The sequence below is a fragment of the Kitasatospora sp. NPDC051170 genome (assembly GCF_044455705.1).
Lineage (GTDB): Bacteria > Actinomycetota > Actinomycetes > Streptomycetales > Streptomycetaceae > Kitasatospora.
In genome coordinates, this window is the sequence record NZ_JBITFA010000027.1 from 1 (window position 1) to 55,797 (window position 55,797).

The following is a 55,797-nucleotide window of genomic DNA, read 5'->3' on the forward strand; positions in this document are numbered from 1 at the left end:
AACGCTCGGCTGGGAAACCCCAGCCGAGCGTCTGCATAAACTCATCGCGGCCTAGACAGCCGACCACGTGTTGCAACGACCACTAGAAACCGCCGATGGTTCCGGGCCCTTCCTCGTACGTACGAGCAGGCTCAGCCGAGCCGCGACTCAGCCCGCCGGGCGCGGACGTCGCCGACCTTCTGGCCGACCTTGCGCCGGATCACCAGCATCGGCGCCATGGCCGCCAGGGTGATCTGCGCGAACGCGCCGACGTGCATCAGCGTGTCGCCGCCGGGCAGCCCGGTCGCCCAGGCCGCCAGGCAGCCGATGGCCACGACGACCCAGCAGAGAGTCGCGGTGGCCAGCAGGCCCTGCGGCTTCGGGTACTCGATCCGGCTGACCATCAGGTACGCGGCGCCGAAGATGGCGAGCAGACCGGGCAGGAACGGCGGGTCGAGCAGCACGATGGCGATGACCGTCATCGCGCCCATCGGGCAGGGCATGCCCTGGAACACCCCGGGCCGCATCTTGACGGCCGAGAAGCGGGCCAGCCGGAGCACGACCGCGAGCAGCACCGTCAGCGCGATCAGCGCCGACAGCTTGGTGTTGGAGTCCTTGGAGACCATGCCCCAGACGGCCACGAAGTAGGCCGGGGCGATGCCGAAGCTGATCAGGTCGGCCAGGTTGTCCAGTTCCGCCCCGAGGGCCGAGGAGCGCAGCTTGCGCGCCACCAGGCCGTCGAAGAGGTCGCACATCGAGCCGATCAGCAGCAGCGTGACCGCCGTCGCGGCGCTGTGCCGGTCCGGAGCGGCGTCCGGGTTGGTGATGTGCGGGACCAGGACCCCGGTGGTGATCGAGTAGATCGCCAGGAAGCCGCAGACGGCGTTCCCGAGGGTCAGGAAGTCCGCGGTGGACAGGTGCTGAGGAGAGCGCGGGGCGCGCAGCTCGCGGTCGCGCGCCCAGCGGCGGCGGCGCAGGGCCGTCTCCTCGTCGTCCAGGCCGACGATTGTCTCAGGATCAGTCACGGTCAAGGCGCGTCACCCCGGCGGTGGTCTTCTGGCCGACCTCGACGCCGACCTCGACGCCGGCCGGCAGGTAGGTGTCGACCCGGGACCCGAACCGGATCAGACCGATCCGCTCGCCCTGCTCGACCTTGGTACCGGCGTCCACGTACGGCACGATGCGGCGGGCCACGGCCCCCGCGATCTGGACCATCTCGATGTCGCCGATTTCGGTGTCGAAGTGCCAGACGACCCGCTCGTTCTGGTCGCTGTCCTTGTTGAACGCGGGCACGAAGCCGCCCGCGACGTGCTCGACGGACGTCACCGTGCCCGGCAGGGGCGCGCGGTTGACGTGGACGTTCAGGGGGCTCATGAAGATCGCGACCCGGGTGCGCCCGTCCGGCCAGGCGTCGATGCTCTGCACCACGCCGTCCGCCGGGGAGATCACTCTGCCCGTGCCGATCTCACGCTCGGGGTCGCGGAAGAACCACAGCATGCCGGCGCTCAGCGCGCAGGCGGGTACCGCCGCCAGGGCCCACTTGCCGCTGCGCCGGGTGAGGGCGGTGGTCACGGCGGCCGTGGCGAGGGTGGGGACGAACCAGGGGGTGGCTCCGCGCGCGATGGTCACGCGGGGTCGCCGACCGGCCGCCGGGGCTGCGAGGGCATCGCGGTCCGTGACGGAGGTGTGAGGGGACGGGCTGATGGGCATCGAAGACCTTTGTCGCGGGGGATCATGGCCGCTGGACGGGGGCCACCGCGGGATCGGTAATAAGAGGGACGGCTTGCTGTCCCGGTGGATGCTATCGGGAGCACACGGTGGGTGGGCAACCCGCCTGCTCGTTCATGTGTCCGGTGGGAGCACGTCCGCGCACCCACTCATACGACCGTAGCTCGCGCCGGTCCGGTTCCCAAGGGACCCGACACGGCTGGTGACTCTTGTCTCAGCGGTGGCACGCGGTGAACCCGGGGCGTTCGTACGAGCGCCGGGCGCCCGGGAAACGGCCCGGGGGGCCGGAGGAAGGTGCGCGGAAGCGGCCGCGGGGCGCTCGCTGCAGCTGCGCGCCCTACGGCCGCTTCCACGGGCCGTGCCCGGCGCCCGGCGGACCAGGCTGGGGCCGCTGGTGGCACGGCGGGGTGCCGGGACGGGCCCGCACGCCCGTCGACCGGCGGTTCGAAGGGTCCCCCGCGAAGGGCGGGGGACCGTCGGTCACTCGGCGATCCGGTACTCCTCCAGGAGCCGGCGTCCGACGATCATCTTCTGGATCTCCGCAGTACCTTCACCGATGAGCAGCATCGGGGCCTCGCGGTAGAGGCGCTCGATCTCGTACTCCTTGGAGAAGCCGTAGCCGCCGTGGATGCGGAAGGCGTCCTCGACGACCTCCTTGCAGTACTCGGAGGCCAGGTACTTGGCCATGCCGGCCTCGAGGTCGTTGCGCTCGCCGCCGTCCTTCTTGCGGGCGGCCATGACCATCATCTGGTGCGCGGCCTCGACCTTGGTGGCCATCTCGGCGAGCTTGAACTGGATGGCCTGGTGCTCGGCGATCTTCTTGCCGAAGGTGGAGCGCTGCTGGGCGTAGGAGATGCCGAGCTCGAAGGCGCGCCGGGCGACGCCGCAGCCGCGGGCGGCGACGTTGACGCGGCCGACCTCGACGCCGTCCATCATCTGGTAGAAGCCCTTGCCCGGGACGCCGCCGAGGACGCGGTTCGCGGGGATCCGGACGTCCTGGAGCACCAGCTCGGTGGTGTCGACGCCCTTGTAGCCCATCTTCTCGATCTTCCCGGGCACGGTCAGGCCGGGCACGGTCGGGTTCGGGCCGAAGCCGGCCGTCTTCTCGATCAGGAAGGTGGTCATGTTCTTGTACGGGGAGCTGCCGCCCTCGTCGGTCTTGCACAGGACCGCGACGAGGGTGGAGGTGCCGCCGTTGGTGAGCCACATCTTCTGGCCGTTGAGGACGTAGAAGTCGCCGTCCTTGACGCCCTTGGTGGAGATGGCCGAAACGTCGGAGCCCAGGCCCGGCTCGGACATCGAGAAGGCGCCGCGGATCTCCCCCGCGGCCATCTTCGGCAGGAAGTAGTCCTTCTGCTCCTGGGTGCCGTGGGCGTTGATCATGTGGGCCACGATGAAGTGGGTGTTCACGATGCCGGAGACGGACATCCAGCCGCGGGCGATCTCCTCGACCACCAGGGCGTAGGTGAGCAGGGACTCGCCGAGGCCCCCGTACTCCTCGGGGATGGTGAGGCCGAAGAGGCCGAGCTGCTTCATCCCCTCGACGATGGCGGTCGGGTACTCGTCCTTGTGTTCCAGCTCGGTCGCGACCGGGATGATCTCCTTGTCGACGAAATCCCGCACGGTGGCGAGGATGTCCCGCTGGATCTCGGTGAGGCCGTCGGTCTGTGCGAGGCGTCCCATCGTGCGGCTCCGGAATGTCTGAAAGAGGGCGGGGGGGGGGTATTTCCGGGGGCCCTGCCGGCGTGGCTGCGGCAGCAGGGCCCCCGACCGGGTGGGGGTCGGCCGATGACGGCGGCCTTCCCCTCCGGGGTCTGTGGGAGAGAGGACTAGGAGAGGGGCTCCGGGCGGCCGGGCTGCTCGCCGCCGCGCGCCTTGGTGTACGTCTCGGTCGGCACCATCACCTTGCGGCGGAAGATGCAGACGACCGTGCCGTCCTGCTTGTACCCCTTGGTCTCGACGTAGACGATGCCCCGGTCGTCCTTGGACTTGGAGGGCCACTTGTCGAGGACGGTCGTCTCGCCGTAGATCGTGTCGCCGTGGAAGGTCGGCGCGATGTGGCGCAGCGACTCGATCTCCAGGTTGGCGATCGCCTTGCCGGAGACGTCCGGGACGGACATGCCGAGCAGCAGCGAGTAGATGTAGTTGCCCACCACCACGTTGCGGCCGAAGTCGGTCGTCTTCTCCGCGTAGTTGGTGTCCATGTGGAGGGGGTGGTGGTTCATGGTGAGCAGGCAGAAGAGGTGGTCGTCGTACTCGGTGACCGTCTTGCCGGGCCAGTGCTTGTAGACCGCGCCGACCTCGAACTCCTCGTAGGTGCGTCCGAACTGCATGGTCACGCCTCCGCCTTCTTCTCGGTGTCGGGCAGTTCGAACTTGGTGGTGCGCTGCATGCCGGCGGCCCGGCCCTTGCCGGAGATGACCAGGGCCATCTTGCGGCTGGCCTCGTCGATCATCTCGTCGCCGAGCATCGCGGAGCCCTTGGCGCCGCCCGCCTCGGAGGTGCAGTAGTCGTACGCGTCGAGGATCAGCTCGGCGTGGTCGTAGTCCTCCTGCGAGGGCGAGTAGATCTCGTTCGCGGCGCCGACCTGGTCCGGGTGCAGCACCCACTTGCCGTCGAAGCCGAGGGCGGCCGAACGGCGGGCGACCTCGCGGTAGCCCTCCGGGTTGCGGATCTGCAGGTACGGGCCGTCGATCGCCTGGAGGTCGTTGGCGCGGGCGGCCATCAGGATGCGCATCAGGATGTAGTGGTAGGCGTCGGCGCCGTAGCCGGGCGGCTGCTCGCCGACCACCAGGGACTTCATGTTGATCGAGGCCATGAAGTCGGCCGGGCCGAAGATGATGGTCTCCAGCCGGGGCGACGCCTCGGCGATGGCGTCGACGTTGATCAGGCCCTTGGCGTTCTCGATCTGCGCCTCGATGCCGATGCGGCCGACCTCGAAGCCCATGGTCTTCTCGATCTGGGTGAGCAGGAGGTCGAGCGCCTTGACCTGCTCGGCGTCCTGGACCTTCGGCAGCATGATGCAGTCGAGGTTGGGGCCCGCGCCCTCGACCACGGTGATCACGTCGCGGTAGGTCCAGTGCGTGGTCCAGTCGTTGACGCGCACGACGCGGGTCTTGCCGCTCCAGTCGCCGTTGTTGAGGGCGTCGACGATGTGGTGGCGGGCGCTCTCCTTGACCAGCGGGGCGCAGGCGTCCTCGAGGTCGAGGAAGACCTGGTCGGCCGGCAGGCTCTGGGCCTTCTCCAGGAAGCGCGGGTTGCTGCCCGGTACGGCGAGGCAGGAGCGGCGCGGGCGCAGGCGGTTGACAGGGGTCATGTCTTTCGAGGGTTCCTTCCCAGTGGTCAGCTGGTCAGCTGGTGGCCGCGGTCGGTGCGGGCGTCCACGGCTGGAGCTTGTTGGCCAGCCGGATCTCATCCACGATCCGGCCGATGATGGTCGTGATGCCGAAGTCTTTCGGGGTGAACACGGCGGCGACGCCGGCGGCCTTGAGGGCCTCGCCGTCCGCTGCCGGGATGATGCCACCCACGATCACCGGAACATCCTGCACCCCGGCCCGGCGCAGCCGCCTGAGCACGTCGGGCACCAGTTCGGTGTGCGCGCCGGAGAGGATGGACAGGCCCACGCAGTGCACGTCCTCCGCGACGGCGGCGGAGACGATCTGCTCGGGCGTGAGCCGGATGCCCTGGTAGACCACCTCGAACCCGGCGTCGCGGGCGCGGACGGCGATCTGCTCGGCGCCGTTGGAGTGCCCGTCCAGGCCGGGCTTGCCGACCAGCAGGCGCAGCCGGCCGGAGCCCAGCTCCTCGGCGGTGGCGGCCACGGCGGCGCGGACCTGCTCCAGCTCCCCGCCGGGCTCGGCGGCCACGGCGACCGGGGCGCCGCCCACGCCGGTGGGGGCGCGGTACTCGCCGAACACCTCGCGCAGGGCGAAGGACCACTCGCCGGTGGTGACCCCGGCGCGGGCGCAGGCGAGGGTGGCCGGCATCAGGTTGTCGCTGGTGGCGGCGACGGCCTTGAGCTCCGCCAGCGCCTCCTGGGCGGAAGCCTCGTCGCGCCGGCCGCGCCAGGCCTCCAGGGCGGCGAGGACGGACTGCTCGGAGGCCGGGTCGACGACCATGATGGCGGTGTCGAGGTCGGCCGTGAGCGGGTTCTCCTCGGTGGTGTCGAAGCAGTTCACGCCGATGATCTTGTCCTCGCCGGACTCGATCCGGGCGCGGCGCGCGGCGTGCGAGGCGACCAGGTTGGACTTGAGGTAGCCGGACTCGACGGCGGGAATCACCCCGCCCATCTCCATGACCTTGGCGATCTCCGCCTCGGCGCCGGCCAGCAGCTCGGCGGTCTTGGCCTCGACGACCTCGGAGCCGTTGAAGAGGTCCCCGTACTCCAGCAGGTCCGACTCGAAGGCCAGCACCTGCTGGATGCGCAGCGACCACTGCTGGTCCCAGGGCCGGGGCAGGCCCAGCGCCTCGTTCCAGGCCGGGAGTTGGACGGCGCGGGCGCGGGCGTCCTTGGAGAGGGTGACGGCGAGCATCTCCAGCACGATCCGCTGGACGTTGTTCTCCGGCTGCGCCTCGGTCAGGCCGAGGGAGTTGACCTGCACGCCGTAGCGGAAGCGGCGCTGCTTGGGGTCGGTGACGCCGTAGCGCTCCCGGGTCACCTTCTCCCAGAGCCGGCCGAAGGCGCGCATCTTGCACATCTCCTCGACGAAGCGCACCCCGGCGTTGACGAAGAAGGAGATCCGGGCGACGACCTCGCCCATCCGCTCGGCGGGCACCTGGCCGGAGTCGCGCACCGCGTCGAGCACCGAGATGGCGGTGCACATCGAGTACGCGATCTCCTGGACGGGCGTGGCCCCGGCCTCCTGCAGGTGGTAGCTGCAGATGTTGATCGGGTTCCACTTGGGGATGTTGCCGACCGTGTAGGCGATCATGTCGGTGATCAGGCGCACCGAGGGGCCGGGCGGGAAGACGTGCGTCCCGCGCGACAGGTACTCCTTGACGATGTCGTTCTGGGTGGTGCCGGTGAGCTTGGAGACGTCGGCGCCCTGCTCCTCGGCGACCACCTGGTAGAGCGCCAGCAGCCACATGGCGGTGGCGTTGATCGTCATCGAGGTGTTGGTCTGCTCGAGCGGGATGCCGTCGAACAGGGTGCGCATGTCCCCGACGTGGCCGACCGGGACGCCGACGCGGCCGACCTCGCCGCGGGCGAGGATGTGGTCGGAGTCGTAGCCGGTCTGGGTCGGCAGGTCGAAGGCGACGGACAGGCCCGTCTGGCCCTTCGCCAGGTTCCGCCGGTAGAGCGCGTTGGAGTCGCTCGCGGTGGAGTGCCCGGCGTAGGTGCGCATCAGCCAGGGGCGGTCGCGCTTCTGAGGCTCGGTCATCGGGTCCGTCTCACACGTTCCGGAAGCGGTTGATGGCAGGCAGGTGCTTCGCGCGCAGCTCGTGGTCCGTGACGCCCAGGCCCTCCTCGGGGGCCAGGCAGAGCACGCCGACCTTGCCCTGGTGCCTGTTCTGGTGCACGTCCAGGGCGGCCTGGCCGGTCTCCTCCAGGGAGTAGACCTTGGAGACGGTCGGGTGGATCTTGCCCTTGGCGACCAGACGGTTGGCCTCGAACGCCTCGCGGTAGTTGGCGAAGTGCGAGCCGACGATCCGCTTGAGCGACATCCACAGGTACCGGTTGTCGTACTGGTGCATGTAGCCGGAGGTGGAGGCGCAGGTGACGATGGTGCCGCCCTTGCGGGTGACGTACACCGAGGCGCCGAAGGTCTCGCGGCCCGGGTGCTCGAAGACGATGTCCACGTCCTCGCCGCCGGTGAACTCGCGGATCCTGGAGCCCAGGCGCTTCCACTCGCGCGGGTCCTGGTTGTTCTCGTCCTTCCAGAACCGGTAGCCCTCGGCGGAGCGGTCGATGATCGCCTCGGCGCCCATGGCCCGGCAGATCTCGGCCTTCTCGGGGCTGGAGACCACGCAGATCGGGGTGGCGCCGCCGGCCAGCGCGTACTGGGTGGCGTACGAGCCGAGGCCCCCGCTGGCGCCCCAGATCAGCACGTTGTCGCCCTGCTTCATGCCCGCGCCGTTGCGCGAGACCAGCTGGCGGTACGCGGTGGAGTTGACCAGGCCCGGGGAGGCGGCCTCCTCCCAGGTGAGGTGCTTCGGCTTGGGCATCAGCTGGTTGGTCTTGACCAGGGCGATCTGGGCCAGGCCGCCGAAGTTGGTCTCGAAGCCCCAGATGCGCTGCTCCGGGTCCATCATCGTGTCGTTGTGGCCGTCCGAGGACTCCAGCTCGACGGAGAGGCAGTGGGCGACGACCTCGTCGCCCGGCTTCCAGGCGTTGACCCCGGCGCCGGTGCGCAGCACCACGCCCGCGAGGTCCGAGCCGAGCACGTGGTACGGCAGGTCGTGGCGCTTGGTCAGCGGCGAGAGCCGCCCGTAGCGCTCCAGGAAGCCGAAGGTGGAGACCGGCTCGAAGATCGAGCTCCAGACGGTGTTGTAGTTGACCGCGCTGGCCATGACGGCCACCAGGGCCTCGCCCGGGCCCAGCTCGGGCAGGGCGACCTCGTCGAGGTGAAGGGACTTGCGAGGGTCCTTGTCGCGGCTGTCGAGGCCCGCGAACATCTGCTCCTCGTCCTTGTGGAGCGTGACCGCCCGGTAGGACTCGGGCAGTGCGATCGCCGCGTAGTCGGCCGACGTGGTGTCGGGGCTGAGGATCGCGTCGAGGATTTCCTGCATGGCTGCCTCCGAAGGCGTACCTGTGTGAGGGCACAGGGCGTCTGGGGGAGCCGGGAGCGGACACCGGCTTCGCTGGTACGGGTGGTGGTGGGCTTGTCAGTTCGGTGCCCGGGGTGGATCGGGCGGGGACTGGCACTGCTCCCGGGGTGTGGGAACGCCGGACGACGGCGCGCCGAGGTGGGGAGCCGCGGCGCCGCGACTGGTGAGTAACAAGGTAGTGGCACCCTGTGCCAGGCGTAAAGACACCGGGTGTCACGATTTTGGACAGCCTGGAAAGGCGGCAAAACGGGCGTGACGCGCGTTGACCGCGTACGCGAAAGGCCCGCGCCGACTGTTCGGCGCGGGCCTCTCGTACTGCTCTGACCTGCGAAGATTCCCGGCTCAGGACTCCCGGGCGCCACTCAGTGCGGCCCGGATGCTGTCCACCACCACGTCCAGCGGAGCGTCCGTCCGGGCGACTGTGATGAGCACCTCACCTTGGGGGCTGGCACTCAGTGCGCTCTCCGCCACTACCTCCCCGGGCGCCCCATTGGCACCGGGTGCCACCACCGATCCGCGGCGTCTGGCCCCCGGTTCGCTGGCCGCCCAGAAGGTGCGCCGGATCACCTCGAAGGAGTGGTCCAGCTGCGCCTCCACGTCACCCCGGCCGCCGGCCCGCAGCCAGCGCCGCAGCACGTGGTTGTGCGCCGCGACGACCGCCGCCGCCGACACCTCGGCCAGCATCGAGTCGTCCTCGCCGCCGCGCTGCCAGCCCGAGGGGATCGGCTCGCCGGTGTCGAAGCGGCCCAGCAGGTAGCGGGTGAACAGCCGCTCGTAGCGGGCCACCACGGCGATCTCCCGCTCGCGCAGCGCCGGGACCTGACGGATCAGCTGGTAGCGCGCCACGGACACCCCCGGGGTGGAGGCGTACATCCGCAGCACCTCCTTGATGCCCCGGCAGACCACGTCCAGCGGGTGCTCCTCCGGCTCGGCGCTGGCCAGCAGGTCCGCCACCCGGATCAGGGTGTCGTCGTGGTCGGGGAAGATCGCCTCCTCCTTCGACCGGAAGTACCGGAAGAAGGTGCGCCGGGCGACCCCGGCGGCCGCCGCGATCTGGTCGACGGTCGTCTCCTCGTACCCCTGCGTGGCGAACAGGTCCATCGCGGCCGTGGCCAGGTCCTGGCGCATCTGCTGGCGCTGCGCGGCCGCCCTGCGGCTGCCGGGCCCGCCCTCCGGACCGGTGCCCCCGGTCGAGGTGGCCGTCCGGTCGGTGCCGCGCGGGCCTGCGGGGTGCTGCGGGGTGGCTGACTGAACCCGATCCATGGCCGGAACGCTACACGGCCCCGGCTCGGCGCCCGCGGCCCTTCCCCGGCGTACCGGCGTCACCGGGCCCGTGACCGCCGGGCGCGGCCAGCGCGAGGCGACGGAACCCGGCGCCCAGCCCGGTCCGGCGCCGTGCGCCCCCGGCCCGGCCCCGTGCGCCCCAGGCCCGCCGACGGGCGCCGGGCCGCTGCCGTACGGGGCCGGGCCGCCGTCCGGTCGGCCGGTCACCGGCGCGCGTGGTCGCGGAAGCCGCGGCCGGTCTTGCGGCCCAGGCAGCCCGCCGCGACCAGGTGCTCCAGCAGCGGCGCCGCGGCCAGGCCCGGCTCGCGGAACTCCTGGTGCAGCACCCGCTCGATGGCCAGCGAGACGTCCAGCCCGACGACGTCCAGCAGCTCGAAGGGGCCCATCGGGTAGCCGCAGCCCAGCTTCATCGCGGTGTCGATGTCGTCCACCGTCGCGTAGTGCTCCTGGAGCATCCGCACCGCGTCGTTCAGGTAGGGGAACAGCAGCGCGTTGACGATGAACCCGGCCCGGTCGCCGCACTCCACCGGGTGCTTGCGCACCTTCGCCGTCAGCTCCAGCACCGTCGCGGTGACCTCCGGCGCGGTCAGCACCGTGGAGACCACCTCGACCAGCTTCATCGCCGGGGCCGGGTTGAAGAAGTGCATGCCGATCACGTCCTGCGGCCGCGAGGTCGCGGTCGCGCAGCTGATCACCGGCAGCGAGGAGGTGGTGGTGGCGAGCACCGCGCCCGGGCGGACGACCTTGTCCAGGGCGGCGAACAGCTCCCGCTTCACCGCGAGGTCCTCGGCCACCGCCTCGACCACCAGGTCCACCTCGGCCAGCTGCGCGTACTCCCCGACCGGGGTGACCAGCGCCATCGCCGCGTCCCGCTGCTCCGCGCTCATCCGGCCCCTGGTCACCGAGCGCTCCAGCGACTTCGCCAGCTGGGCCTTCGCCCGCTCGGCCTTCTCCAGGCTGCGGGCGGCCAGCAGCACCGGGTGCCCGGCCTTGGCGAACACCTCGACGATCCCGGTCGCCATCGTCCCCGAGCCGCAGACGCCGACGGTGTGCACGGTGCGCCCCGGCACCTTGGGCAGGGCGGGCCCGGTCGCCGCGTCCACGGCCCTGGACGAGCCCGGCGCCTCGTAGGTGTAGAAGCCCCGCCCGGACTTGCGGCCCAGCAGCCCCGCCGAGACCAGCTGGCCGAGGATCGGCGCGGGCGCGTGCAGCCGGTCGCGCGACTGCTCGTACATCGCCTCCAGCACGGTGCGCGCGGTGTCGATCCCGATCAGGTCGAGCAGCGCCAGCGGGCCCATCGGCAGACCGCAGCCCAGGCGCATCGCGGCGTCGATGTCCTCGCGCGAGGCGTACCGGGACTCGTACATCGCGGCGGCCTGGTTCAGGTACGCGAACAGCAGGCCGTTGACCACGAACCCGGCCCGGTCGCCCGCTGCCACGGGCTCCTTGCCGAGGTCCCGGGCGAAGGCGGCCGCGTCCTCGGCGGTCTGCGGGGAGGTCAGCACCGTGCGGACGACCTCGACCAGCTTCATGCTGTGCACCGGGTTGAAGAAGTGCAGGCCCAGCACCCGCTCCGGACGGGCCGTGGCCGCGGCGATGCGGGTGACCGACAGCGCGGTGGTACCGGTGGCCAGCACCGTCTCCGGCGGGCAGATCCGGTCCAGCTCGGCGAAGAGCTCCCGCTTCAGCTCCAGCTGCTCGGGCACCTCCTCGATCACCAGGTCCGCCCCGGCGGCGGCCGTCAGCTCGTGCCCGACCTCGATCAGGGCCAGCAGCGCGGTGCGCTCCTCGGCGGTGATCCGCTCCCGCTCCACGGCGTGGGCGGTCCTCTCCTCGATCCGGGCCAGCGCCCGGGCCGCCGAGTCCTCGCCGGCCTCGATGCCGATCACCCGGCGGCCGCTCCTGGCGACGGCGACGGCGATGCCGGCGCCCATCGTGCCGAGGCCGACGACGGCCACGGTGGGGTAGGGACGCTCCATGTCCTGACTCCTAGTCATGAAGGGCCCGCGCGTGCACCGGCGGGCGGGCCGCCGCGCCCGTCGACGGGGACGGGGGCGGCCGCCGCCGGAGGAGGGTTCACGCGCGGGGGCTTTGGGGAGGTGACGGGTTCCGGCGACACCGGTCCGCGGCCGGTCCGCTCCGGCCGAACTGCGGGTGTGCCGTGGTGCTGCAGGTGCTCAGGCGCTCAGAGGTGAAGGAAGCGACGCTGAAAGCTGAAGCTGGAAGGGGGGCGCATCCGGCCCCGCCGCGGATCGCGGCACCGGCCGGTGAAGGCACCGCGCGAACGCCGAAAGGACACGGCGCCGCGAAACCCGCCGGTGCGGCTCCCGAAGCCCGGCGGTGATGCGTGCGGCCACTGTAGCGAAGCTACCGGCGAGTAGGAAGAGGGCGGCCGGGAACAGCCACCGGAAAACCGTTCGGGCCCGACGGCCGCCGTTCGCTAGGGTGATCGACGCGGGGGCGGCTCCGCGGCGTGCTTCCTTCTCACTCATCTCCAAAATGAATCCGAGTGCGCCCACTCTCCGCCCCCGCTTCGTCATATCCACCCGGGGGAGCCGTGAAGAAGAAGACGGGCACCGCCGTGCCCGACAACCCGCTGGACGCCTACCTGCTGCGCCGCCACGGCGCCGTACGGGTCGAGCCCGGAGCAGCCCCCGAGGAACCGCAGCCGTGGACGGCCGAGGGCCTCGTCGTCCTGGAGGCCGACCTCGCCCAGCGCGGCTACGTCCTCACCCGCGGCCTGCGCACCGCCCTCGCCCGGCTGCGCCCCGCCGGCCTCGGCGCGGCCGGAGCCCTGCTGCTCGCCCGGCTCGACGCGATGCTCGGCGCCGACCGCCGCCACAAGCCGCTCTTCCGGGGCTTCCCCGACGGCGTGCCCCGGCACGCCCACGCCACCTACTCCGCGACGGTCCGGGCCTACCTGCTCTGCCAGGCGTCCCAGATCTGCTTCACCTGCGAGCGCAGCAGCCTGGAGACCGGCATCGGCGCCCTCGCCCCCTGCGCCCACCTGCTCTGCGGCGACTGCTACGACGACCTGGTCGTCGAGGGCGGCGGCCACGCGTGCCCGTACTGCGGGACCCCGCTCGGCCTGGAGGAGCGCTACCTCTCCCTCGACGCGAAGTCCGTCCGCAACGCGGCCCGCGGGCTCCAGCCGGGCAGCCTGCTCAAGCCGCTGCGCCTGGCCGGCACCGCCACCACCGAGGAGGCCGCGGCCGCCGAACTCGCCGCGCTGCTCGCCCGGCAGACCCCGCTCTCCCCGCAGGACCGCGAGGACCTCGCGATGCTGCTCGACCACGCCCCGGCCGACCCGGCGGCCTGGCTGCCCGCCGAGATCCCCGTCCGCGAGAGCCGAGCCACCGTCCTCGCCGCCCTGCTGCACCGCGACCGCGAGGCCGCCCGCCCGGTGCTGGCCGCCCACCTCACCACCGCCACCGACGTGCTGCGGCTGATCTGGGCCTGGTCCGGCGCCGAGCCCGACCTGCTGGCGGACACCGCCCGCACGTTCCGCCTGCACACCCTGCCCCGCCCGCTGCGCCGCGACCTGCTCGCCGTCCTCGACGCGCTCCCGGTCGGCACCCTCGCCGAGGACCTGCGCCGCCACCGCCAGGCCTGGCTGCGCGCCGGCGAGCTGCTGCACCCGTACGAGCACCGGGCCCGCTTCCCGTACGTGGCGGCGGCCTTCGCCGTCCTGCGCGGGACGGACCTGGACAAGAGCCCCGAACTGCGCGAGGCACCCGCCCCGCTGCGGGTGCGCGAGACGCGCCGCGGCCGCGCCCGGCTCACCGTCGAGACCTTCGCGGCCCGGGTCGAGTACGCCCTGCTGCGGGGTGAGGTGCCCGAAGCCGTGGAGCTGCTGGCCACCCGCCCCGGCGAGCTGGCGCGCCGGCTGCACCACCTGCTGCGGGTGCACGCCGACTGGATGCCCGGCGAGCCGACGCCGGCCGAACTGCTCGACGTCCTGCCGGGCGCACTGCGCGCCGTCGCCCCCGGCCCGCTGCTCGGCGCGTACGGGCGGCTGCGCGGCCCGCGCGAGGAGGGTGAGCGCCGGCTGTACTTCCCGCGCGGCCGGGTCGCCTCCGCGCACGCCCGCTTCGACTGGGGCACCGCCGTCCCGGCCGAGCTCAGCGCGCCCGTCTGCGCACTGATCGAGGCCGAACTGCTGCGCCGCGCCGGGCGGTCCGAGCCCTGCGAGCTCGCCGTGATCGACGCCGGGCTCGCCGACCTGGTCGTCCCCTTCGCCGAGCGCGCCAGCGCCAAGACGCTCGTCGCCCTGCCGCGCGGCAGCGTGCAGCCGCTCCCGGACGGGGAGCACGTACGGCTGTTCGTGCACTGGATGCAGCGGGTGCACCAGCGCGTCGACCTCGACCTGTCCGTCGCCTTCTACGACGAGGACTGGCGGTTCGTCGGCCTCTGCGACTACACCAACCTCGTCCTCGGCCCGCGGGCCGCCGTCCACTCCGGCGACTTCACCACCGCCCCGCCGCCGCGCGGCGCCACCGAGTTCGTTGACCTCGACCTGCCCGCCCTCGGCAAGGCGGGTGCGCGGTACGCGGTGGTCGTCGTGTTCAGCTACAACGACATTCCGTTCGAGGACCTCACCGACGCCTTCGCCGGCTTCATGACCCTCACCCCCGCCGAGGCGGCCCGCGTCCGCAAGGGCGCCTTCCACCCCAAGGAGCTGCGCCAGCGCCTCGACCTCGCCGGGGACGCCCGCATCTGCGTGCCGATGATCGTCGACCTCCAGGAGCGCACCCACACCTGGACGGACCTCAACGTCGCCGCCGACCCCGGCTTCCACAACCTGTACCGCCACCACGAGAAGATCGGCTCCCTCGCCTCGGACGTCCTGCGGCACTTCGGCGCCGGCACCCGCGCCACCCTCTGGGACCTCGCCTGCGCCACCGCCGCGGCCGGCAGCCCCGAGGTGCTGGTGCGCGACCGCACCGGTCGCACGCTCGACCACTACCGCCGGGGTGCCAAGGAGCCGGTGACCGCGTTCGCCGAGCGCCTGCGCGGCCTGCACGTCAGCGACCGGCGGATCGAGCAGGCCCCGGACGACATCGCCCGGCAGATCGCCGAACGCCTCACCGGCGTACGGGCGTTCACCGCCCTGGTGCACGCCGACGTCCCCGCCCCGGGCGAGACGGACGGCGCGCTCTACCGCCTCTACCCGGGCCCGACCGACGCCGCCCCCGACACCGTGGAGCGGCTCACCGCGGGGGAGTGGACGGCCCGCTTCGCCCCGAACGGGTGAACGGGCGGAAGGGAGTCCAGCCGGACCACCCGTAGGGGGAGTTACGGCTCCCGGGTGGGCGGGGCAGCATGGTGGCATGACCACGGGAGCCACCGTCCACACCGCCGAGGCCCGGAAAGCCGCCGAGGCTTCCGTCGCGCTGCCCCCGCGCGCCGAGCGCGCCGCCCGGGCCGAGGCGGCGACCGACCGGCTGCGCACCGCCGCCGTCGACGCCCTCGCCGTCACCTGGGTGGACAACGCGGGCATCACCCGGGTCAAGGCCGTCCCGCTCGGGGGCCTGCGGCACACCGCCGAGTGGGGCGTCGGCACGGCCCCCTGCTTCGACGTGTTCCTCGCCGACGACGCGATCACCACCAGCCCCCTCATCGGCGGCCCCACCGGGGACCTGCGCCTCTACCCCGACCTCGACCGGGCCGTCCCCCTCGCTGCCCAGCCCGGCTGGGCCTGGGCCCCCGGCGAGCGCTACACCCAGGACGGCACCCCGCACCCCGGCTGCCAGCGCCTGTTCGCCCGCCGGACGACGGCCGCCGCCGCCGCGCTCGGCCTCAGCCTCAAGGCCGGCATCGAGGTCGAGTGGGTCGTCGCCCTGGACGGCCCCCCGGCCGAGGAGCCGCGCTACCCGACGCACGGCCCCGCGTACGGGATGCACCGGCTCACCGACCTCTCCGACTACCTGCGCGACGTCCTGCGCGCCCTCGGCGAGCAGGGGCTGGCGGTGCTGCAGATCCACCCCGAGTACGCCCCGGGCCAGTTCGAGGTCTCTGTCGCCCCCGAGGGCCCGGTCGGCGCCGCCGACACCTCCGTCCTCGTGCGCCACACGATCCGCGCCGTCTCCGCCCGCCACGGCCTGCGGGTCTCCTTCGCGCCCGTCGTCGAGACCGACGGCGTCGGCAACGGCGGCCACCTGCACCTGAGCCTGTGGCGCGAGGGCCGCAACCTCGGCCACGGCGGCCCCGGCCCGCACGGGCTCACGCCCGAGGCCGAGGGCTTCCTCGCCGGCGTCCTCGACGAACTGCCCGCCCTGCTGGTGCTCGGCTGCTCCAGCCCCGCCGGGTACCTGCGCCTGGTGCCCCAGCACTGGGCCGGCGCCTACCGGTGCTGGGGCCTGGAGAACCGCGAGGCCGCGCTGCGGCTGGTCACCGGCTCCACCGGCGAGCGGGCCTCGGCCGCCAACGCCGAGGTCAAGTGCTTCGACGCCAGCGCCAACCCGTACCTCGCCGTCGGCGGCGTCATCGCGGCGGGTCTCGCGGGCCTGGCGGATGGCCGCCGCCTGCCACCGGAGTTCACCGGGGACCCGGCCGCCGCCGAGCCCGGCACGGTGCCCCGGCTGCCCACCGGCCCCGCCGAGGCGCTGGCCGCGTACGAGGCGTCGGCGGTGCTGCGCGAGGCCCTCGGCGAGCCGCTGTACCGGGCCGTGGCAGCCGTGCGCCGCGCCGAGGCCGAGCGGTACGAGGCCGCCGGCCCCGAGGAGTTGGTGGCCGCCACCCGCTGGCGCTACTGACGGAAAACGCCGATCGGCCACCGGCCGTACGCGCTCCAGCGGGCCCGAACGCCCACCGCATCGCTCGTCGGCAAACCATCACTTTTTAACAATCATCTTTTCTGTTGCCTGCCTTGACCTGCGGAGTCCTGCCCTCCGCAGTTGGCGAAGATGTGACGATTAGATGACTGCCTCTTGCGCAATTAAGCCAATCTTCATTAGCGTCCCGGTCATTCCCTGTGCACCTGCCTCGCCGCAGCTGCCGCATGACGACTCGGGAGGGCCAACCCCTATGAGAGTTCCTCGGATCAGCCGGACCCGGTACGCGGCGGTGGGCCTCGTGCTCGCCACCGCCGGCGCACTCGCGCTGCCGGCCGGCACCGCCGTCGCCGCCCCCGTGGGCGACTCGACGACCGGTCCGCTGCTCAGCTACGTCGTCAACACCAAGGCCAACCACGGCCAGGTGCAGAAGGTCGAGAACGCCGTCAAGAACCTCGGCGGCACCGTCGTCTACTCGTACGAGCAGATCGGCGTCGTCATAGCCCGCTCGAACGACACCAAGTTCGCCGAGAAGCTGCGCCTGGCCAAGGGCGTCGACTCGGTCGGTGCCAGCCGCACCAAGGGCATCACCGCCGCGGACCAGGGCAAGGCGGAGGTCGCCGAGGCGCCGTCCGGTGCCAACGCCGCGGCCCCCGGCCAGGAGCCGTACGAGCCCAACCAGTGGGACATGCGCCAGATCGGCGTCGACAAGGCGCACAAGATCTCGCTCGGCAGCCGCAACGTCACCGTCGGCGTGCTGGACTCCGGCATCGACGCCACCCACGAGGACCTGGCGGCCAACGTCGACGCCTCGCAGTCGGTCTCCTGCATCGACGGCGGCAAGCCGAACACCGACTGGAAGGCCTGGCAGCCGGGCGTCGACGGCGACCACGGCACCCACGTGGCCGGCACCATCGCCGCCGCCAAGAACGGCAAGGGCATCGTCGGCATCGCGCCGAACGTCAAGCTGGCCGCCGTCCGCGTCGTCGACGACAACCAGTTCATCTACCCGGAGTACGCGATCTGCGGCTTCGTGTGGGCCGGTGAGCACCACTTCAACGTGACGAACAACAGCTACTACATCGACCCGTGGATGTTCAACTGCACGAACGACAAGGACCAGGCGGCGATCACCGACGCCGTCCGCAAGGCCGTCGCGTTCTCGCAGCGCAAGGGCGTCCTCAACGTCGCCGCCGCGGGCAACGAGAACATCGACCTGGCGCACAAGACGGTTGACGTCTCCAGCCCGGACGACACCACCAAGACCACCCGCCCGATCACCAACGACTGCCTCTCGCTGCCGACCGAGCTGCCGGGCGTCGTGGTCGTCTCGTCGGTCGGTGTCAACGGCGACAAGGCGTACTACTCCAGCTACGGCAAGGGCGTCGTCACCGTCGCCGCGCCGGGTGGCGACCGCCGCTACCAGATCCCGGACACCCCGGACAAGAACGGCCGCACCCTGTCCACCATCCCCGGTGGCAAGTACGGCTACATGCAGGGCACCTCGATGGCGTCCCCGCACGCCGCCGGTGTGCTCGCGCTGCTGGCCAGCACCTTCCCGTGGGCGAGCCCGGAGGAGCTGACCGAGATGCTGACCAACCAGGCCGAGTCCCACGCCTGCCCGACCGGGGACTTCAACCCGGGCGGCGCCGGCGACTGGAAGGCCAAGTGCGAGGGCGGCGCGGACGACAACGGCTTCTACGGCGCGGGCATCATCAACGCCGAGAAGGCGGTCCAGTGGTGGCGCTGACGCGCCCGCCGCAGTGAAAACCGCAGTGAAACCGCTGTGACGACCGCAGTGAAACCGCTGTGACAACCGCTGTGACACCTGATCACCGCTGAACCGGGGAGCGGGGCTTCGGCCCCGCTCCCCGGTTCCGTTTCTCCGTCGTCCCGTTCAGACGTCCTCGTCGAAGTGGTGCTCCCACACCGTCTCCACCGAGGGCTTGCCGTGCAGGTCCGGCACCTCCCGCAGCCAGGCGGGCCGGCCGGCCCGGGTGCGGGCCGCCTGGCGCCGCTCGGCCTCGCGCAGCTGCTCGGGCGTGGAGAACCCCTCCGGCAGCCACTCCCCGGAGAGCACCACCCGGGCGGCCAGGTGCTCGACGTAGGCGCGGCGGACGGCGGCCACCGAGTCGAAGCCCGGCTCCCCGGCCAGCCACTCGTCGGGCACCAGCGCCAGCACCTCCTCCAGCAGCTCCACGGTCACCAGCGGCCCGAGGTCCTCGTCGGCCAGCCGGACGTCCGGAGCCGAGGCGCCCAGCGCGTGGGCGCTCAGGTCGTAGCGCCGCCCGACCGCCGCGTCGGCGGAGGCCCAGCGGTGGTGGAAGATCAGCGCGGCGCCGTTGTCGATCAGCCAGAGCCGCCCGTGCCAGACCATCAGGTTGGGGTTGTGCACCGTGCGGTCGACGTTGCCGGTGAGCGCGTCCAGCCACACCACCCGCCCGGCCTCGGCGGAGTCCACCGCCGCCAGGCCCGGCCGGTAGTCCCGGGCCCCCGGCAGCAGGTCCATCCCGAGGTTGAGCCCGGCGCTGGCCTTGAGCATGTCCTGGATCTCGGTGTCCGGCTCCTCCGCCGCCACCGCCGGGTCGAAGTCCACCAGCCGCAGCTCCGGCACCCGCAGCCCCAGCCGCCGCGCCAGCTCGCCGACGATCACCTCGGCCACCAGCGCCTTGCGCCCCTGCGCGGCCCCGGTGAACTTGACCACGTACGTGCCCAGGTCGTCGGTCTCCACCACCCCGGGCACCGAACCCCCGGCCCTCAGTGGATCGACGTAGCGCACCGCTGTCACCTGATCGAGCACACCGGCCACCCTATCCCGGCGCGTCGCACGGGCGCCGCTGTGATTGGCTTGCCGCCACAGCGGTACGGACAGCGGTACCCGGCGGTACCCCACCACACGAGGAGCACAAGGTCATGGGACAGGTGCAGGCCACCACCGAGCGGGTCTACGACGCGGCCCCCGAGCGGGTGTACGAGGCGCTGGCCGACTACCAGGTGACCCGCCCGAAGCTGCTGCCGGCGCAGTACAGCGAGTACGAGGTGCGGGCCGGCGGCACCGGTGCCGGCACCCAGGTGCACTGGCGGCTGCAGGCCACCGAGAAGCGGGTGCGCGACTGCCTGTTCACCGTGTCGGCGCCCGCGCCGGACCAGCTGGTGGAGAAGGACGCCAACTCCACCATGGTGATCACCTGGACGGTCGCGGCCGCGGGCGAGGGCCGCTCCAAGGTCACCGTCTCCGCCACCTGGCAGGGCGCCACCGGCATCGGCGGCTTCTTCGAGCGCACCTTCGCCCCCAAGGGCCTGAACCGCATTCACGACCAGGTGCTGGAGAACCTCGCCGCCGAGGTCCGTTGATCCGACCGATCCGACAAGCATTCGAGGCCGGGGAATTCGCCCGGGAATTCGAGTGACCCGTCCACCCGTACGAGCCGAAAGCCGTACGGGTGGACGGCCCGCCACCTCCGGGTGACGGGACCCGTCCGGCACGGGGGAGCGACCCTAGGCTCGCCGCCGTGCATATGACGATCCTTCACGTTTCGCAGCCGGTGGACGGCGGAGTCGCCCGCGTCGTCGCCGATCTGGTCCGCGGGCAGCGGGAGGCGGGCCACCGGGTCCTGGTCGCCTGCCCGCGCGGGGGCCGGCTGGCCGAGGAGGCGGCCTCGGTGGGCGCGCTGGTCCGCGACTGGCCCGCCGAGCGCTCCCCGGGCCCCTCGACCGCCGCCGAAGCCTGGCGGCTGCGCCGGATCGTCCGGACCGCCGGGCCCGACGTGGTCCACCTGCACAGCGCCAAGGCCGGTCTCGCCGGCCGGCTGGCCGTGCGCGGCGCGGTGCCCACCGTCTTCCAGCCGCACGCCTGGTCCTTCGCCGCCGTGGACGGCGCCATGGCCGCCGCCACCCTGCGCTGGGAGCGCTGCGCGACCCGCTGGGCGCACCGCCTGCTCTGCGTCAGCGTCCAGGAACGCGCGGATGGCGTGGCCGCCGGGGTGCACGCCGACTGGGCGGTGGTGCCCAACGGCGTGGACGTGCGCCACTACGCGCCCGCCGACCGCCGCGCCGCGCGGATCGCCCTCGGCCTGGACCTCGACGCCCCGCTCGCCGTCTGCGTGGGCCGCCTGTGCCGGCAGAAGGGCCAGGACGTGCTGCTGGCCGCCTGGCCGGAGGCGCTGCGCCGAGTGCCGCAGGCCCGGCTGGCGCTGGTGGGCGGCGGGCCGGAGGAGCAGCGGGTCGCGGAGCTGGTGCGGGAGACGGCCGAGCCCTCCCGCGTCCGGCTGACGGGCGACGTGCCGGACCCGCGCCCCTGGCTGGCGGCGGCCGACCTGGTGGTGCTGCCCTCGCGCTGGGAGGGCATGGCGCTGGCCCCGCTGGAGGCGATGGCGGCGGCCCGTCCGGTGCTGCTGACGGATGTGCCGGGGGCCCGCGAGTGCCTGCCCCCGGCGGAGCGCGCGCAGTCGGTGGTCGCGCCGGAGGATCCGGGCGCGCTCGCCACCCGGATGGCGGAGGCGTTGTCCGATCCGATCGAGTGCGAGCGACGCGGTTCCCGGCTGCGCGAGCACGTGGTGGCGCGGCACGACGTGCGGACCGTGGTCGAACAGGTGGACGCGCTCTACCGCCATCTGCTGGGGGCCGGAGGGGTCGTGGGGCGGCGCCGGGCCCGTGTCCCGGAGCGGATCTGATCGTTTCACCTGCTGTGAATGCCCGCCGTGACGGCGTGGTCGTATTCGCACCCTCGACCGGATATTCGGGCGAGGTGGCAATCAGAAATACCTATTAATGGGCGGCTGGAATGAAACGGCAAGTCAACTTCCAGCCGATAACGCCCGGTTCTGTATTGTCTGATTTTGCCTGCTTCGTTTCGATTTCTCACCGGCAATTCGCGAAAGCCGACAACGGCAGCAGGTGCCGTCAGGACCGCGCCCACCGGGCCGGGACGGCCGCCCCCCGCCAACCGGCGACGGGGCGCCGTCGCCCCGGGCACACAGCAGGGGAGTTCGTGCGCTGATGACCATTGACCACGACAGCTTGCCGCGCTCAGGCGGGCCCCTGCCCGCCCCCCACCGGCCCGCCACCGGACTTCTCGACCGTCCGGCCGGAGCCGTGCGGACCCGCGCCGTCGCCCCGCCCCGCCGCCACCGCCCGGCCCCCTCCCGCTACGCCCTGCCGCTCACCCTGCTCCAGGTCGACGCCATCGCCCTGTGCACCGCCACGGCCGTCGCCAACCGGGCCATCGACCCGGCCACCCGGCTCACCCCCCTCCTGGGCGTCGCCGCCGTCCTCCCGCTCCTGCTCCTGCTCAACCTCACCGGCGGCCTCTACCGCACCCGGCTCACCCTCTCCGTCCTCGACGAACTACCCGCACTCGCCGTCCGGGCCGTCGTCGCCACCGCCTTCGCCGTCACCCTCGCCGGCTGCCTGGACGGCCGCTGGCCCGACTGCGGACCGGCCACCCCCGCCCGGCTCACCGTCCTGCTCGGTGCCCAGCTGCTCATCGCCACCCTCGGCCGCGCCGTCCTCTACCACCTCGTGCGCCGCATCCGCCGCAGCCGGCCCAACCCCGTCCTGGTGCTCGGCGCCGGCCGCCTCGGCCGCCGCGTCGCCGCCGCCCTCGACGAGCACGGCGAGTACGGGATGCGCCCCGTCGGCTTCCTCGACGCCGACCCGCCGCTGCTGCCCGGCGACACCGACCTGCCCGTCCTCGGCGGCGGCGAGGTCCTGGAACGCGAGGTCCGCCGCCACCGCGTCCACCACGTCATCGCCACCGCCGGCGCCGCCGACGAGGCCGAGACCGCCGCCACCCTGCGCGAGGCCGCCCGGCTCGGCTGCCAGGTCTGGCTCGTCCCCGCCCTGCGCGAGTACGGCTCCCTGCCCACCGCCCCCATCGCCGGCGGCGACCACCTGTGGGGGTTCCCCTGTCTGCGCGTCGGCCGCGCCGCCATGCGCCGCCCCGGCTGGGTCGGCAAACGCGCCCTCGACATCTGCGCCGCCGCCTTCGGCCTGCTGCTCCTCGCCCCCGTCCTCGCCCTGTGCGCGCTCGCCGTCCGCTTCGACACCGGCCCCGGCGTGCTCTTCCGCCAGCAGCGCACCGGCCTGGACGGCCGCGTCTTCACCGTCCTCAAGTTCCGCACCCTGCGCCCCAGCAACGAGCACGAGTCGGCCACCCGCTGGAACATCTCCCAGGACCACCGCATGGGCGCCGTGGGCCGCGTCATGCGCAAGAGCTCCCTGGACGAGCTCCCGCAGCTGTGGAACGTCCTGCGCGGCGACATGAGCCTGGTCGGCCCGCGCCCCGAACGCCCGTACTTCGTCATGCGGTTCAGCCAGGCCTACCCCGAGTACGCCGACCGCCACCGCGTCCCCGTCGGCCTCACTGGCCTCGCCCAGGTCAACGGCCTGCGCGGGGACACCTCCATCGAGGACCGGGCGCGCTTCGACAACCGCTACATCGAGAGCTGGAGCCTCTGGCAGGACGTCAAGATCCTGTGCCGCACCGCGGCGTTGATGCTCCACCCGGACGGGAGCTGACCCGCGTGGCCCTGACCCTTCCCGCAGTACCGAGCCCGGCGTCGTTACGGAGGACCCTCGCGGCGGCCGCCGACCGGCCCAGCCTGCTGGCCGCCGCGACCGTGCTGCTGGTCTGCGTGCCCACCGGCGAGAAGGACGTCACGGCCGCCGTCCACGTCACCGCCGCCGACCTCGCGTCGCTGGCGCTGGTCGCGCTCACCGCCCTCAACCTGCTGCGCGGGCGGCTGCCCGCCGTCGGCCGCGGCACCTGCGTGCTGTTCGGCGGGATCGTGGCCGCCGCCGCCGTCGCCACCGTCGGCTCGATCGACCCGGCCACCAGCGTCACCGGCTTCGTCCGGCTCACCCAGGTCTTCGTCCTCGTGCCCGCCTCGGTGCTGTGCGCGCTGCGCGACCGCACCGACCAGCGGCTCGTCCTCGGCTCCTTCGTCCTCGCCGCCCTCGTCGAGGGCGCCGTCGGCGCCCACCAGTACCTCACCCGCACCGGCGCCTCCTACACCGGCCAGCCGATCCGCGCCGTCGGCACCTTCGGCGCCCTGGACGTCATGGCGATGTCCACCGTCGTCAGCTACGGCCTGCTCGCCGCCCTCGCCCTAGCCCTCGGCGAACGGCGGCCCGGAGGGGACGCGCGGCTGCGCCGGGCGATGTTCGCCGCCGCCGCCTTCCTCGCCTTCCCCCTCGCCGTCTCCTTCAGCCGGGGCAGCTGGATCGCCACCGGCGTCGCCGCCACCGCCCTGCTGCTGCGCGCCGACGCCCGGCTGCTGGTGCGCAGCGCCGTCCTCGGCCTCGCCGCCGCCGTCGTCCTCGTCGGCGGGATCGGCCTCGGCGCCTCCGGCGTCACCGCGCGGATCAGCTCCATCGGCTCCGTCTCCGCCGCCCCCGACCAGTCCGTCTCCGACCGCTACGACCTGTGGTCCACCGCCGGCCGGATCTGGCAGGACCACCCCGTGCACGGCGCCGGCCCCAAGGCCTTCCAGCAACTGCGCGACTCCCACGCCCCGCTGAGGCTCTCCTCCGGCAGCGACACCTCCGACTCCACCGGCGGATTCCAGCGCGAACCGCTGCTCTCCCCGCACAACATGTACCTCCTGGTGCTCAGCGAGCAGGGCCTGATCGGCATCACCGCCTACGCCGCCCTCTTCCTCGGCCTGCTCCTCGGCTGCCTGCGCTCCCGCGCCGGGATCGGACTCGCCGCCCTCGCCCTGCTCACCTGGCAGCTGATCGACTTCCTGTACGCCGACATCGGTGGCACCACCACCGTCCTGACCTCCATCGTCTTCGGCCTGGCCGCCAGGTCGGCCGCCGGGTCGGCCGCCGTCCGCGAGGTGAACCCGTGAACACCGAAGGGCCCACCGCCCTCGCCGCCTCCCTGCCGGCCCCGCGCAGCGCACCCGAACCGCCCCCCGGCCCCGGCCGGGCCCCCCGCGGCGGCTTCCTCGCCAAGGCGTTCGGCGTCACCGCCGTCCTCAGCGCCGCCGGCTCCGGCCTCGGCCTGCTGCGCGACCTGCTGCTCGCCCGCTACTTCGGCGCCAACCAGGGCACCGACGCCTTCCTCGTCGCCTGGACCGTCCCGGAGACGGCCGCACCGCTGCTGATCGAGGACGCCATGTCCTTCCTCATGGTGCCCGCCTTCGCCCTCGCCCTGGTGCTGCGCGAGGAGGACCCGGACGCCCCCGACCCCGTCCGCCAGGTCGTCCGCGCCACCCTGCCCTGGCTGCTCCTCGCCCTCAGCGGCCTCTCCCTGACCGTCGCCCTCGGCGCCCCGCAGCTCGTCACCCTGCTCGCCCCCGGCCTGCACGACCCGGCCCTGGCCGTCACCTGCACCCGGATCACCGCCGTCACCGTGCTGCCCTTCGGCGTCGCCGGCTACCTCGCCGCCGCCCTGCGCGCCCACCACCGCTTCACCGCCCCCGCCGGCATCTACGTCGCCTACAACCTCGGCATCCTCGCCGTCCTCCTCGCCGGCCAGGCGTACCTGGGCGTGCGCTCCGCCGCCCTCGGCGTCGCCGTCGGCAGCCTCCTGATGGCGGGCCTGCTCGTCCTCCCCTTCCTGCGCCGCCTGCGCGAGGGCTCCACCGGTACGGGCCGCGGCCGCCGCTCGCCGGAGGGCGTGTCCGACGATTCCCGCCGGGCGCGCGGCGCCGGGGCACGCACCTCGCCGCGTTGTCGTCGGTCGCCAATGCTCCGCAGTGGCTCCCTCCTCCGCCTTGCGATGCACGCACCCCAACGCCGCGCGCTGATCCGACGTGAATCGTCGGACACGCCCAAGGCCCTCGTGCTGATGCCGCTGGCCCTGCTGCCGATCGCCTCCTTCACCCTCACCCGGCAGTCCCAGGTCTTCGTCGAGCGCTACCTCGGCTCGGCCCTGCCACCCGGCACCATCTCGCACCTCAACTACGCGGCCAAGGTCTCCCAACTCGCCATGACCGCGGGCATCCTGATCGTCACCGTCACCTTCCCCCTGGTCGCCAGGGCGCTCGCCGCCGGAGACCTCACCGCCGCCCGGGACCGGGTCGAGAAGGACCTCGGCCAGGCCGCCGCCGTCGTCCTGCTCGGCACCTCCTTCCTGATGGCCTGCGCCCCCTCCGTCGTCGCCCTGCTCTTCCAGCGCGGCGCCTTCGGCCCGCAGGACACCGAGGCCACCGCCGAGGTCATCCGGGTCTACAGCTTCGGCCTGCCCGCCCAGGCGCTCATCGGGGTGATGATCCGCCCGTACTTCTCGCTGCGCCCGGTCGTCCGCAGAGCCGACGAACCGGGCACCGAGCCCGGCGGGCGGCGGCTGCTCGACTGGTACCCCGTCGGCGCGATGCTGCTCGGCCTCGCCGTCACCGTCGCCGTGGGCCTGCTCACCACCGGCCGCTTCGGCGCCCTCGGCATCGCCGCCGGCAACGCCGCCGGGATCACCACCACCGCCGCGCTGCTGCTGCACGGGCTCGTGCTGCGCGGCATCCCGCTGCGGCTGCGCCGGGTGCTCGGCGGCCACGGCCGGCTGGTGGGCGCCGCCGCCGGGGCCACCGTCCTCGGCACGGCCACCGCCGGCCTGAGCGCCGACCCGTTGCTCGCCACCCTTCTCGGGGGCCTCACCGTGGTGCTGGCCTTCGCCGCCCTCGGCGCCGGCCTCGGCGCCCGCGAGGTGCGCGGCCCCGTGCTCGCCGCCCTGCGCGTCGTCAGCCCCCAGAAGGCCCCGACCCTGAGGACCCCGCCAACCGCCGACGAAGGGAAGCCTCCCCATGGACACTGAACGGGGAACAGTCCGTTCGGCCCGGACGGGTACCGCCGACGCCCGGAACCCCCGGGCGCACCTGCCCCGCAGCCGCCGCCCCCTCGGCGAACCGGCCGTCAGGGGCGCCGGCTCGCCGTGGATCCTGATGTACCACTCCGTCGCCGTCGAACGCGAGGACCCGTACCGGCTCACCGTCAGCCCCGAGCGGTTCGCCGAACAGATCGCCTGGCTGCACCGGCACGGGCGGCGCGGCGTCTCCGTCCGCGAACTGATCCGGGCCCGCGCCCTCGGCCGCGACGACAAGCTCGTCGGCCTGACCTTCGACGACGGCTACGCCGACTTCGGGCGCTATGCCGTACCGATCCTGCACGCCTACGGCTTCACCGCCACCGCCTACGTCGTCGCCGACCTGCTCGGCCGCGACAACGGCTGGGACGCCGACGGCCCCCGCAAACAGCTCCTCACGGTCGAGGAGGTCACCGAACTCGCCGCCGCCGGCTGGGAGATCGGCTCCCACGGCCTCGGCCACAAGGCCCTGCCGGGCCTGCCCGCCGAGGAACTCGCCGTGCAGACCCGGGAGAGCCGCCGACTGCTGGAGGAGGTCGTCGGCGGCCCCGTCACCGGCTTCTGCTACCCGTACGGCGCCGTCGACCTGCCCGCCACCCTGGCCGTGCGCGACGCCGGCTACGACTACGCCTGCGCCATCGAGCACTCCGCGCTCACCGGCCCCTTCGCCCTGCCGCGCTGCTACGTCGGCGACCGCGACGGGGGCCTGCGGCTGCGCGCCAAGAGGGGCCGCCAGCGCGTGCGGGACCTGATGACCGGGCTGCGCCGGAGGGTCGGGCGGTGAGGGTCCTGCACATCGTCACGGGCCTCGCCTCCGGCGGCGCCGAGCGCCAGCTCCACCTGCTGCTGCGGCACCTGCCCGCCCACCAGCGGTGCGAGGTGCTCGCCCTGACCAACCCCGGCACCGTCGCCGCCGCCCTGCGCGCCGACGGCGTGAGCGTCCACCACCTCGACATGCGCGGCAACCGCGACCTCGGCGCCCTGCCCCGGCTCGTACGCCTCGTCCGCGAGGGCCGCTACGACCTGGTCCACACCCACCTCTACCGGGCGCAGCTGTACGGCCGGCTGGCCGCCCGCCTCGCCGGGGTGCGCGCCGTGGTCTCCACCGAGCACTCGCTGCACGCCGGGGTGATCGAGGGCCGGCCCGTCACCCGGGGTGTCAAGGGCCTCTACCTGGCGGCCGAACGCCTCGGCAGCACCACCGTGGCCGTCTCCCGGCAGGTCGCCCAGACCCTGCACTCCTGGGGCGTCCCGCCCGCCCGCGTCGAGCTGATCCCCAACGGCATCGACACCGCCCGTTTCTCCCGCCCGCCCGCCGAGCGGGCCGCCGCCCGCCGCCGCCTCAGGGCCGAACTCGGCCTGCCGCAGGGGAGTTGGGCGATCGGCGGGGTCGGACGGCTGGTGCCGGGCAAGCGCTTCGAGGTGCTGGTCGAGGCCCTGGCCGCACTCGACCCGGCCAGCCGGCTGGTGCTGATCGGCGAGGGCCCCGCACGCGCCGCCCTGGAGCGCCGGGCCGCCGAACTCGGCGTCCGGGACCGGCTGGTGCTCACCGGCGAGCGCGACGACGTGCCCGAACTGCTCACCGCCCTGGACGTGCTGGCCGCGCCCTCCACGCGGGAGACCTTCGGCCTCGGCGTCCTCGAGGGCCTGGCCGCGGGCCTGCCCGTACGCCACAGCGCCTGCCCCGCGCTCGACGAACTGCCGCCCAGCGCCGCCCCGCAGGCCCGCCGCATCCCCTCCGAGCCCGCCGCGTACGCCGCCGCGCTGCGCGACCTGCGGCACGTGAACGACCACAGCGCCGACCCGCTGCCCACCCCGCCGGCCGTCGGCCACTACGACATCGCCCGGGTCGCCGCCGACCTGGGCGCCCTCTACGACCGGCTGGCCCGCGCTTGAACCCCCGGCACATGGGGGTCGCGACGCCGACCCCATGTGCCGGGCGGTCCTCACCGCCCGGCCCCGCCGGTTCCGCCGATCCATAGTCAAGGAGCCACACCCATGACCACACCGCGCCGAAGCGCCCGCCGCCTGGTCCGCCGCTGGTGGCCGGTGGCGCTCGCGGTGCCGCTGGGCGCCGCGGCCGGCGCCGGGTACGCCGCCGTCTCGCACCCCTCCTACGCCGCCAGCGCCTACGTGCTCGTCGTGGCGCAGAACCCGGGCGAGGCCGCCACCGCGACCAACTTCGCCCAGGCGTACGGCCGGCTGGCCGGGCAGCCGCAGGTGCTCGCGGTCGCGGCGGCCGAGACCGGCCACAGCCGCGCCGAGATGGAGAGCCTGGTCCACGGCACCACCTCCCCGGACGCCCCGATGATCGAGATCACCGGCACCGGCGGCCACCCCCAGGAGGCTGCCCGGACGGCCGACGCGGTGGCCCGCTCGCTGGTCTCCTTCGCCAACGCCAGCAGCAAGGACACCAACGTCCGCCTGGTGACGCTCGCCCCGGCCGCCGAGCCGGACAAGCCGACCACGCCCTCCGGCAAGCTGGACGTCGCGGTGGGCGGCGCGGCCGGGGTGCTGATCGGGGCGCTGGTGATGATGACGCGCCGCCGCCCGGGGGCGGAGGGCGTCCTCGCGGAGGACACGACGCAGACGCCCGGGACGCCCGGGACGCCCGAGGTCGCCGCGGCGCCGAGCACCCCGCGCCCGCGCTCCGAGGAGCAGCCGGCCGCGAAGGCCGCGGACGAGGCGAAGGCGGAGCCGGAGGCCGGGGCGAAGGGTGCCCCGAAGGGCGAGGCGAAGGGCGAGGCGAAGGCAGACCCGAAGGCCGACCCGAAGGCGAAGCCCGCCAAGGAGAAGGCCCCGGCGGGGAGCGCGCGATGAGCAGCACCGAGACCCGCCGGGCGGCGGCCCGCGTGCCCGCCCGGTCCACCGCCCCCTCCCCGGCCTGGACCACCGAGCTGCGCCGCGAGGACGACGCCCTCGACACCCTCGCCGAGGAGTGGGACGACCTCGCCGCCCGCTGCCGCACGGCCACCTTCTTCCAGGCCGCCGACTGGCTGCGCTCCTGGTGGCACCACTACGGCCGCCCCGGCGAGCTGCTCCTGGTGCTGGTCCGCCGCGACGGCCGGCTGGTCGGCGCCGGCGCCTTCCAGCGGCGCGGCGGGCCGCTCGGCGGCCTCACGGGCCTCGGCGACGGCCTGGTCGACTACAGCGACGTGCTGCTCGACGACGACTGTGCCGACCGGGCCGCCGCCGAACTCGCCGCCGCCCTGCCGATCACCCGCCCCTGGCAGTTCCTGGAGCTGCGCGAGGTGCACCCCGAGGCGGCCGTGCAGCGGGTCTACGCGCACTGGCGCGGGCGTCGGCGCCGCTACGAGGACTCGCTCTGCCAGTACCTCCCGGCCGTCCCGATGGACCGGCTGCTCAAGCGGGTGCCCGGCAAGACCGCCCAGCGCAGCCGGGTGAAGCTGCGCAAGATCGCCGAGGCCGGGGTGAAGGTCCGCTCCACACCGGTGGAGGAGGTGCCCGAGGCCCTCGAGGGGCTGCTGCGGCTGCACATCCTGCAGTGGAGCGAACGCGGCGTCACCCCCGAGCACCGCACGGAGCGCTTCGCCCGCCATCTGACGGAGTCCACGATCGCCATGGTCGGCAGCGGCAAGGCCGCCGTCCACCAGTTCCACCTCGACGGCCAGCTGGTCGCCGTGAACCTGCTGCTGCTCTGCCCGGCCCGCAGCGGGCTCTACATGTACGGCGCCCACCCGGTGCTGCGGGACCGCCTCGACATCGCGGGGCTGCTGTTCAGCGCGGCCCTGGACGAGACGGTCGGCGCGGGCATCCCGGTGTTCGGACTGCTGCGCGGCCAGGAGCCGTACAAGCAGCGCTGGCGTCCGGACCAGCTCCCCAACCAGCGCCTCCTGCTGGGCCCCGCCGGACCGGCTCCCGCCGCCACCGCCAGGGCCGCCGCGATCCGCACCCGGATCGCGGCGGTGCACCAGCTGCGCACCCGCTTCCCCCGCCTCAAGCAGGCCCTCCTGGCCCGCCGCCTCGGCTGAGGGCGCCCCCGCTCAGCGCCGGGCGGGCTTGGAGGTCGCGGTCGCGCCGGGCGAGCTGCCCGGCGCGACTGGTGCGGTCGGCGTGGCGGGCGTGGTGGGCGTGGTGGGCGTGGCGGGAGCACTCGGGGCCGCCGGTGCGCTCGGCGCCGGAGAAGTGGCCGGGGGAGCGGTGGGTGCCGGGGGAGCGGTGGGGACGGGCACGGGGGCGCCCTTGGAGCCGGACATCAGCTGCCGGAACCGCGCCGCCGAGCGCGGGTTGCGCTCGCACTGGAAGAAGCCGTGCGGGCAGTAGTCGGTGACGGTCTGGTAGGCGGTGTCGTGGGTGCGCATCCACTCGACCATCCGCTGCACGAACTCCGGGTTGTCGCCGTTGCGGAACAGCCCCCACTCCGGGTACGAGATCTGCTTGCCGCGCTTCGCCGCGAACTCCACCTGGTCCTGCAGGCCGTACGGCTCGCGCACGTAGTCGTCGAAGGTGGCCCCGGCCGGCTGGTCGTAGCTGTCCATGCCGATGATGTCGACCACGTCGTCCCCGGGGTAGCACCGCGTCCACGGGATGGCGTCCAGGCCCCGGTTGGGGGTGAAGTCGAAGCGGAACCGCTGCCCGGGCACCGAGCGCATCACCCCGACGATCCGCCGCCAGTACGCCTTCCAGGCGGAGGGGTCGGGCTTGCAGCGGTGGGTGTAGGTGACGCCGTTCATCTCCCAGCCCATGGTGAGCACGGTGTCGGCCCCGCCGAGGGCCACCAGCCGGTGCGCGAGCCTGAGGAAGTGCCGGTCGAAGTCCCCGCGCGCGCCCTGGGCGAGCAGCCTGGCGACCTCGCCGTCCGGCACGTTCGCCTCGTTGGGCACCAGCATCGGCACGCCCAGGACCAGCTGCCGGGAGGGATCGCTCAGCCGCCACTGCGCCCACATGCCGAGGACCACCGGATCGCCCTCGACGTCGCTCCAGCCGTTGCCCGCCAGGTAGGTGTGGCCCACCTGGAGGTTGGCGTCGCCGAGCCACTGCGCGTACCGGTCGATCTGGGGGATGTAGTTGTCCCAGGAGCCGACGAAGGCGCCGAACGGCGGCTCGTGGTTCGGCCGCTGCACGGTCGGGCGGGCGGCGGCCCCGCGCGGCTCGAAGGCGTCGGAGGAGAGGCTGCGCCGCTCCGGTGCGCTGAGCGGCGTCCCGGCCGGGACGCTGGCCGTGGCCATCAGCAGCAGGGCGGCGGCGGCCAGCGTCAGACGGCCGATGCGCATGGTCTCTCCTCCGGGCGGCGCAGTGAGGGTGGACGGGCGACGGTGCGGACGGACCGTGATGACCCGCTTGCCGACAGTAGGGCCGGAGGGCGTCGGAAAAGCCGAATGTCACTCTAAAGTGGGCGATATTCGAACGCCGTCTGCCGCAATGCGCCGACCGGTGGACGTCGTGCGGGCCGTGTATCAGGTCTGTAACGGTCCGGCGAGCCGATCCCGGGCCGCGCCGGACCGCGCCGGCGCCCGGCCCCGGCCCCGACGGCGCAGGTCGGCGGGTGGGCGCGCGGGGGCGGCGCACCCGGCCGGGCGCGCGACCGCGGGCGGCCGCGGCACCCGATTACGAGCTGACTCGCCCGCCCGCCGAAAGGTACGCTCCGGCCGTGTCCCGGAAGCCTCTGCGTGTACTGACCCCCCGCTCGGTCCTGCCTGCCCTGGCGGTGATGCTGGTCCTTGCGGCCGGTGCGGCGGCACACGCCAACAAGCCGGTGCCGTTCGGCGACCGGGTGGCCGGGCCGGGCAACGCGGACGCCACGCCCGTCAACTCCCAGTCCCTCAGCACCGCCGACCTCGACCTGCGGGTGGTCGGCGGCGGCGTGGAGGCGTTCCACCGCCAGAGCGGCGCCTCGGCGTGGACGTACAACCGCGAGGGCGCCGAGGCGCTCCACCTGGCGATGGCCGGGGAGAACGCGATCGTGGTCTGGGACGACGGCCTCGTCACCTCGGTGCGCCCGGGCGACCACGAGGTGCGCTGGCACCGCGCCGTCCCCGGCCTGGTGGACTGGCTGCGCGGCTCCGACGAGCCGGGCGCCGACAAGCGCACCCCGGACCAGCGCAAGCAGCTCGCCAAGGAGCGGGCCGCCGGCGCGCTGCACACCGTCCAGCGGGACGGCTCGCCCTGGCTGGCCGTGGTGACCCCGAGCCTGACCATGGGCCTGCGCGACGCCGACGGCGACCTGCGCTACAACGACAAGCCCCCGAGCGGCTGCGCCTTCGACCCACTGCGCACCGTCCACACCGACTACGCGGTGCTGATCCCGCGCACCTGCACCAACGGCTCCGGCCAGGTCGTCTCCGGGGCCGTCACCGGCTACCGGCTGGACAGCAACGGCTGGGCGACGGGCACCGGGCCGAACCCGGTCGTCAAGGTGCTGGACGCGCGCCGGGTGCAGGTCTCGGACGGGCCGATCCTGCCGCCGAAGGTCATCGACACCAAGACGGCCGCCCCCGAGACGCCCTGCGGCAACCCGGCGGCCCCGTTCGCGGCCATCCGCCCGCTGAACTGCGCGGACCCCTCCGCCACCCCGGGCGCACTACCGCAGTAGTGGCACTACGTCAGTGGTCCCACGGCGGAGCACTACGGAAGTAGTGCCACTGTCGGCGTAGTCACCGCCTCCCCGGGCGTACCCCGGGGAGGTACCCGTCGGGCGTTTCGCGCGGCCCGGTAGACTTGCCGTCATGGCTATCTACTCCGGGCACTAGCGGGCCGCGGCGCCCTATCCGCAGCGCCGACCGCCGTCGAAGCCCCCGCCCGTTCGCCCGCCACGTCCCAGGAGCAGTTCCCAGCCATGATCTCCGCCACCGCCCTCGAACTGCGCGCCGGTGCCCGCGTCCTCATCGAGTCCGCCAGCTTCAAGGTCGCCGCGGGCGACCGGATCGGCCTGGTCGGCCGCAACGGCGCCGGCAAGACCACCCTCACCAAGGTCCTGGCCGGCGAGGGCATCCCCGCCGCCGGGACGGTGACCCGCTCGGGCGAGGTCGGCTACCTCCCGCAGGACCCGCGCACCGGCGACCTCGACGTGCTCGCCAAGGACCGCATCCTGTCCGCCCGCGGCCTCGACACCGTGCTCAGGAAGATGCGCGAGAACGAGGAGCGGATGGCCAACGGCAAGGGCGCCACCCGCGACCAGGCGATGAAGAAGTACTCCCGCCTGGAGACGGAGTTCCTCACCAAGGGCGGGTACGCCGCCGAGGCCGAGGCCGCCACCATCGCCGCCGCGCTCGGTCTGCCCGACCGCATCCTGGGCCAGCCCCTGCACACCCTCTCCGGTGGTCAGCGCCGTCGCGTCGAGCTGGCCCGCATCCTGTTCTCGGACTCGGACGTGCTGCTGCTCGACGAGCCCACCAACCACCTCGACGCCGACTCCATCGTCTGGCTGCGGGACTTCCTGAAGACGTACAAGGGTGGCTTCATCGTCATCTCCCACGACGTCGAACTGGTCGAGACGGTCGTCAACAAGGTCTTCTACCTGGACGCCAACCGCTCCGCCATCGACGTCTACAACATGGGCTGGAAGCAGTACCAGCAGCAGCGCGAGGACGACGAGAAGCGCCGCAAGCGCGAGCGCGCCAACGCCGAGAAGAAGGCCGCGACGCTGAACGCGCAGGCCGACAAGATGCGCGCCAAGGCGACCAAGACCGTGGCCGCGCAGAACATGGCCCGCCGCGCCGACAAGCTGCTCGCCGGCCTGGAGCAGGTCCGGGTCAACGACAAGGTCGCCAAGCTGCGCTTCCCGGACCCGGCCCCCTGCGGCAAGACCCCGCTGACGGCCGAGGGCCTGTCCAAGTCGTACGGCTCCCTGGAGATCTTCACCGACGTCGACCTGGCGATCGACCGCGGCTCCCGCGTCGTCGTGCTCGGCCTCAACGGCGCCGGCAAGACCACCCTGCTGCGGATGCTGGCCGGGGTGGAGAAGCCCGACACCGGCGAGGTGATCCCGGGCCACGGCCTGAAGATCGGCTACTACGCCCAGGAGCACGAGACCCTGGACCCGGACCGCACCGTCCTGGAGAACATGCGCTCGTCCGCGCCGGACACCGACCTGGTGCAGATCCGCAAGATCCTCGGCTCCTTCCTCTTCTCCGGCGACGACGTGGACAAGCCGGCCGGGGTGCTCTCCGGCGGTGAGAAGACCCGTCTGGCGCTGGCCTCCCTGGTGGTCTCCTCCGCCAACGTCCTGCTGCTCGACGAGCCCACCAACAACCTCGACCCGGCCAGCCGCGAGGAGATCCTCGGGGCGCTGCGCGACTTCTCGGGCGCGGTCGTGCTGGTCACCCACGACGAGGGCGCGGTCGACGCGCTCCAGCCGGAGCGGATCATCCTGCTGCCGGACGGGGTGGAGGACCTGTGGAGCCCGGCGTACGCCGACCTGGTCAACCTGGCCTGACCGGACGTGGACATTCGTCCACCGATCGGACCAGAAAAACTAGTCCCTACGGCGTGTCCGGGAATGAAGTAGCTCCCGATTCCGTTTAAGAACTTCCCGTCGGCCCGCCACTCGATCGTGGTCGGGCCGACGCTGCTGATCAGCCCTTTCGCGGCGGGCGGCGGATTCCACCTGGGGGCGCGCACTCTGAGTGAGCGCCCCGACGCGCTCGGATCACCACCGCAGGACTGCACATTCCCGACATCGGACTTGCCGAATGGGTGGCCAGGAGGCGGTGGATGGGTGATCATGGGAATCTGACCGAGCAACGCTATGAGGAGGCACGGGTGGCCGAGACTCTGAAAAAGGGCAGCCGGGTGACCGGTGCCGCGCGTGAGAAGCTCGCGGCCGATCTCAAGAAGAAGTACGACGCCGGGGCGAGCATTCGCGCCCTCGCTGACGAGACCGGCCGTTCCTACGGCTTCGTGCACCGGATGCTCAGCGAGTCCGGAGTGGTGCTCCGGGGCCGCGGCGGTGCCACGCGAGGCAAGAGCAAGGCGACTGCCGGAGCCGGTTCCTGACGGCTCGTCAGCCACAGCTGAATGGCGCGGCGGCAGGGCGCCGGCCGAGGGCGCGGCGGTCCACCGCCGACTGATCGTCCGTCCTCGGACCGAGCGGACCGGCCGCCGATCGTCATGTCCCGATCCTTCACCCGTTCGGCGCAATCGCCCCGCGTGGATCTTTCCTGGGTGCGGCTCTGCCGCTGAGCGCCCGCTTTTGTTACTCTCCGGTAGCCGAATCCCTCGCCACCGGAGGTTCCCGCATGACCGCCCCCGCCATCGACCCGCAGGCCCCGAGCTGGGAGCGCGACGGCGTCCGCCTGGAGATCGAGGGCGAACTCGCCGTCGTCACCCTCTGTCAGCCCGCGCGCCGCAACGCCCAGTCGCCCGCCCTCTGGCGCGCCCTCGTCGACGCCGGCCGCGACCTCCCCGGCAGTGTCCGGGTCGTGCTGCTGCGCGCCGAGGGCCTCTCCTTCTCCGCCGGTCTCGACCGTGCGATGTTCACCCCCGAAGGCATCCCCGGCGAGCCCACCTTCCTTCAGCTCGCCGCCGCCGACGACCGCGAACTCGACGAGACCATCGCCTCCTACCAGGACGCTTTCACCTGGTGGCACCGGGCCGACCTGATCTCCATCGCCGCCGTCCAGGGCCACGCCGTGGGCGCCGGCTTCCAGCTCGCCCTGGGCTGCGACCTGCGCGTCGTCGCCGAGGACGTGCGGTTCGCCATGAAGGAGACCTCGCTCGGACTGGTCCCCGACCTCGCCGGCACCAAGCCGCTCACCGACCTCGTCGGCTACGCCCGGGCGCTCGAGATCTGCGCCACCGGCCGCTGGGTCGGCGCCGAGGAGGCCACCACCATCGGCCTCGCCAACCTGGCCGTGCCCGGCACCGAACTGGACGCCGCCGCCCGCGACCTCGCCGCCGCGCTGCTGGCCGCCCCGCGCGGAGCCGTCATCGAGACCAAGGCCCTCCTCCAGGGCGCCTCCCGGCGCACCCTCGACGAGCAGCGCTCCGCCGAACGGGTGGCGCAGGCCCGTCGCCTGCGGGAGCTCGCCGGCATCGGCGACTGACCGCCGTACACATCGGGCGAAGGGCCCGGCCCCGGGGAGCATCCGGGGTCGGGCCCTCGCCGTTCCGGCGGGCGGGGTTCGTGGCGGAATGTCACAGTTGGGATGGTTTGCGATACAGCTGGTGCCGTTACGACGGGAGAACACCCCATGCCTGACACTCCGACGCCTGCGAGCCTGCACAAGAACCCCGGCCACGCCCCCAACCCGGGCGCAGCGCCGTCCACCCCCAAGCCCGGCCCCACCGGCGCGGGCGGAGGCGACGGCGGCCGGCCCGTCGGGGAGCGCGGGCGGACGGCACTGGCCGTGGGGGTGGTCGAGAAGATCGCCGGAATGGCCGCCCGTGAAGTCTCCGGAATCCACGCCCTCGGCTCCGGCCTCTCCCGCACCTTCGGCGCCATGCGCGACCGGGTACCCGGCGGGAAGTCCAGCATCGGGCGGGGCATCAAGGCCGAGGTCGGCGAGAAGCAGACCGCCATCGACATCGCACTGGTCGTCGAATACGGCGTGGTCATCCCCGAACTCGCCCACCAGGTGCGGGAGAACATCATCGACGCCGTGGAACGCATGACGGGCCTCGAGGTCGTCGAGGTCAACATCGCCGTCAACGACGTCCACCTGCCCGACGAGGCGGATGTCGAGGAGGAGGAAGAGCAGGCGCTCTCCCCGGGACAGCGCCCGAGGCTCCGGTAGACCCGGACGGTAGCCCCGGACGGACCCACAGCACGAGGAGGAACGGATGAACCTGGCCATCGTCGGCCTGGTGGTGGGCATGGCCCTCGGTTTCGCCGGGTACTTCGGCGGCTTCGCGGCGTTCCTGCTCGTGGCGGCGCTCGGACTGGTCGGCTTCGTGCTCGGGCGCGTACTGGAAGGGGACATCGAGCTGGGCGACCTCGGTGACCTGCTGCGCGGGCGGGACCGGCGTCGTTGACCCCCCCGGCCGGCGGCACAGCCGCCCTCCCCTCCCGCGCCGCCGCCACCCGAGGCCGCCTGAGAATCGCCGACCGGGTCTACACCCGGATCGCGGCCACCGCCGCCCGCGAGGCCCTGGCCGCCGCCTGGGCCGGACGCGCTGTCGCAGGGAAGCCGCCCACGGTGTCCGTGCACGTCCCGGGCAGCACGGTGACCGTGCGGGTGGGCGTGGAACTGCCCTTCCCCGCGGACCTCGGCGCACTGGCGCGGGGCGTACGGGAGCGGGTGGCGGCGCAGGTCCTGGGGCTGACGGGGACGCGGGTGTCGGAAGTGGTGGTCGTGGTCGAGAAGTTGATCCCCCGGGGGGCCTCGTGAGCGAGGACCCCGAGGGTTCTGCCGAGGGCATCGAGGAGCCGCCGCCGGCGAAGGTGCGGCGACTGCGGGCGCCCCGAACGGCCGCCGCGGCGCTGGTCGCCACCGCGCTGCTGGTGGCGGCGGGGGCGCTGCTCTACGACGTCGTGGCGGTCCGGGCCGGGCAGCCCGCCCGCCGGTGGCGGGCGCAGCTCGCGGACGAGCTGGCCACCCGTCACCTCGACGACCTGTGGGTGCTGGTCGGCGCCGGGGCGGCCGTGCTGCTGGGCGGCTGGCTGCTCTGGCTGGCCCTCGCACCCGGACTGCGGAAGTGGCTGCAGCTGCGCCCGTACGGCGACACCACTGCGGCCATCGACCGCGCCGGCGTCGGCCACCTGCTGGCCGACCGGGCGGCAGGGCTGACGGGCATCGAGGACCTGCGCATCCGCGTGCGCCGGAGGCGAGTCCGGGTGCGCCTGACCGGCCCGGCCGATCCCGCGTCGGTTCAGCGGCAGCTGCGGGACGAGCTGGCCAGGGTCGGCCTGGCCCGGGAGCTGCGGCTGGACGTCCGCGCCGCACGCGGCGCCGGTGCGGCTGACGGGCCTGAGCGGGAGCGGGTGGCGGTGTGAGACGCGGCGTGGTGAACCGGGTGGTGCTGGGGCTGGTGGGGATGGTGCTGCTCGGGGTGGGGGTGCTGGTGCTGGCGGGCGGGTTGAACCTGTACCGGCATCTGGGGGTGGCGCCGCCGTCCTGGTGGCCGTTGACCTCGCCCGACCAGCCGGTGGTGAGTGAGCGCTCGCGGATGCGGTGGGTCGCGGAGGACTGGTGGTGGCCCGCCGTGATCTCCGGGCTGTCGGTGCTGGTGGTGGGCACGGTCTGGTGGCTGGTGGCGCAGCTGCGGCGCAGCGGGCTCTCCAGCATCGCGGTGCCGACTCCGGGGGCCGGGGGCCTCAAGCTGAGGGTCGCGGCGCGGGCGCTGGAGGAGGTGTTGGAGAGCGGGACGGCGGTGCTGCCGGAGGTGGAGCGGGCCGGGGTGCGCCTGGTGCGGGCGCCCCGGCACCCCCGGCTGCGCGGCGCCGTACGGCTGACGCCGGGCGGGGACCCGGCGGGGCTGGTGGCGCACTTCGAGGACGGGCCTCGGGCGGACGCCCTGGCGAGCCTGGGGCTGCCCGAGCTGCCCGCCGAGCTGAGGGTGCGGGTGCTGCAGGCGGCCCCCGTCGAGCACCGGCACCGGTGGCCGAGGCGCCGGCGCAAGCAGCACCCGCGCGTGGTCTAGGGCGTGTCTGACGATTCCCGCCGGGCGGTCGCCGCCGGGGCACGCACCTAGAGGGTGCGCAGGGCCCCGCCGTCCACCGGGATCATCACGCCGGTCAGGTACGACGCCGCGGGCGACAGCGCGAAGGCCGCGACCTTGCCGAACTCCTCCGGGGTGCCGTACCTGCGCAGGGGGATGGCGGCGCACGCCTGTTCGCGGGCGGCGTCGGGGTCGGGGGCGAGGCCGTCGAGTTCGCGGACGCGGTCGGTGTCGATGCGGGCGGGGAGGAGGCCGATGACGCGGATGCCGCGCGGGCCGAGTTCGTCGGCGAGGGCCTTGGCGGCCATGGCGAGGCCGGGGCGCAGGCCGTTGGAGACGGCGAGGCCGGGGACGGGCTGGCGGACGGAGCTGGAGAGGACGAAGCCGATCACGCCGCCTTCGGGGAGTTCGGCGGCGGCGGTGCGGGCGATGCGCAGGGCGCCGAGGAAGACGGACTCGAAGGCGTCGCGCCAGGCGGATTCGGGGGTGGTCCCGACGGTGCCGGCCTGGGGGCCGCCGACGCTGATCAGGACGCCGTCGAAGCGGCCGAAGCGGTCGCCGGCCTCGGTGACGAGACGTTCGGCGGTGGCGGGGTCGGCGTTGTCGGCGACCAGGCCCTGGGCGCTGCCGAGGGCGGACAGTTCGGCGACGGCGGAGTCGACGGCGGCCTGGGTGCGGCCGGTGATCAGCACGTGGGCGCCGTCGGCGGCGAGTTCGCGGGCGGTGGCGAGGCCGAGGCCCCGGGTGGCGCCGGTGACGACGTACGCCTTGTTCTTGAGTCCGAGATCCATGGGGACCATCTTGCCGCCCGGGGCTGGCGTTGACGTCCGGGGGAAGGTTTACGGTCGTCACTCGAGAGCACGGGAGGTCGGCCATGAGGATCGGGGAACTGGCGGAGCTGGCGGGGACGACCACGCGCACGCTGCGGTACTACGAGCAGCTGGGGCTGCTGCCGGCCCGTCGGGCGGGCAACGGGTACCGGGCGTACGACGACGCGGACGTCCGGTTGCTGCGGGAGATCCGCATGCTCCAGGACTTCGGGTTCGGGCTGGAGGAGACCCGGCCGTTCGTGGAGTGCCTGCGGGCGGGGCACCCGGAAGGGGATTCCTGCCCGGCCTCGCTGGAGGTGTACCGGCGCAAGCTCGCGGAGCTGGACGACTGCATCGCCCGGCTGGAGGACGTCCGGCGGCAGGTGGCGGGGCAGTTCGAGCGGGCGGTGCAGGCGCGGGACGAGCTGGCGGCCTCCGTGCAGCCGCCGTTGTGTGAACTGACCGAGGACTGACCGAGGACTGACCGAGGACTGACCGAGGAGGAGTAGTCGATGGAGATCGCAGGGGTGCCGGCGGTGACGGACGCGACGTTCGCGGCGGAGGTGCTGGAGGCGGAGGGGCCGGTGCTGGTGGACTTCACGGCGGACTGGTGCCCGCCGTGCCGGATGATGGCGCCGGTGCTGGCCGACATCGCCCGGGAGGAGGCGCACCGGCTGCGGGTGGTGAGCCTGGACGTGGACGTGAACCCGGAGACGCAGGCGGCGTACGGCGTGCTGTCGATGCCGACGCTGATGGTGTTCAAGGGCGGGGAGCCCGTGCGCTCGGTGGTGGGGGCGCGGGCGAAGGCCCGGCTGCTGCGCGAGCTGGAGGAGGTGCTTTAGGCCTGGGCCGGGACGGCTTCGGCGGACACCTCGGCCTCGGCGGCCTGCCGGGCGCGGTCCTTGGCCTCCCGGCGGGCGAGGATCACGACGCCGACCGGGATCATCGCGGTGAACAGCCACCACTGGATGGCGTAGGCCATGTGCGGCCCGATGTCGGAGTGGTTGGGCTCGGGGACGAGCTGGGGCTGGTCGGCGGGGGCCGGGGTGGTGGCGGCGAGTTCGAGGTAGCCGCCGAGGAGGGGGGAGCCGCCCTCCTTGGACTGCTCCTCGGTGTTGATCAGGTTGAACTGGCGGTCGGGCAGGCCCGCGCGGTCCTTGATGCCGCTGTCGCCGTACGTCTCGTCGGCGCGCAGCCGGCCGGTGAGGGTGACCTCGCCGGCCGGGGCGGCGGGGACGGGCGGGTACTCGGTGGCGGTGGCGGCGGAGGCGACCCAGCCGCGGTTGACCAGGAGGGTGCCCTTGCCGTCGGCGAGCTTGAGCGGGGTCACCACGAAGTAGCCGATGCTGCCGCTGGAGTCGGTGCGCTTGCGGACGACGAACTCGTGTGCCGTGTCGTACTGCCCGGTGGCCGTCACCGTGCGCCAGGTGAGGTCCTTGGGGACGGTCGCTCCGGGGGCGCCGGAGAGGGTGTGGAAGGGGACGGGCGCGGCGGTGAGGGCCTTGCCGATCAGCTCGTTCCGGGCCACCCGCGCCTCGTGGCGGTGCAGCTGCCAGAATCCCAGCTCGATCGTCGCGGGGATCAGCAGCAGCGCGATCAGGACGGTGATCAGCCACTGGCGGGTCAGCAGGAATCGGTACACACCGGAACGGTACGCCGACCTCACACCCGGCTCACGCACCGGGGTGCGGGGCGACCTCGCGCAGGAGCTGGAGGAAGGCGTCCTCTCCGACGACGGGGGTGCCGACCTCGCGGGCCCTGCGCGCCTTGCCGCTCCAACTGGTCGGCTCGTTGGTGACGAGCAGGCTGGTGAGGCGGCTCACGGAGGTGGCGATGTGCAGGCCCGCCTCGGTGGCGCGGTCCTCCAGGAGCTCCCGGTCGGTGGCGGTGTCGCCGGTGAAGGCGATCCGCATGCCCTGGACGAGCGGCTTGCCGTCCTCCCAGCGCCCCGGGTTGGGGTACGGGCAGGGCGGGCGCTTCTTGGCCTGGCGGTACTGGGAGCCGGTCCAGCCGCCGCGGCCGGGGGCGGCGGGTTCGTCCTCGCCGAGGTCGGTGACCGCCACGCAGGTCTGCAGGGGCAGGGGGACGCCGCCGTCGCGGGCCAGGTGCAGGCTGGGGCGGAACGCCTCGGCGAGGACGCGGGCGTCGTCGAGGGCGTTGTGGGCCTGGCGCTGCTGGACGCCGAAGTGGGCGGCGAGCGAGGAGAGCTTGCCGTTGGGCAGCGGCAGCCGCAGGTCGCGGGAGAGGACCATGGTGCACAGCCGCTGCTCGACGGGGGCGTGCAGGCCGGCCCGGGAGAACTCGCGGGAGATCATGTTCCAGTCGAAGAGCGCGTTGTGGGCGACCAGGACGCGCCCGCGCAGCCTCTCGGCGAACTCCTCGGCGATCTGCGGGAAGGTGGGCGCGCCGGAGAGCAGCTCCGAGGTGAGGCCGTGGATCCACACCGGGCCCGGGTCCCGCTCGGGGTTGACCAGGGTGTACCAGTGGTCGGTGACCTCGCCGTCGTGGTCCAGCTGGTAGACGCCCGCGGAGATGACGCGGTCCGAGCGGCCGAGGCCCGTGGTCTCGACGTCGACCACCGCGAAGGGTGCGGCGGAGCGCTGGGCGGGGACCGCGGCGGTCCGCGGTGCGCCGAACGTCTCGGGCTGGATCGGTTGCATGGTCCAACAGGATAAGGGGCCGGTCGAAATGTTCGGGCGGACCGGCCGGAATAGAGTGGGCGACGAGGGGATTCGTACATCAGCCGGGGGGCTTCGTACATCTCTTTCGTAAGGACGATTCCATGCGCGCCACCGTGATCCACGGCCCGAACGACATCCGGATCGAAGAGGTCCCGGATCCGGTGATCCAGCAGCCGACCGACGTGGTCGTGCGTGTGCTGAACGCCTGTATCTGCGGCAGTGATCTGTGGGCCTACCGCGGGGTGGCGCAGCGGGTCGCCGGGCAGCGGATCGGCCACGAGTTCCTCGGTGTGGTCGAGGAGGCGGGCGCCGAGGTGCGCGGGTTCGCGGTGGGCGATCTCGTGGTGGCGCCGTTCGTCTGGTCGGACGGCGTGTGTGAGTTCTGTCTCGAGGGGCTGCAGACCTCCTGCCCGCACGGCGGCTTCTGGGGTCAGGTCGGCTCGGACGGCGGGCAGGGCGAGGCCGTGCGGGTGCCGTTCGCGGACGGCACGCTGGTGAAGCTGCCGAAGGAGGCGGCCGGGGACGAGAAGCTGCTGCCCGGGCTGCTGGCGCTGTCGGACGTGATGGCCACCGGCCACCACGCGGCCGTCTCGGCGGGGGTGCGCGAGGGCGCCACGGTCGCGGTGGTCGGCGACGGCGCGGTGGGCCTGTGCGGGGTGCTGGCGGCGCACCGGCTGGGCGCGGGCCGGATCATCGCGCTGGGCCGGCACACGGCGCGCACGGACCTGGCCCGGCGCTTCGGGGCGACGGACGTGGTGGCCGAGCGCGGCGATGCGGCGATCGAGGCGGTGCGGGAGCTGACCGGCGGGCTGGGCGCGCACGCGGTGCTGGAGGCGGTGGGGACGGAGGAGTCGATGCGTACGGCCGTCTCGATCGCCCGCGACGGCGGCGCCGTCGGGTACGTCGGGGTGCCGCACGGCGGCAGCGCCGGCGTCGACATCGGTCAGATGTTCGGCCGAAACGTTTCCCTCAACGGAGGTGTGGCCCCGGCCCGCGCGTACATCCCCGAGCTGCTGCCGGACGTGCTCTCGGGCGCGATCGAGCCGGGCCTGGTCTTCGACCGCACCGTGGACCTGGACGGCGTTCCGGACGGTTACCGGGCCATGGACGACCGCTCGGCGCTGAAGGTCCGTATCGCGTTCTGACACGGCGTCGGCCGGTCCGACATCGGAAGGGGTGGCACCGCCTGGGCGGTGTCACCCCTTCCGCATGTGGAGACGGTGGTGGTTTTCGGCCATTCGGATAGTGCGCAGGGGTGAACGGCTGGCTGATCGCGGTCAACCCCTTCCGGGGTGGGCACCACGCTCCTAGCATTGCGCGGCGCGCACGAGAACTGTGACGCCCCTCACGTTCGATCGTTCCCCACGTGCGACGCTACGCCGAAGGAGTGAGGAGTAAGGGTGGATTCCCCGCCGATCACCACGTCCCCCACGGAAGTCCAACTCATCGACGACAGCGAGGAGTTCAGGAGCCTGCGGCGCTCGTTCCGGAGCTTCGCCTTCCCCGTCACCATCGCTTTCGTCCTCTGGTACCTGCTCTACGTGCTGCTCTCCTGCTACGCGCCCGGGCTGATGGGCACGAAGGTCGCCGGCCACGTCAACCTCGCGATGGTGTTCGGGCTCCTGCAGTTCGCGTCCACCTTCGCCATCGCCGCCTGGTACGCCCGCTACGCCGACCGGCGGATCGACCCGCCCGCCGCCGCGATCCGCGAGGCGTACGGCGCCGTCGTCCACGCCCCCCGGGAGGCCGCCGAATGATCTTGCTCGCCAGCTCCGCCACCGAGCACCGCGGCCTGACGATGTCCCTCTTCGGGCTGTTCGTGGCGGCCACCCTGGTCATCACCGTCTGGGCCGGGCGCCAGAACCGCAGCGCCGCCGACTTCTACGCCGGCGGCCGCGGCTTCACCGGATTCCAGAACGGCCTGGCCATCTCGGGTGACTACATGTCCGCCGCGTCCTTCCTGGGCATCGCCGGCATCATCGCCCTCAACGGCTACGACGGGTTCCTCTACTCGATCGGCTTCCTGGTCGCCTGGCTGGTCGCCCTGCTGCTGATCGCCGAACCGCTGCGCAACTCCGGCCGGTTCACCATGGCCGACGTGCTCGCCTTCCGGATGCGCCAGCGGCCGGTGCGCACCGCGGCGGGCGTCTCCACCATCGTGGTGTCGATCTTCTACCTGCTCGCCCAGATGGTCGGCGCCGGGGCCCTGGTGGCCCTGCTGCTCGGCGTCACCGGGGAGGGCGCCAAGCGCTGGACCATCCTCGCCGTCGGCGCCCTGATGATCATCTACGTGGTGATAGGGGGCATGAAGGGCACCACCTGGGTGCAGATCGTCAAGGCGGTGCTGCTGATCGCCGGCGCCGCCCTGATGACCGTCCTCGTCCTCGCCAAGTACCACTTCAACCCCTCCGAGCTGCTCGGCGCCGCCGCCGACGCCAGCGGGAAGGGCGCGCAGTTCCTCGAACCGGGGCTCAAGTACGGGGCGAACGACACCTCCAAACTGGACTTCATCAGCCTGGGGATCGCCCTGGTCCTCGGCACCGCGGGCCTGCCGCACATCCTCGTGCGCTTCTACACCGTGCCCACCGCCAAGACCGCCCGGAAGTCGGTGCTCTGGGCGATCGGCATCATCGGCGTCTTCTACCTGATGACCCTCGCCCTCGGCTTCGGCGCGGCCGCGCTGGTCGGCAGGAAGGGCATGGCGGCCGTCGAGGGCAAGACCGTCTCCGGCAACACCGCGGCCCCGCTGCTCGCCGAGCAGCTCGGCGGCGGCAGCGGCACCACCGGCGGGGCGGTGATGCTCGCCGTGATCTCGGCCGTCGCCTTCGCCACCATCCTGGCCGTCGTCGCCGGGCTCACCCTCGCCTCCTCCGCCTCCTTCGCCCACGACCTCTACGCCAACGTGATCCGGCGCGGCAAGGCCAGCGAGAAGGAGGAGGTGCGGTCCGCGAAGTGGGCGGCCGTGGCGATCGGCGCGGTCGCCATCGTGCTCAGCCTCTACGCGGGCAAGCTCAGCACCGCCGCCCTCGTCGCCCTGGCCTTCGCGGTGGCCGCCTCGGCGAACCTGCCGACCCTGCTCTACTCGCTGTTCTGGAAGCGCTTCAACACCGCGGGCGCCGTCAGCTCCGTCTACGCCGGGCTGGTCACCTCCGTGGTGCTGGTGATCTTCTCCCCGGTGCTCTCCGGGGGCAAGAACTCCCTGTTCCAGGGCGTGGACTTCCACTGGTTCCCGCTGGAGAACCCCGGGCTGGTGTCCATCCCGGTCGGCTTCCTGGCGGGCTGGATCGGCACCCTGCTGTCCGGCGAACCCGCCGACGAGGCGAAGTACGCTGAACTGGAGGTCCGCTCACTGACCGGACTGGGCGCCCACTGATCGTTCCACGTGACTATGCTGGCCCGGCCCCGCCCGTGCGGCGTGGGCCGGGTCGGTGCGTTCACCGGCCGCACACTCGGGAAGGGGCGCCACATGCTGCTCGACAGCTTCGGACGACAGGCCGTCGACCTGCGGGTCTCCCTCACCGACCGGTGCAACCTGCGCTGCACCTACTGCATGCCGGAGGAGGGCCTCAGCTGGCTCGCCAAGCCCGAGCTGCTCACCGACGAGGAGATCGTCCGGCTGGTCGGGATCGCCGTGCGCGACCTGGGCGTGCGCGAGGTGCGCTTCACCGGCGGCGAGCCGATGCTGCGCCCCGGGCTGGTCGGCATCGTCGCGGCCTGCGCCGAGCTGGAGCCGAGACCGGAGCTGTCGCTGACCACCAACGGCATCGGCCTGGGCCGCACCGCCGCGGCGCTGCGCGAGGCCGGGCTGAACCGGGTCAACGTCTCCCTGGACACCCTCGACCCCGAGGTGTTCCACACCCTCACCCGCCGCCGGCGCCTCCAGGACGTGCTGGACGGGCTCGCCGCCGCCGAGGAGGCCGGGCTGACGCCGGTCAAGCTCAACGCGGTACTGATGCGCGGGGTCAACGACCACGAGGCGCTCGACCTGCTGGCCTGGTGCCTGGAGCGCGGCTACGAGCTGCGCTTCATCGAGCAGATGCCGCTGGACGCCCAGCACGGCTGGGACCGCTCGGCGATGATCACCGCCGAGGAGATCCTCGAGCGGCTCGGCGCCCGGTTCTCGCTCACCCCGGAGCCCTCCGCCCGCCGGGGCGCGGCGCCCGCCGAACGCTGGATCGTGGACGGCGGGGCCGGGCGGGTGGGCGTGATCGCCTCCGTCACCCGGCCGTTCTGCCGGGCCTGCGACCGGACCAGGCTCACCGCGGACGGGCAGGTGCGCAACTGCCTGTTCGCCACCGAGGAGAGCGACCTGCGCGCGGCGCTGCGCTCGGGGGCCGACGACGCCGAACTGGCGGCGCTGTGGCGGGCGGCGATGTGGGGGAAGAAGGCCGGGGCCGGAATCGACGACCCCGAGTTCCACCAGCCGGAGCGGCCGATGTCCGCGATCGGCGGTTAGCCGCCGGCGGCTAACTCTCGGCAGCCTCGGGGGTCCAGTCGGCGAAGGCGACGACCTCCTTGAGGAAGCCGCGCACGCTCAGGAACTGCGAGAGGTGCTCGCGGTGCTCGTCGCAGGCGAGCCAGGTCTTGCGGCGGTCCGGGGTGTGCAGCTTGGGGTTGTTCCACACCAGCACCCACAGGGCGTCGGCCCGGCAGCCCTTGGCGGAGCAGATCGGGGTGTCCATCGGGCCGTCCTCGGAGCTTGGCGGGTGGTTCCGCACCGCCAGTCTTTCACGCGCGATCTGTCACGCGGGCCCGGCCGCCGGGGGAGCGGGCATGGCGACGCCGGGCAGCCACGGGGGGAGCCGCCCGGCGTCGGTCCGTCGCTCCGACGGGGGATGCGGAGCGCGTACGCAGTATGTCACGTGGAGGGGCTCGGTTGGGGAGGTCCTGCAAGATTAATCTGAGGTTCTTTTGAGCTTTCCGGTCGCCATTTCCGAACGGAAACGTACAGAACGGGCAGTCAGTTCACGTCCTGTGAAGATTCGGTGGCGTCCTTCTTCGCACCGCCCGCACCGCCCGCACCGCCTGCCCCGGCCGTCGCACCCGCACCACCGCTACCACCGGGGCCCAGCATCAGCGGGGTGCCGGCTGGGATGTCGAAGGTGCTCGGCAGGCCCGGGGCCCGCTCCCGGCCCGCGTTGGCGACCAGCACCGCGAAGTACGGCAGCAGCACCGCGCCCGCCAGGGCGCCGAACGCCAGCCAGCGCTGGACGTCCCACAGCACCACGGCCAGCAGTACGCACACGGTGCGCAGCAGCATCGAGGCGACGTAGCGGCGCTGACGGCCCCTGACGTCCTCGCTGAGGCTGCTGCGCGCCCCGGTGATCCGGAAGACTTCGTCGCCGCTCTTGCCCATGTGTCCAACCGCCCTCGTCCACGCGCCCGCGCGCCTCGCCGCACGACCTTCTCACGGTACGCCCGGGGGGTGGCCGCGACGAGGGCGGGTGCGCCGGACGGGTCGGTGCTGGGGCAGGCCCCGTGCTGGGGCAGGCCCCGTGCTAGGAGCGGCGGGAGAGGTACTGCGGGGGGACGGCGTCGGTGAGCCAGACGCCGTTCTCGCTGACGCGGAACTCGTGCCCCGCCGCCGCCATCGCGGCGGCGTTGACCGTCAGCACCACCGGGCGGCCGTGCCGGGCGCCGACCCTGGTCGCGGTCTCGGTGTCCGCCGACAGGTGGACGTCCTGGCGGGCCATCGGGCGCAGGCCCTCGTGGAAGATCGCCGCCAGGTGGCGGTCGGCGGTGCCGTGGTAGAGCACCGGGGGCGGCACGGCGGCGGCCAGACCGAGGTCGACCGCCACCGTGTGGCCCTGGTTCGCGCGGATCGAGAGACCGTCGGCCGAGTAGCCGAAGCGGCGCTTGTTGTTGGTGGCCACGACGTGGTCCAGCTCCGCCCTGCTCAGCCGGTTGCCCTTGGCCGCCAGCGCCGCGAGCAGCACGTCGATCCGGACCCAGCCGGCCTCGTCGAGCTCGACGCCGACCCGCCCGGGGTCGTGCCGCAGGATGCGGGAGAGCATCTTGCTCGTCCTGACCGTGCGCTTCTCGTCCATGTCTCTCGTATCCCCCCGTCGGCCAGCGGCTACGAAGCCTGGCTGACCGAACTCATGTTGAAGTCCGCGACACGCACGGGTGGCATCGCGGTGCGGGTGAAGTAGTCGTTCCACTCGCGGGGCAGGCAGCGCTCGGTGCGGCCCACCTCGGTGATCCGGCCCAGCAGGTCCACCGGGGACTCGTTGAACCGGAAGTTGTTGACCGCGCCGACGACCTCGCCGTTCTCGACGAGGTAGACGCCGTCCCGGGTCAGGCCCGTGAGCAGCAGCGTGGCCGGGTCCACCTCGCGGATGTACCAGAGGCAGGTGAGCAGGAGGCCGCGCTCGGTGCGGGCGATCATCTCGTCCAGCGTGGGCGCGGACGCCTGGTCGGCCGTCTCCAGCACCAGGTTGTCCACGGCCGGGCGCAGCGGCAGGCCCGTGAGGTCGGCCCCGTGGCGGCTGGTGACCAGGTCGTTGAGCACGCCCTCGCGCAGCCACTGGGTGGCGGTGATCGGCAGGCCGTCGTCGAAGACCGAGACGTCCCCGCCGCTGGAGTGGGTGAGGACGAACGGCGCGGCCTCGAGCCCCTCCTCGTGCGGGTCGGAGCGCAGGGTCAGCGGCAGCGGGCTGAGCTTCTCGCCGACGCGGGTGCCCCCGCCGGCCTTGGAGAAGACCGTGCGGCCCTCGTGGGCGTCGCGGCCGCCCGAGGACCAGTTGAGATAGATCATCAGGTCGGCGACGGCCGAGGGCGGCAGCAGCGTCTCGTAGCGGCCGGCCGGCAGGTCGACCTTGCGCGCGCCCCAGCCCAGGCGCTTGGTCAGCTCGGCGTGCAGGGCGGGCAGGTCGACGTCCGTGAAGTCCCGGGTGGCGGCGCCGGCCCAGGCCGAGCCGGACAGGTCGGCCGTCTTGGCGTTGATCTCGACCATGCCGGTGGGCTGGTCGTGGCGCAGCCGCAGGCCCGTGGAGCTGCCGAGGTAGCTGGTGACGATCTCGTGCCGGGCGAAGCCGTACAGCAGCTCGCCCTGGGCGGCGGCGCGGGCGAAGGCCTCGCCCAGGGCCGGCCCGAAGGCGTCGAACACGGCGATGGAGGTCTCCGCCGGGGGCTCGGTGAAGCCCGGGGAGACCGGCAGGCCGGAGGCCAGCGGCTGGGCGTCCTCGGCGGGGCCGGCCGCGCGGGCGGCGTCCTCGGCGGCGCGGACCAGGGACTCGACGTCCTCGGCGGTGACGGCCTCGCGGGAGACCACGCCGGAGGCGGTGCCCTCGGCGCCGTCGACGGTGGCGATCACGGTGAGGCGCCGGCCCCGGGTGACGCCGTTGGTGGTCAGGGCGTTGGCGGCCCAGCGCAGGTTGGCGGTGGACTCCTCGTCGGCGATCACCACGCAGCCGTCGGCGCGGGAGAGGCTCAGCGCCAGCTCGACGAGCTCGTGGGGCCGGGTCGTGGTCAGGTCGGTCATCAGTGACCCGCCTCCTGCTGGGTGTTGAGCACGTTGACGTTGCGGAACAGCGCCGAGGGGCAGCCGTGGCTGACCGCCGCGACCTGGCCGGGCTGCGCCTTGCCGCAGTTGAAGGCGCCGCCGAGGACGTAGGTCTGCGGGCCGCCGACGGCCGTCATCGAGCCCCAGAAGTCGGTGGTGGTGGCCTGGTAGGCGAAGTCCTTGACCTGGCCCGCGAGTTCGCCGTTCTTCACGGCGTAGGCGCGCTGGCCGGTGAACTGGAAGTTGTAGCGCTGCATGTCGATGGACCAGGAGCGGTCGCCGACGATGTAGAGGCCGTTCTCCACCTGGGAGATCAGCCCGGCGGTGTCCGGGCCGCCGGCGGCGGGCTGCAGCGAGACGTTGGCCATGCGCTGGACGGGCACGTGCGCCGGGGAGTCGGCGAAGGCGCAGCCGTTGGAGCGCTCGAAGCCCTTCAACTTGGCCATGCCGCGGTCGAGTTGGTAGCCGACCAGGGTGCCGTCCTTGATGAGGTCCCAGGACTGGGTGGCCACGCCCTCGTCGTCGTAGCCGATGGTGGACAGGCCGTGCTCGGCGGTGCGGTCACCGGTGACGTGCATCAGCTCGGAGCCGTACTTCAGCGAGCCGAGCTGGTCGAAGGTGGCGAAGGAGGTGCCGGCGTAGGCGGCCTCGTAGCCGAGGGCGCGGTCCAGCTCGGTGGCGTGGCCGATGGACTCGTGGATGGTGAGCCAGAGGTTGGACGGGTCGATGACCAGGTCGTAGCGGCCGGCCTCGACGCTGGGGGCCTTCATCTTCTCGGCCAGCAGGGTGGGGAGCTCGGCGAGCTCGGCGTCCCAGTCCCAGCCCGTGCCCCGCAGGCTCTGTCCATCGGGGGACGACCCCCGGACCCCCGTGAGATATTCGAAGCCGCGCCCGACCGGCGGGGCCAGGGTGGCCATGGTGTCGAAGGCGCCGGTGCGCTCGTCGACGGAGGTGGCCTCCAGGCCGGGGTGGAGCCGGATGCGCTGCTGGGTGGTGACCGTGCCCGCGGTGTCCGCGTAGAACTTGTTCTCCTGGACGGTCAGCAGGCTCGCCTGGACGTGGGAGACGCCCTCGGCGGCCAGCAGCCGCGAGCTCCACTCGGCGAGCAGCGCCGTCTTCTCGGCGTCCGGCACCTCGAAGGGGTTCACCTCGTAGGAGGAGACCCAGGTGACGTCCCGGTGGACGGGCTCCTCCGCCAGCTCGACCCGCTCGGTGGAGCCGGCCGCCCGGCTGATCCCGCCCGAGAGGCGGGCCACGGCGACGGCCTGCTCGGCGACCCGCACGGCCGCGCCGGGGGTGAGGTCCACGCCGGCGGCGAAGCCCCAGGCGCCGTCCAGCAGCACCCGGACGGCGAAGCCGAGCTGGACGCTGTCGGAGGTGCCGGCCGGGCGGGCGTCGCGCAGCCGCCAGGAGGCGCTGCGGACCCGCTCCAGCCGGAAGTCGGCGTGGGTGACGCCGAGCTCCCGGGCCCGGGTGAGGGCCGCGTCGGCGAGGGTGCGCAGGGGGAGGGCGAGGAACAGCTCGTCGACGGCGCGCCCGTCAGGGGCGCCGGCGCGGTCGGCCGGAGGGATCGGAGGCAATCGGGCTCCCAGGTCGCGGAGGGTGGCGGTGCGGCGGCGCACAGGGCGCGCCGCACCGCATCATTTCCCGTCCACGGGGTTTCCGGCCAGCGCATTTCGGCCGGTGTCACCGTCGCCAGGGTGTGCCTCAGGAGACGATCTCCCACCAGCCGTCCAGCTCCGGCGGGTTGTCGACGTCGACCCGCTCGCCCGGGCGGGGCACGGTCAGCGGGACGGCCTGCGCCTTGGCCTCCTTCAGGAGGCGCTCCACCGGCTCGGCCCACGGGTGCAGGCCCAGGTTGAAGGTGCACCAGTGCACGGGGACGAGCAGGCCCCCGCGCAGGTCGCGGTGGGCGAGGACGGCGTCCTCGGGGGTCATGTGGATGTCGGCCCAGGCGGCGTCGTACGCGCCGATCTGCACCAGCGAGGCGTCGAAGGGGCCGTGCTGCTCGCCGATGCGGGCGTAGCCCTCGAAGTAGCCGGAGTCGCCCGTGTAGAAGACCCTGCGGGTGGGGCCGGCGATGACCCAGGAGCCCCACAGGGTGGTGTTGCGGGTCAGGCCGCGGCCGGAGAAGTGGTGCGCGGAGGTGAGGGTGAGGACGAGGTCGCCGAGGGTGCAGGTCTCGTCCCAGTCCAGCTCGATGATCCGGTGCTCGGGCACGCCCCAGCGCCGCAGGTGGCCGCCGATGCCCAGCGGCACCGCGAAGGGCGCGGACTGGCTGCGCACCAGGCGCTTGACGGTGGCCATGTCGAGGTGGTCGTAGTGGTCGTGCGAGATGAGCACGGCGTCGACCGGCGGCAGCTCCTCCAGCTCGACGGGCACCGGGTGCAGCCGCTTGGGGCCGACGTGGGCGGCGGGCGAGCAGCGGTCGCTCCAGATCGGGTCGAGCAGGACCCGGAAGCCCTCCAGCTCCACCAGCGCGGAGGCGTGCCCGTACCAGGTGATCCGTACGCCCTCGCCGACCGGGCCGTCCTCGGGGGCGGGGCGGACGGTGGGCACCGGGTGGGCGGGGACGCGGCCGCCGCGCTCGAACATCATCCGGCGGGCGGTGCCGGCGTCGAACCCGGGGGCCTCGGAGGCGCGGGCGAGCGTGGAGGGCGCGTTGTGGAAGACGCCGTCGCGGAACTGCGGCGACTCGCGGACCCGGTCCTCGTGCTCGGCGTCCGGGCGCCGCCCGAACGCCGCCGGCAGGTCGCGCAGCGACCATGCGGCCGCGCCGAGGCCCGCCGCCAGGGCGGCCAGGGCCAGTCGTCCTCCGCGCCGGTGGGTGCCGCCGGGCCGTGCCTTGCTCATGGGCGCTGCCTTCATCGCTCGCCGGGACGCCTCGGGGACGGTACGGCCGGTCCCGGGTCGTTCCGCACCACGGGGGCAACGGGCGTCCCGGCCGTGTTGTTCCCGGGCGGCCGCTTCGGCCGGGACGGCTTTTCGAGGGGCCGCCGGGCGGCCTCGGATTGTCGGATTGCGACAGTTCCGCAGGTGTGGCGCTGTCGGAGCCCGATGCGCTGACGCCGCCGGGCGCCCGATAGCGTCACAGGGCGTACGCATTCCGACGTACGCGCTGACACGGGAAGAGGTGGATCGTTGAGCCGCTCGGTTCTCGTCACCGGAGGAAACCGGGGCATCGGCCTCGCGATCGCCCTGGCCTTCGCCGAGGGCGGCGACAAGGTCGCCATCACCAGCCGCTCGGGTGAGGTGCCGGAGGCGCTGGCCAAGTTCGACGTCCTCGCGGTGCGCTGCGACATCACGGACGCCGAGCAGGTCAACGCCGCCTTCACCGAGATCGAGGAGAAGCACGGCGCGGTCGAGGTGCTGGTCGCCAACGCGGGCATCACCAACGACACCCTGCTGCTGCGCATGTCCGAGGAGGACTTCACCTCCGTCCTGGACACCAACCTGACCGGCACGTTCCGGGTGGTCAAGCGCGCCTCCAAGCTGATGATGCGGGCGAAGAAGGGCCGCGTCGTCCTGATCTCGTCCGTCGTGGGCCTGTCCGGCTCGCCGGGCCAGGCGAACTACGCCGCCTCCAAGGCCGGCCTGGTGGGCTTCGCCCGGTCGCTGGCGCGCGAGCTGGGCCCGCGCAACATCACGGTCAACGTGGTCGCCCCCGGCTTCGTGGACACCGACATGACCGCCGTGCTCAGCGACGAGCGCCGCGCGGAGATCGTCTCGGGCGTGCCGCTGGGCCGCTACGCCGCGCCGGCCGAGGTCGCCTCGACGGTGCGGTTCCTCGGGTCGGAGGAGGCCGCGTACATCACCGGAGCCGTCATCCCCGTGGACGGCGGATTGGGCATGGGTCACTGAGCATGAGCGGAATCCTCGAAGGCAAGCGCATCCTGATCACGGGCGTGCTGCTGGAGTCGTCCATCGCCTTCCACACCGCCAAGCTGGCGCAGGAGCAGGGCGCGGAGATCATCCTCACCGCCTGGCCGCGCCCCAGCCTGACCGAGCGCGTCGCGAAGAAGCTGCCGAAGCCCGTCAAGGTGCTGGAGCTGGACGTCTCCAACCCGGAGCACCTGGCCGGCCTGGCGGACAAGGTCCGCGAGGAGCTGCCGACCCTGGACGGCATCGTCCACTCCATCGGCTTCGCCCCGGCGGACGCGCTGGGCGGCGGCTTCCTGGACACCCCGTGGGAGTCCGTGGCCACCGCGATGCACGTCTCGGCGTACTCGCTGAAGTCGCTCACCACGGCGCTGCTGCCGCTGATGCAGGACGGTGGCTCCGTCGTCGGCCTGACCTTCGACGCGCAGTTCGCGTGGCCGCAGTACGACTGGATGGGCCCGGCCAAGGCCGCGCTGGAGGCGACCAACCGCTACCTGGCGCGCTACCTGGGCGAGCGGGACATCCGCTGCAACCTGATCTCGGCGGGCCCGATCGGCTCGATGGCCGCCAAGTCCATCCCGGGCTTCACCGAGCTGGCCGACACCTGGAACCAGCGCTCCCCGCTGAAGTGGGACCTGGCCGACCCGGAGCCGGCCGGTCGCGGCATCGTCGCGCTGCTGTCGGACTGGTTCCCGAAGACCACCGGCGAGATCATCCACGTGGACGGCGGCCTGCACGCCATCGGCGCCTGAGGCCCGCGCCCGCGTACGTACGGACGCCCGGCACCCCCGAGGAGGGGTGCCGGGCGTTTGTCGTCCTCAGGTGTTCTCAGGCCGCCCCGGCAGCTCCGGCAGCTCCGGCAGCTCCGGCAGCCCCGGCCGCTTCGGCGGCGGAGCAGGCGCCGATGGCCCGGCCCGCCTCGACGGAGGCGCGCTGGGCGTCCCGGCCGCGGATGGCGTCCAGGATGGCGTCGTGCCCGATGTAGCGGTCGGCGATCAGCTCGGGGCCGACGTCGTTGCGCAGGTGCTCGCGGGTGACCTCGCCGAGGTCGGCGTAGACGGCGAGCAGCACGTCGTTGTGGGAGGCGGCCACCACCGCCTGGTGGAAGGCGGCGTCGGCCTGGACGAACGCCTCGGCGTCCCCCGAGTGCCAGGCGTCCTCGCGGCGGCCGAGGGCGGCGTCCAGCAGCGCGAGGTCGCGCTCGGTGCGCCGCTCGGCGGCGAGCCCGGCCGCGGAGGTCTCCAGGGCGGCCCGCAGCTCGGCGACCTGGGCCTGGGGAGCGTCGGCGAAGCGGCGGTGCATCACCCCGGCGAGCTCGCTGGTGGCGAGGACGTACGTGCCGGAGCCCTGGCGGATGTCCAGCAGCCCGTTGTGCGCGAGGGCGCGGACGGCCTCACGGACGGTGTTGCGGGCCACGCCCAGCTGGTCGACCAGGGCCGCCTCGGTCGGGATGCGTGAGCCGACGGGCCACTCGCCGGAGGTGATCTGGGCGCGCAGCTGCGCGATCACCTGGTCGGACAGCGGGGTGCGCCTCGGAGAGGACAGCGCCACGGGGGTCTCCTTGCGGCTCTACGGCGTGGGTCTGGGCGTGGGTCTGGGCGTGGGTCTGGGTGTGGGTCCGCGCCGGGGGCGGGGTCCGGGGCGGGTATGTCCGTGTGTCCGTGTGTCCGTGTGTCCGTGTCTGTGTGTCCGGAGGATGAACGGTCGGCACATCATGTCAATACCGAGGTGCGGCAATTCATCCCATCATTCTATGATGGCGCTCATGCCACCCGCAGCAGACACCACAGCCACCTCCCGCCACGAGGCGCCACCACGGACCGAGCGGCCCTCCAAGCCCGCCGGGACGTACGGCGTCTGGCTCTTCGCGATCGCCATCGCCGCCGCCGCGTTCAACCTGCGCCCCGTCGTCACCAGCCTCGGACCGCTGCTCGACCAGGTCCGCGCCGACCTCGGGATGAACCCGACCCTCGCCGGGCTGCTCACCGCCGTCCCCTCGCTCTGCTTCGGCGTCTTCGGCTTCGCGGCG

Annotated in this window: 51 protein-coding genes (1 of these 51 only partly in view); 30 read left to right on the plus strand and 21 right to left on the minus strand. The window is 73.2% G+C overall.

What is annotated here, in order from left to right; genetic code table 11:
- Nucleotides 1-131 precede the first annotated feature (131 nt).
- The 9 genes from ACIBCA_RS35580 to ACIBCA_RS35620 form a co-directional block, all read right to left on the minus strand.
- A complete protein-coding gene (locus ACIBCA_RS35580; protein ID WP_396287298.1) occupies nucleotides 132-1,010 on the minus strand; it encodes a CDP-alcohol phosphatidyltransferase family protein in 879 nt (292 codons plus the stop codon).
- Nucleotides 997-1,689, minus strand: a complete 693-nt coding sequence (locus ACIBCA_RS35585) for a phosphatidylserine decarboxylase (protein WP_031070387.1) — start codon at nucleotides 1,687-1,689, stop codon at nucleotides 997-999. Before ACIBCA_RS35585 ends, ACIBCA_RS35580 begins: the two co-directional genes overlap by 14 nt.
- A gap of 498 nt (nucleotides 1,690-2,187) precedes the next feature.
- The gene (locus tag ACIBCA_RS35590) at nucleotides 2,188-3,390 is read right to left on the minus strand and encodes an acyl-CoA dehydrogenase family protein (protein ID WP_396287299.1); all 1,203 of its coding nucleotides are present in this window, start codon (nucleotides 3,388-3,390) and stop codon (nucleotides 2,188-2,190) included.
- A 146-nt stretch (nucleotides 3,391-3,536) separates the two neighbouring features.
- Nucleotides 3,537-4,040 carry a MaoC family dehydratase gene (locus ACIBCA_RS35595; protein WP_396287364.1) on the minus strand — a complete coding sequence of 168 codons (504 nt, stop codon included), beginning with the start codon at nucleotides 4,038-4,040 and terminating at the stop codon, nucleotides 3,537-3,539.
- Nucleotides 4,041-4,042: 2 nt separating this feature from the next.
- The gene (locus ACIBCA_RS35600; RefSeq protein WP_396287300.1) at nucleotides 4,043-5,023 is read right to left on the minus strand and encodes an HpcH/HpaI aldolase/citrate lyase family protein; all 981 of its coding nucleotides are present in this window, start codon (nucleotides 5,021-5,023) and stop codon (nucleotides 4,043-4,045) included.
- A gap of 34 nt (nucleotides 5,024-5,057) precedes the next feature.
- Nucleotides 5,058-7,088 (minus strand): protein meaA, encoded by a 2,031-nt coding sequence (locus ACIBCA_RS35605; protein WP_396287301.1) that lies wholly within the window; start codon nucleotides 7,086-7,088, stop codon nucleotides 5,058-5,060.
- Nucleotides 7,089-7,098: 10 nt separating this feature from the next.
- Complete coding sequence (gene ccrA, locus ACIBCA_RS35610; protein ID WP_396287302.1) at nucleotides 7,099-8,436, minus strand: crotonyl-CoA carboxylase/reductase; 1,338 nt, start codon at nucleotides 8,434-8,436, stop codon at nucleotides 7,099-7,101.
- A 381-nt stretch (nucleotides 8,437-8,817) separates the two neighbouring features.
- Nucleotides 8,818-9,738 (minus strand): TetR family transcriptional regulator, encoded by a 921-nt coding sequence (locus ACIBCA_RS35615; RefSeq protein ID WP_396287303.1) that lies wholly within the window; start codon nucleotides 9,736-9,738, stop codon nucleotides 8,818-8,820.
- Between the two features lie 224 nt (nucleotides 9,739-9,962).
- Nucleotides 9,963-11,738, minus strand: a complete 1,776-nt coding sequence (locus ACIBCA_RS35620; RefSeq protein WP_396287304.1) for a 3-hydroxyacyl-CoA dehydrogenase family protein — start codon at nucleotides 11,736-11,738, stop codon at nucleotides 9,963-9,965.
- Between the two features lie 578 nt (nucleotides 11,739-12,316).
- Between ACIBCA_RS35620 and ACIBCA_RS35625 the strand changes: the two genes are divergently transcribed.
- The 3 genes from ACIBCA_RS35625 to ACIBCA_RS35635 all read left to right on the plus strand — a co-directional run bounded on the left by ACIBCA_RS35625 (nucleotide 12,317) and on the right by ACIBCA_RS35635 (nucleotide 18,282).
- A complete protein-coding gene (locus ACIBCA_RS35625) occupies nucleotides 12,317-15,013 on the plus strand; it encodes an MXAN_6230/SCO0854 family RING domain-containing protein (RefSeq protein WP_396287305.1) in 2,697 nt (898 codons plus the stop codon).
- A 76-nt stretch (nucleotides 15,014-15,089) separates the two neighbouring features.
- Complete coding sequence (locus ACIBCA_RS35630; RefSeq protein ID WP_396287306.1) at nucleotides 15,090-16,514, plus strand: glutamine synthetase; 1,425 nt, start codon at nucleotides 15,090-15,092, stop codon at nucleotides 16,512-16,514.
- A gap of 271 nt (nucleotides 16,515-16,785) precedes the next feature.
- Nucleotides 16,786-18,282: a S8 family peptidase gene (locus ACIBCA_RS35635; RefSeq protein WP_396287307.1), complete on the plus strand. Its 1,497-nt coding sequence runs from the start codon at nucleotides 16,786-16,788 to the stop codon at nucleotides 18,280-18,282.
- Nucleotides 18,283-18,429: 147 nt separating this feature from the next.
- Here ACIBCA_RS35635 and ACIBCA_RS35640 read toward each other — a convergent pair whose 3' ends face one another.
- On the minus strand, nucleotides 18,430-19,332 hold the full coding sequence (locus tag ACIBCA_RS35640) for a HipA family kinase (protein ID WP_396287308.1): 903 nt from the start codon (nucleotides 19,330-19,332) through the stop codon (nucleotides 18,430-18,432).
- A gap of 113 nt (nucleotides 19,333-19,445) precedes the next feature.
- Here ACIBCA_RS35640 and ACIBCA_RS35645 point away from each other — a divergent pair, with 113 nt between their 5' ends.
- From ACIBCA_RS35645 to ACIBCA_RS35685, 9 genes are all read left to right on the plus strand, one after another.
- The gene (locus tag ACIBCA_RS35645) at nucleotides 19,446-19,886 is read left to right on the plus strand and encodes an SRPBCC family protein (protein WP_396287309.1); all 441 of its coding nucleotides are present in this window, start codon (nucleotides 19,446-19,448) and stop codon (nucleotides 19,884-19,886) included.
- Nucleotides 19,887-20,050: 164 nt separating this feature from the next.
- A complete protein-coding gene (locus ACIBCA_RS35650; protein WP_396287310.1) occupies nucleotides 20,051-21,205 on the plus strand; it encodes a glycosyltransferase in 1,155 nt (384 codons plus the stop codon).
- A gap of 325 nt (nucleotides 21,206-21,530) precedes the next feature.
- On the plus strand, nucleotides 21,531-23,051 hold the full coding sequence (locus tag ACIBCA_RS35655) for a sugar transferase (RefSeq protein WP_396287311.1): 1,521 nt from the start codon (nucleotides 21,531-21,533) through the stop codon (nucleotides 23,049-23,051).
- Between the two features lie 5 nt (nucleotides 23,052-23,056).
- Nucleotides 23,057-24,385 carry an O-antigen ligase family protein gene (locus ACIBCA_RS35660; RefSeq protein WP_396287312.1) on the plus strand — a complete coding sequence of 443 codons (1,329 nt, stop codon included), beginning with the start codon at nucleotides 23,057-23,059 and terminating at the stop codon, nucleotides 24,383-24,385.
- Nucleotides 24,382-26,289, plus strand: coding sequence for a murein biosynthesis integral membrane protein MurJ (murJ, locus tag ACIBCA_RS35665; protein WP_396287313.1), 1,908 nt, complete (start codon nucleotides 24,382-24,384; stop codon nucleotides 26,287-26,289). Before ACIBCA_RS35660 ends, murJ begins: the two co-directional genes overlap by 4 nt.
- Entirely contained in the window at nucleotides 26,279-27,121 is an 843-nt protein-coding gene (locus ACIBCA_RS35670) for a polysaccharide deacetylase family protein (RefSeq protein ID WP_396287315.1), read from the plus strand. Before murJ ends, ACIBCA_RS35670 begins: the two co-directional genes overlap by 11 nt.
- Nucleotides 27,118-28,233 carry a glycosyltransferase gene (locus ACIBCA_RS35675; protein WP_396287316.1) on the plus strand — a complete coding sequence of 372 codons (1,116 nt, stop codon included), beginning with the start codon at nucleotides 27,118-27,120 and terminating at the stop codon, nucleotides 28,231-28,233. Before ACIBCA_RS35670 ends, ACIBCA_RS35675 begins: the two co-directional genes overlap by 4 nt.
- A 102-nt stretch (nucleotides 28,234-28,335) precedes the next feature.
- The gene (locus ACIBCA_RS35680) at nucleotides 28,336-29,157 is read left to right on the plus strand and encodes a Wzz/FepE/Etk N-terminal domain-containing protein (protein WP_396287318.1); all 822 of its coding nucleotides are present in this window, start codon (nucleotides 28,336-28,338) and stop codon (nucleotides 29,155-29,157) included.
- Nucleotides 29,154-30,329 (plus strand): GNAT family N-acetyltransferase, encoded by a 1,176-nt coding sequence (locus tag ACIBCA_RS35685; RefSeq protein ID WP_396287319.1) that lies wholly within the window; start codon nucleotides 29,154-29,156, stop codon nucleotides 30,327-30,329. Before ACIBCA_RS35680 ends, ACIBCA_RS35685 begins: the two co-directional genes overlap by 4 nt.
- 12 nt (nucleotides 30,330-30,341) lie before the next feature.
- Here the strand turns inward: ACIBCA_RS35685 and ACIBCA_RS35690 are convergent, their stop codons facing one another.
- A complete protein-coding gene (locus ACIBCA_RS35690) occupies nucleotides 30,342-31,571 on the minus strand; it encodes a glycoside hydrolase family 26 protein (protein ID WP_396287320.1) in 1,230 nt (409 codons plus the stop codon).
- A 377-nt stretch (nucleotides 31,572-31,948) separates the two neighbouring features.
- On the opposite strand from ACIBCA_RS35690, the gene ACIBCA_RS35695 reads away from it, so the two are divergent.
- The 9 genes from ACIBCA_RS35695 (at nucleotide 31,949) to ACIBCA_RS35735 (ending at nucleotide 38,877) form a co-directional block, all read left to right on the plus strand.
- Nucleotides 31,949-32,890 (plus strand): hypothetical protein, encoded by a 942-nt coding sequence (locus ACIBCA_RS35695; RefSeq protein ID WP_396287322.1) that lies wholly within the window; start codon nucleotides 31,949-31,951, stop codon nucleotides 32,888-32,890.
- A 243-nt stretch (nucleotides 32,891-33,133) separates the two neighbouring features.
- A complete protein-coding gene (locus tag ACIBCA_RS35700) occupies nucleotides 33,134-34,732 on the plus strand; it encodes an ABC-F family ATP-binding cassette domain-containing protein (RefSeq protein ID WP_396287323.1) in 1,599 nt (532 codons plus the stop codon).
- Between the two features lie 326 nt (nucleotides 34,733-35,058).
- Entirely contained in the window at nucleotides 35,059-35,292 is a 234-nt protein-coding gene (locus ACIBCA_RS35705) for a helix-turn-helix domain-containing protein (protein WP_031070427.1), read from the plus strand.
- Nucleotides 35,293-35,534: 242 nt separating this feature from the next.
- A complete protein-coding gene (locus tag ACIBCA_RS35710) occupies nucleotides 35,535-36,341 on the plus strand; it encodes an enoyl-CoA hydratase/isomerase family protein (RefSeq protein ID WP_396287324.1) in 807 nt (268 codons plus the stop codon).
- Between the two features lie 147 nt (nucleotides 36,342-36,488).
- Nucleotides 36,489-37,031: an Asp23/Gls24 family envelope stress response protein gene (locus ACIBCA_RS35715; protein WP_396287325.1), complete on the plus strand. Its 543-nt coding sequence runs from the start codon at nucleotides 36,489-36,491 to the stop codon at nucleotides 37,029-37,031.
- A gap of 46 nt (nucleotides 37,032-37,077) precedes the next feature.
- Nucleotides 37,078-37,269, plus strand: coding sequence for a hypothetical protein (locus ACIBCA_RS35720; RefSeq protein WP_031070434.1), 192 nt, complete (start codon nucleotides 37,078-37,080; stop codon nucleotides 37,267-37,269).
- Nucleotides 37,266-37,625, plus strand: coding sequence for a hypothetical protein (locus tag ACIBCA_RS35725; RefSeq protein ID WP_396287326.1), 360 nt, complete (start codon nucleotides 37,266-37,268; stop codon nucleotides 37,623-37,625). Before ACIBCA_RS35720 ends, ACIBCA_RS35725 begins: the two co-directional genes overlap by 4 nt.
- Nucleotides 37,622-38,230, plus strand: a complete 609-nt coding sequence (locus ACIBCA_RS35730) for a DUF6286 domain-containing protein (RefSeq protein WP_396287327.1) — start codon at nucleotides 37,622-37,624, stop codon at nucleotides 38,228-38,230. Before ACIBCA_RS35725 ends, ACIBCA_RS35730 begins: the two co-directional genes overlap by 4 nt.
- Entirely contained in the window at nucleotides 38,227-38,877 is a 651-nt protein-coding gene (locus ACIBCA_RS35735; protein WP_396287328.1) for an alkaline shock response membrane anchor protein AmaP, read from the plus strand. Before ACIBCA_RS35730 ends, ACIBCA_RS35735 begins: the two co-directional genes overlap by 4 nt.
- Nucleotides 38,878-38,924: 47 nt before the next feature.
- On the opposite strand, the gene ACIBCA_RS35740 is transcribed toward ACIBCA_RS35735, so the two are convergent.
- Nucleotides 38,925-39,686 (minus strand): SDR family NAD(P)-dependent oxidoreductase, encoded by a 762-nt coding sequence (locus ACIBCA_RS35740; protein ID WP_396287329.1) that lies wholly within the window; start codon nucleotides 39,684-39,686, stop codon nucleotides 38,925-38,927.
- 83 nt (nucleotides 39,687-39,769) lie between these two features.
- Between ACIBCA_RS35740 and ACIBCA_RS35745 the strand changes: the two genes are divergently transcribed.
- Both ACIBCA_RS35745 and trxA read left to right on the plus strand, forming a co-directional pair.
- Nucleotides 39,770-40,177, plus strand: a complete 408-nt coding sequence (locus tag ACIBCA_RS35745) for a MerR family transcriptional regulator (RefSeq protein WP_396287330.1) — start codon at nucleotides 39,770-39,772, stop codon at nucleotides 40,175-40,177.
- A gap of 39 nt (nucleotides 40,178-40,216) precedes the next feature.
- Entirely contained in the window at nucleotides 40,217-40,546 is a 330-nt protein-coding gene (trxA, locus tag ACIBCA_RS35750; RefSeq protein ID WP_396287331.1) for a thioredoxin, read from the plus strand.
- Here trxA and ACIBCA_RS35755 read toward each other — a convergent pair.
- On the minus strand, nucleotides 40,543-41,346 hold the full coding sequence (locus tag ACIBCA_RS35755) for an SURF1 family protein (RefSeq protein ID WP_396287332.1): 804 nt from the start codon (nucleotides 41,344-41,346) through the stop codon (nucleotides 40,543-40,545). The genes trxA and ACIBCA_RS35755 overlap by 4 nt on opposite strands.
- Before the next feature lie 31 nt (nucleotides 41,347-41,377).
- Entirely contained in the window at nucleotides 41,378-42,364 is a 987-nt protein-coding gene (locus tag ACIBCA_RS35760) for a DEDDh family exonuclease (RefSeq protein ID WP_396287333.1), read from the minus strand.
- A gap of 122 nt (nucleotides 42,365-42,486) precedes the next feature.
- On the opposite strand from ACIBCA_RS35760, the gene ACIBCA_RS35765 reads away from it, so the two are divergent.
- The 4 genes from ACIBCA_RS35765 (at nucleotide 42,487) to moaA (ending at nucleotide 46,841) form a co-directional block, all read left to right on the plus strand.
- Nucleotides 42,487-43,530 (plus strand): zinc-dependent alcohol dehydrogenase family protein, encoded by a 1,044-nt coding sequence (locus tag ACIBCA_RS35765; RefSeq protein WP_396287335.1) that lies wholly within the window; start codon nucleotides 42,487-42,489, stop codon nucleotides 43,528-43,530.
- A 255-nt stretch (nucleotides 43,531-43,785) separates the two neighbouring features.
- Entirely contained in the window at nucleotides 43,786-44,142 is a 357-nt protein-coding gene (locus ACIBCA_RS35770; RefSeq protein WP_396287336.1) for a DUF485 domain-containing protein, read from the plus strand.
- Nucleotides 44,139-45,758 (plus strand): cation acetate symporter, encoded by a 1,620-nt coding sequence (locus tag ACIBCA_RS35775; protein WP_396287338.1) that lies wholly within the window; start codon nucleotides 44,139-44,141, stop codon nucleotides 45,756-45,758. The genes ACIBCA_RS35770 and ACIBCA_RS35775 overlap by 4 nt, the downstream gene beginning before the upstream one ends.
- A gap of 93 nt (nucleotides 45,759-45,851) precedes the next feature.
- On the plus strand, nucleotides 45,852-46,841 hold the full coding sequence (gene moaA / locus ACIBCA_RS35780) for a GTP 3',8-cyclase MoaA (protein ID WP_396287339.1): 990 nt from the start codon (nucleotides 45,852-45,854) through the stop codon (nucleotides 46,839-46,841).
- A 10-nt stretch (nucleotides 46,842-46,851) separates the two neighbouring features.
- Here the strand turns inward: moaA and ACIBCA_RS35785 are convergent, their stop codons facing one another.
- The 6 genes from ACIBCA_RS35785 to ACIBCA_RS35810 all read right to left on the minus strand — a co-directional run bounded on the left by ACIBCA_RS35785 (nucleotide 46,852) and on the right by ACIBCA_RS35810 (nucleotide 52,742).
- Nucleotides 46,852-47,067, minus strand: coding sequence for a hypothetical protein (locus ACIBCA_RS35785; protein ID WP_396287340.1), 216 nt, complete (start codon nucleotides 47,065-47,067; stop codon nucleotides 46,852-46,854).
- A 278-nt stretch (nucleotides 47,068-47,345) separates the two neighbouring features.
- Nucleotides 47,346-47,741 (minus strand): DUF3099 domain-containing protein, encoded by a 396-nt coding sequence (locus ACIBCA_RS35790; RefSeq protein ID WP_396287341.1) that lies wholly within the window; start codon nucleotides 47,739-47,741, stop codon nucleotides 47,346-47,348.
- Nucleotides 47,742-47,883: 142 nt separating this feature from the next.
- The gene (locus tag ACIBCA_RS35795; RefSeq protein ID WP_396287342.1) at nucleotides 47,884-48,432 is read right to left on the minus strand and encodes an RNA 2'-phosphotransferase; all 549 of its coding nucleotides are present in this window, start codon (nucleotides 48,430-48,432) and stop codon (nucleotides 47,884-47,886) included.
- A 29-nt stretch (nucleotides 48,433-48,461) separates the two neighbouring features.
- A complete protein-coding gene (locus ACIBCA_RS35800) occupies nucleotides 48,462-49,868 on the minus strand; it encodes a metallopeptidase TldD-related protein (protein WP_396287343.1) in 1,407 nt (468 codons plus the stop codon).
- On the minus strand, nucleotides 49,868-51,469 hold the full coding sequence (locus tag ACIBCA_RS35805) for a TldD/PmbA family protein (RefSeq protein WP_396287344.1): 1,602 nt from the start codon (nucleotides 51,467-51,469) through the stop codon (nucleotides 49,868-49,870). Before ACIBCA_RS35805 ends, ACIBCA_RS35800 begins: the two co-directional genes overlap by 1 nt.
- 127 nt (nucleotides 51,470-51,596) lie before the next feature.
- Nucleotides 51,597-52,742 (minus strand): MBL fold metallo-hydrolase, encoded by a 1,146-nt coding sequence (locus tag ACIBCA_RS35810; RefSeq protein ID WP_396287345.1) that lies wholly within the window; start codon nucleotides 52,740-52,742, stop codon nucleotides 51,597-51,599.
- Nucleotides 52,743-53,030: 288 nt separating this feature from the next.
- Between ACIBCA_RS35810 and fabG the strand changes: the two genes are divergently transcribed.
- Together fabG and fabI are read left to right on the plus strand one after the other, a co-directional pair.
- Nucleotides 53,031-53,750, plus strand: a complete 720-nt coding sequence (fabG, locus tag ACIBCA_RS35815; RefSeq protein WP_396287346.1) for a 3-oxoacyl-[acyl-carrier-protein] reductase — start codon at nucleotides 53,031-53,033, stop codon at nucleotides 53,748-53,750.
- Between the two features lie 2 nt (nucleotides 53,751-53,752).
- Nucleotides 53,753-54,520: an enoyl-ACP reductase FabI gene (fabI, locus tag ACIBCA_RS35820; RefSeq protein ID WP_396287347.1), complete on the plus strand. Its 768-nt coding sequence runs from the start codon at nucleotides 53,753-53,755 to the stop codon at nucleotides 54,518-54,520.
- 76 nt (nucleotides 54,521-54,596) lie between these two features.
- On the opposite strand, the gene ACIBCA_RS35825 is transcribed toward fabI, so the two are convergent.
- On the minus strand, nucleotides 54,597-55,319 hold the full coding sequence (locus ACIBCA_RS35825) for a FadR/GntR family transcriptional regulator (protein WP_396287348.1): 723 nt from the start codon (nucleotides 55,317-55,319) through the stop codon (nucleotides 54,597-54,599).
- A gap of 214 nt (nucleotides 55,320-55,533) precedes the next feature.
- Here ACIBCA_RS35825 and ACIBCA_RS35830 point away from each other — a divergent pair, with 214 nt between their 5' ends.
- A protein-coding gene (locus ACIBCA_RS35830) for a CynX/NimT family MFS transporter (protein WP_396287349.1) crosses the window boundary here: on the plus strand, nucleotides 55,534-55,797 show its 5' portion. It continues 1,032 nt past the right edge of the window; the window shows 264 of its 1,296 coding nt (coding positions 1-264); its start codon is at nucleotides 55,534-55,536; the stop codon falls past the right edge of the window.

Excerpts from the sequence above, each read along its gene's own strand:
- ACIBCA_RS35585 (WP_031070387.1), bottom strand. The coding sequence starts at position 1,689 with ATGCCCATCAGCCCGTCCCCTCACACCTCCGTCACGGACCGCGATGCC.
- ACIBCA_RS35590 (WP_396287299.1), bottom strand. The coding sequence starts at position 3,390 with ATGGGACGCCTCGCACAGACCGACGGCCTCACCGAGATCCAGCGGGAC.
- ACIBCA_RS35595 (WP_396287364.1), bottom strand. The coding sequence starts at position 4,040 with ATGCAGTTCGGACGCACCTACGAGGAGTTCGAGGTCGGCGCGGTCTAC.
- ACIBCA_RS35600 (WP_396287300.1), bottom strand. The coding sequence starts at position 5,023 with ATGACCCCTGTCAACCGCCTGCGCCCGCGCCGCTCCTGCCTCGCCGTA.
- ACIBCA_RS35605 (WP_396287301.1), bottom strand. The coding sequence starts at position 7,088 with ATGACCGAGCCTCAGAAGCGCGACCGCCCCTGGCTGATGCGCACCTAC.
- ccrA (WP_396287302.1), bottom strand. The coding sequence starts at position 8,436 with ATGCAGGAAATCCTCGACGCGATCCTCAGCCCCGACACCACGTCGGCC.
- ACIBCA_RS35615 (WP_396287303.1), bottom strand. The coding sequence starts at position 9,738 with ATGGATCGGGTTCAGTCAGCCACCCCGCAGCACCCCGCAGGCCCGCGC.
- ACIBCA_RS35620 (WP_396287304.1), bottom strand. The coding sequence starts at position 11,738 with ATGGAGCGTCCCTACCCCACCGTGGCCGTCGTCGGCCTCGGCACGATG.
- ACIBCA_RS35630 (WP_396287306.1), top strand. The coding sequence starts at position 15,090 with ATGACCACGGGAGCCACCGTCCACACCGCCGAGGCCCGGAAAGCCGCC.
- ACIBCA_RS35635 (WP_396287307.1), top strand. The coding sequence starts at position 16,786 with ATGAGAGTTCCTCGGATCAGCCGGACCCGGTACGCGGCGGTGGGCCTC.
- ACIBCA_RS35645 (WP_396287309.1), top strand. The coding sequence starts at position 19,446 with ATGGGACAGGTGCAGGCCACCACCGAGCGGGTCTACGACGCGGCCCCC.
- ACIBCA_RS35650 (WP_396287310.1), top strand. The coding sequence starts at position 20,051 with ATGACGATCCTTCACGTTTCGCAGCCGGTGGACGGCGGAGTCGCCCGC.
- ACIBCA_RS35655 (WP_396287311.1), top strand. The coding sequence starts at position 21,531 with ATGACCATTGACCACGACAGCTTGCCGCGCTCAGGCGGGCCCCTGCCC.
- ACIBCA_RS35670 (WP_396287315.1), top strand. The coding sequence starts at position 26,279 with ATGGACACTGAACGGGGAACAGTCCGTTCGGCCCGGACGGGTACCGCC.
- ACIBCA_RS35680 (WP_396287318.1), top strand. The coding sequence starts at position 28,336 with ATGACCACACCGCGCCGAAGCGCCCGCCGCCTGGTCCGCCGCTGGTGG.
- ACIBCA_RS35685 (WP_396287319.1), top strand. The coding sequence starts at position 29,154 with ATGAGCAGCACCGAGACCCGCCGGGCGGCGGCCCGCGTGCCCGCCCGG.
- ACIBCA_RS35690 (WP_396287320.1), bottom strand. The coding sequence starts at position 31,571 with ATGCGCATCGGCCGTCTGACGCTGGCCGCCGCCGCCCTGCTGCTGATG.
- ACIBCA_RS35700 (WP_396287323.1), top strand. The coding sequence starts at position 33,134 with ATGATCTCCGCCACCGCCCTCGAACTGCGCGCCGGTGCCCGCGTCCTC.
- ACIBCA_RS35710 (WP_396287324.1), top strand. The coding sequence starts at position 35,535 with ATGACCGCCCCCGCCATCGACCCGCAGGCCCCGAGCTGGGAGCGCGAC.
- ACIBCA_RS35715 (WP_396287325.1), top strand. The coding sequence starts at position 36,489 with ATGCCTGACACTCCGACGCCTGCGAGCCTGCACAAGAACCCCGGCCAC.
- ACIBCA_RS35720 (WP_031070434.1), top strand. The coding sequence starts at position 37,078 with ATGAACCTGGCCATCGTCGGCCTGGTGGTGGGCATGGCCCTCGGTTTC.
- ACIBCA_RS35740 (WP_396287329.1), bottom strand. The coding sequence starts at position 39,686 with ATGGATCTCGGACTCAAGAACAAGGCGTACGTCGTCACCGGCGCCACC.
- ACIBCA_RS35745 (WP_396287330.1), top strand. The coding sequence starts at position 39,770 with ATGAGGATCGGGGAACTGGCGGAGCTGGCGGGGACGACCACGCGCACG.
- trxA (WP_396287331.1), top strand. The coding sequence starts at position 40,217 with ATGGAGATCGCAGGGGTGCCGGCGGTGACGGACGCGACGTTCGCGGCG.
- ACIBCA_RS35760 (WP_396287333.1), bottom strand. The coding sequence starts at position 42,364 with ATGCAACCGATCCAGCCCGAGACGTTCGGCGCACCGCGGACCGCCGCG.
- ACIBCA_RS35765 (WP_396287335.1), top strand. The coding sequence starts at position 42,487 with ATGCGCGCCACCGTGATCCACGGCCCGAACGACATCCGGATCGAAGAG.
- ACIBCA_RS35775 (WP_396287338.1), top strand. The coding sequence starts at position 44,139 with ATGATCTTGCTCGCCAGCTCCGCCACCGAGCACCGCGGCCTGACGATG.
- moaA (WP_396287339.1), top strand. The coding sequence starts at position 45,852 with ATGCTGCTCGACAGCTTCGGACGACAGGCCGTCGACCTGCGGGTCTCC.
- ACIBCA_RS35785 (WP_396287340.1), bottom strand. The coding sequence starts at position 47,067 with ATGGACACCCCGATCTGCTCCGCCAAGGGCTGCCGGGCCGACGCCCTG.
- ACIBCA_RS35790 (WP_396287341.1), bottom strand. The coding sequence starts at position 47,741 with ATGGGCAAGAGCGGCGACGAAGTCTTCCGGATCACCGGGGCGCGCAGC.
- ACIBCA_RS35795 (WP_396287342.1), bottom strand. The coding sequence starts at position 48,432 with ATGGACGAGAAGCGCACGGTCAGGACGAGCAAGATGCTCTCCCGCATC.
- ACIBCA_RS35800 (WP_396287343.1), bottom strand. The coding sequence starts at position 49,868 with ATGACCGACCTGACCACGACCCGGCCCCACGAGCTCGTCGAGCTGGCG.
- ACIBCA_RS35810 (WP_396287345.1), bottom strand. The coding sequence starts at position 52,742 with ATGAGCAAGGCACGGCCCGGCGGCACCCACCGGCGCGGAGGACGACTG.
- fabI (WP_396287347.1), top strand. The coding sequence starts at position 53,753 with ATGAGCGGAATCCTCGAAGGCAAGCGCATCCTGATCACGGGCGTGCTG.